This is a genomic window from Flavobacterium phragmitis, assembly GCF_900112575.1.
GTDB classification, from domain to species: domain Bacteria; phylum Bacteroidota; class Bacteroidia; order Flavobacteriales; family Flavobacteriaceae; genus Flavobacterium; species Flavobacterium phragmitis.
In genome coordinates, this window is sequence record NZ_FOMH01000003.1 from 461,372 (window position 1) to 519,042 (window position 57,671).

The following is a 57,671-nucleotide window of genomic DNA, read 5'->3' on the forward strand; positions in this document are numbered from 1 at the left end:
TATCCTTCTTACAATTTCGTTCCTGTTTATTGGATGGCAACGGAAGATCATGATTTTGAAGAAATTAATTATTTCAATTTTAAAGGAAAAAAAATCCGTTGGAATGCTGAAAGTACAGGCCCAGTTGGAAGATTATCTACTACTGGATTGGAAGATTTATTTGAAATCTATTCTAAAGAATTAGGCTCAAGCACGAATGCCAACGCACTGAAAAAGCTATTTGAAGATGCGTACTTAAAACATGAAAAATTAGCCGATGCTACTCGTTATTTAGCAAACGCTCTTTTCTCTAATTATGGTTTAGTCATTATAGATGCAGACGATGTCAATTTAAAACGTGCCTTTATTCCGTTTGTAAAAGAAGAATTAGAAAATCAAACTTCATTTAAAGCGGTACAAAAATCAATTGAACAACTTTCAGATTATACTGTTCAGGTAAATCCAAGAGAAATCAATTTGTTTTATATCGAAGATAAACTGCGTGAAAGAATCATTTTTGAAAACGATAAATATTTAGTCAACAATACCAAAATTGCATTTTCAAAAGAAGAAATTCTAAAATTATTGGAAAGCAGTCCTGAAAAATTCAGTCCAAACGTAATCATGCGTCCGCTGTATCAGGAAATTATCCTTCCTAACCTTTGTTACATTGGCGGAGGCGGAGAAATCGCGTATTGGTTAGAACTAAAAGCATTTTTCGAAGCTGTAAAGATTACTTTCCCAATCTTATTAGTACGAAACTCTGTTCTTTTAGCAACTGAAAAACAGGCTAAAAAAGCGGATAATTTAGGGTTAAGCTGGAAAGATTTATTTAGCAAATCAGAAACTCTGATTAATGCTATTACACATAAACTTTCTCCGTTTCCAATTGATTTGACAGAGCAGAAAGAAGCACTTGAAAAACAATTCAACTATCTTTTTGAATTGGCTGAGAAGACCGACAAATCATTTTCTGGAGCCGTAAAAGCACAGGAAATAAAACAGAAAAAAGGATTAGAAAATTTAGAAAAACGTTTATTAAAAGCGCAAAAAAGAAAACTTCAGGATCAATTACAGCGTGTTAATGATTTGCAGTGCGAACTGTTTCCTAACTATAGTCTTCAGGAGCGCCAGACTAATTTTTCCGAATTTTATTTAGAAAAAGGCGATCAGTTAATTCCACTTTTAATTCAAAAATTAAAACCTTTAGAACATAATTTTGATATCATAATCATCTAAAATAATTATCTTTAGAAATTCAAAGTAATAGTTTAGGAACAAATAACCAGCTCATTTCCGAAAGTATTGCTTCTCTCAAACCAAATAGAATTATATTTTATAACCTATTAACGAACTAACCAAATGGTAAGAGAACGCCTAATTTCGCTTGATGTCTTTCGCGGACTGACTATTCTATTGATGACAATTGTAAACAATCCCGGAGACTGGGGCAATGTTTATCCACCACTTTTACACGCACATTGGAACGGCTGCACACCAACCGATCTTGTATTTCCTTTTTTTGTTTTTATAATGGGAGTTGCAGTTCCGCTGGCAATGCCGGACAAAACTTATGACGAGAAAACATTCAACAAAATCCTGATTCGTTCCTTAAGAATGCTCTGTCTTGGGATATTTTTTAATTTCTTTGGTAAAATTCAACTGTTTGGACTCGAAGGAATTCCGCTTCTTATCGGCAGATTAGTAATCACTTTTGCTGTTGGTTATGCCTTGATGGGAAGTTTCAACACAAAATTAAAAAACATTTTTGCTTTTGGCATATTAGCATTGTATCTCATTTTAGCTTATGGAGACTTTGAAAATTATCAAGATGTAAGGCTTCCAGGAGTTCTACAGCGTATTGCCGTTGTTTATTTTGTAGTTTCTCTTTTGTATTTAAAAACCTCTCGAAAAACACAATTAATTACAGGATTCGTTTTACTTTTTGGTTATTGGGCAGTTATGACCATAATTCCAGTTCCGGGATTTGGAGAAGCCAATTTAGAAAGAGGAACCAATTTAGCGGCTTGGGTTGACAGCGTTTTACTAAAAGGACATATGTATCACGAAACCAAAACCTGGGATCCCGAAGGAATATTAAGCACAATTCCGTCTATTGTAAACGGAATTATCGGTTTATTCATTGGACAAATTTTACTCCTCGGCGCAACTAAAATCAACAAAGCACAAAGAATGGGAATGATTGGTGTCGGATTTATTTTTTTCGGTTTAATGTGGGATTTAGTTTTCCCAATAAACAAATCAATCTGGACGAGCAGTTATGTTTTGTATACAACTGGTCTTGCAACTGTATGTCTAACGGCATTGTATTACATCATTGATATAGCCGAATATAAAAAAGGATTCAAACTGTTTGTTATTTGGGGAGTCAATCCAATGATTGTGTTTTTTGCGTCACAGATTATTCCGCAGGCATTAACCATGATCCGATTCCAAAATCCTCAAAATCCCGAAGAACAGACTAATCTATTAGATTATTTGTATCGTTTTGGAATTGCACCATTTTTTAGCAATCCAATGACAGCTTCTTTAGCGGGCGCGTTGACCTATGTAGCTATCTGGACTTTTATCCTTTGGATTTTCTATAGAAACAAATTGATATTCAAAGTCTAAATTTGCTTCACCATCATTGTAGAGACGCACCGCAGTGCGTCTTTTTTATTATGATTCGGTGCATCCTGTTAGATACACTGCAGTACACCTCTACAAAAATGGTTTAAAAAAAACATTTCTTGCCCAAAACATCGTTCCTAACGACTTTTAATTATGAATTTATTAAAATCAATTGATAAAAAAAGTATACTTTTGCACAAAATTTAATAAAATACAAAATGGCAACAAATAGAACTTTTACAATGATTAAACCAGATGCTGTTGCAAACGGACACATCGGGAACATCTTAGCAATGATTACTAATGGTGGTTTCAAAATCGTTTCATTAAAATTAACTCAATTAACTGTAGCTGATGCTAAAGCGTTCTACGCAGTTCACGCAGAAAGGCCTTTCTACGGAGAATTAGTTGAATTTATGTCTCGCGGACCAATTGTTGCCGCTATTTTAGAAAAAGATAACGCAGTAGAAGATTTCAGAACTTTAATTGGAGCTACAAACCCGGCTGAAGCTGCTGAAGGAACTATTCGTAAAGCATACGCTACTTCAATTGGAGAAAATGCAGTTCACGGATCCGACAGCGACGAAAATGCTGCTATCGAAAGTGCATTCCACTTTGCTGGAAGAGAGCAGTTTTAATTTATGATTTTAGAGTTCAGCTTTTAGATTGCTGAGCTTAAACATAAAAATAAAAAAATCCATTCGTTGTGCGAATGGATTTTTTTATATCGAAAAATCTAAAATCTAAAATTAGCGAAGCACAACATCCTTCACGACATCACGTCTCAATTCTTCATTAATCATTTTAACGATTTTGGATTTTCCGTGGCTTAATTCTTCCCGTAAAACAGCCGAACCTAATTCAACATACAAAGTACTGCCTTTAAGAATAACGTTTTTCGTGTAAGTATTCACACCACTTCCCATAAGATTTTTCCAGGCGTCGCGAACATCAATTTGATCCATTCCGGCCTGTAACTTATTCACTTGGATAATCTGCTGTAAAACAGCACTAATTGTAGATTCGCTATTTAGTCTTTTCGCCATCGTTTAATAGATTAATTGGTGCTGCTTTTTTATAATGATATTCTATTTTTTGTGGATTTTTAACCACTAATTCTTTATCCGAAAGCGAGATGATTTCTTCGCTCCATTTCGTATAATCTGTTTTATAATCCAAGTAAACATGTTCTCCCGCAAAACGAACCGACACATTTTCAAAAGTATCCGTAGTTAAAAATGTGCCATCAAACTGTGGCATTACTTTCGTTCGAATGCCTTTATTATCTTTAATTTGAAAAAAATCAAAAGTTTCATTCATCTTATAGTCCTTCTCTTCTCCCTTGTCAAAAACTACTTTTTCAATTTCCCAATAACCGTTTAAGTTAGCAATATCTTCAGGTTTTACATCTTGTTTACAGCTTACAAACAAAAGCGATAAAACCAAAGTCATAAAAGTGTTTTTCATAAGTACTCAAATTTTTATAAGGATCTGAAACCTGCTGTCCGCTGTATTCCCGATAAACAAAAACTACGGCTAAAAAAGCCTTGTTTTTTCTAAATCGGGAGATGCCACTTCCATCAGGGCTAGGGCATCAGTTTTCAAAAGATTTTTCTCGGACTACAAAGGTAAGCTTATAATCATCAAAAGAAACAAAAAATCACAAAACACATTAAACTATTTTGCATATTTTTGGTCAAACCCCAAAACCAAAAACAAAAAGACATGACCAAAACTATTTACGGATTATTGACAGCCTTATTATTTATAAGCTGCAGTAAAGATTCAACAGAACCTGATGCAACTCCTTCAGAGAACATGTATTTCCCTCCTCTAACAGGAACAACTTGGGAAACAAAATCAATCACAGAGCTAAAATGGAATCAAAATGCTGTACAGCCACTTTTAGATTATCTAGAACTCAAACACTCCAAATCCTTTATGATTTTAGTAAACGGAAGAATTGTTCTAGAAAATTACTTTAATAATCACACCGCTTCTACGAACTGGTATTGGGCAAGTGCCGGAAAAACTTTAACTTCAACAGTAACTGGAATTGCTCAACAAGAAGAACTTTTAAATATAAACAATAAAGTTTCTCAATACTTAGGAACAGGCTGGACTAGCGAAACTCTTGCCAAAGAAAATCTAATAACCTGTAAACATCTTTTAACCATGACATCTGGTCTTGATGATTCTACTGACGATGTAGACCCAGAAGATTTAATCTATAAGGCTGATGCTGGAACTCGATGGGCTTATCACAATGTTTATGTAAAACTGCAAGATGTAGTTGCCAAAGCCAGTGGACAAACTTGGCAGAACTATTTCAATACCAGGTTAAGAGACAAAATCGGCATGGATGGTACTTGGATACCACTTGGCGTAAATAGTGTCTATGCAAGTACAACAAGAAGTATGGCTAGATTTGGCTTATTAATGCTCAACAAAGGAAAATGGGAAAATAACATAATTTTAAACGAAGCCTTTTTTAACGAAGCAACCAATACTTCACAAAATATTAATTTAGGTTACGGATATTTATGGTGGTTAAACGGTAAAGCCAATTATCATTTGCCACAATCGCAGTTAACCTTTCAAGGAAGTGTAATTCCGACTGGACCTAGTGATATGTTTATGGCTTTAGGAAAAAATGACCAAAAGATTTATGTCGTGCCAAGCAAAAACATGGTAGTAATCAGAATGGGAGATGCAGCTGACAATGTAAATCTTGCCCTATCTGATTTTGACAAAACGTTGTGGGAGAAAATTAATGCTTTATATCAATAAATTTCGAATTGCAGTTTAAATCAACTGCCATCCTTTATTTTTTAAAAAACTTTTACAGCTTTTACAAAAATCCTTTTCTTCATTCAGTGGGTTTCCGCCTCCAGCATCGCGCATTAAACAAGTTTTAATTTTGCAATGCGGTAAACCTGCTGTATGACCTAATTCATGCAAAACCAATTTATAAAACTGGCTATTTCTATGCTTTTTAGATAATCTAAAATCGGAAACAAAGCAGGCTTTTCCAGGCATATAACCTAAACCCATTACACCCCAGTCTTTGATATTATTTTTTGTTGCACTAATATCAAGATGTGACAAACCTACAATAACAGAATCACTGCCGATATTATTTTTAAGATTCTTAATAATACTATCTGCTCGATATATATTACGCGGTTTGTAAAATGAATTTTCAGGAAAGTCTATATTCTGCCTTAAAACAACATTAGGATTTATTGTTTTTATTTCGGTAAGGACTTTTTGAGATTGTTTGGGTTCAAAATCCCCCAAAGGCTGTATCACTAGAACCTTTTGATTTTTTACAGTATTTTCATTGTCTCGTTTGTTTATGCAACCGCACAAACTGAACAACAGAATGAAAATACCGTATTTCATATTAGTTAAAAGCGCACTAAATCAATTATTTTTTATTCGCATTTGTTCTTTTAAGAACTCCTAAAAAGAACAAGATAATTCCAGCAACCATCAAAATATAGTAAACCGAAAGATTATTATCTTTTAGCACATTTGCCAAAACAAAACATATCACGCTTGCAAAATAAAACGCAACAGCAGATATGTTTTTCAAAGATTCAAAACTCATTATTTTTTATTTAAAGAAACTATCAACGAATTCATATTTATTAAAGACTTGTAAATCCTCAATTCCTTCGCCAACACCAATATATTTAACTGGAATTTGAAACTGGTCCGAGATACCAATAACCACTCCACCTTTTGCTGTTCCGTCCAATTTAGTTACAGCTAACGAAGTAACTTCTGTCGCAGCTGTAAATTGTTTTGCCTGTTCAAAAGCATTTTGTCCAGTAGAACCGTCCAAAACCAAAAGTACATCGTGTGGCGCATCAGCAACTACTTTCTGCATTACACGTTTTACTTTTGAAAGCTCGTTCATCAAATTGATTTTATTATGAAGACGTCCAGCAGTATCAATAATCACAACATCTGCATTTTGTGCAACTGCCGACTGTAATGTATCAAAAGCAACAGAAGCTGGATCACTTCCCATATTTTGTCTTACAATTGACACCCCAACACGATCTGCCCAAACTTGCAATTGATCAATTGCTGCCGCGCGGAAAGTATCTGCCGCACCTAAAACTACCTTATGACCTGCTTTTTTAAACTGATAAGCTAATTTTCCAATTGTTGTTGTTTTTCCTACTCCATTAACTCCAACAACCATTAAGACGTAAGGTTTCTTATCTTTTGGAACTTCAAACTCTGTCGCTTCACCTGTATTTGTTTCAGATAACAAAGCCCCAATTTCATCTCTTAGAATCTGGTTTAATTCATCTGTTCCTAAATATTTATCTTCGGCAACACGTTTTTCAATTCTTTCAATGATTTTTAATGTCGTATTAACTCCAACATCTGAGCCTACAAGAACTTCTTCCAGATCATCTAAAACATCATCATCGACTTTAGATTTTCCGGCAACAGCTTTGCTTAACTTCGAGAAAAAAGTAGTTTTTGTTTTTTCAAGACCTTTGTCTAAAGTCTCTTTTTTTTCGGTAGAGAATAATTTTTTAAAAAAACTCATTTTTTGTAGATTATTAGATTTATTAGATTTCTAGATTTTCAGCCAAGAAATCCAAATCTTTAAAGAAAGTGCAATTGTCTTTCGAAAAAAGCCCAATTGTTACGATTCTTTAAATTTTTAGACAAATATAGGTAATAAAAAAGCTACTTCCGAAAGAAAGTAGCTTTTCTATATAATGTAATTGTAATTATTTCTTTTTCAAGAATTCATCAACTTCTTCAGGAGCCATAATAGATTCTACGAATGTATATGCACCAGTTTTAGGAGATTTTACCATTTTGATGGCTTTTGATAATCTCTTAGAAGATGTTTGTAACGATGCTACGGTTTTCTTTGCCATGATTCAAATGTTTTGAAATTCAATAAATCTTCAAATGAAAAACCATTTGAGATTTTATCAAAATCTCTAATTATTACTTAATTTCTTTGTGAACAGTTACTCTTTTTAAGATTGGATTAAATTTTTTAATCTCTAATCTATCTGGAGTATTTTTTTTGTTCTTAGTTGTAATATATCTAGAAGTTCCTGGAACACCAGAAGTTTTGTGCTCAGTACATTCTAAAATTACTTGGATTCTATTACCTTTCTTTGCCATCTTGCTATATATTTATTTAGGAAAAGATTATTTGATAAATCCTTCTGACTGCGCTTTTTTCAAAACTGCAGTGATTCCATTTTTATTAATTGTTTTTATCGTAGATGCTGCTACTCTAAGAGTAATCCATCTATCTTCTTCTGGAAGATAAAAACGCTTTTTAACTAAGTTTACAGAAAACTTTCTCTTAGTTTTGTTCATAGCGTGAGAAACGTTATTTCCTACCATCGCTCTTTTACCTGTAAGGTCACAAACTCTTGACATTATACTTATCTTTTATCGTTATTCAAAATCAGGGTGCAAAGAAAAGAAAAATAAACCATTGTAGCAAAAAATTATTGCACAAATTTTAAAATTTCTTTCTGCAATATTTCTAAACTCTTAACTGTTGCCCTATCTACCACTTTTTCACGAGGTTGTCCGAAGTTAAATTCTTCTACAATTACCTCTTTTGGGGTCGCCAAAGCGATAAAAACGGTGCCAATTTCCGCATCAGAATCGCCTTTTGACGGGCCTGCGTTACCAGTTGTGGCTATACCATAGTCAGTCTGCAGTAAGTTTTTCACATTCAAGGCCATAGACGACGCAACTTCTGCACTTACCACTGAATGTTTGTCTACCAACTCTTTTGGAACTCCAAGCACGTTTATTTTTGCTTCAGTCGCATAAGAGACTACGCTTCCTTTAAAATAAGCTGACGCTCCGGGCACAGCAGACAATAAAGACGCGACTCTTCCGCCAGTAAAACTTTCAGCTGTAGAAACTGTTTTATTTTGCTTTGTCAAAAATTTACCAACTACAGTCTCTAGCGTTTCATTTTCTTCATAACCCACAATTATATCATGAATTATCAAATCCAACGAACGTACATTTTCTTCGATCGCTGTTTCTAAAACTTCTTTATCAGTTCCTCTTGCCGTTAATCTTAAACGAACACGGCCCGGATTTGGCAGATAAGCTAATTTTATAAACTCCGGTAGGTTATTTTCCCATTGCTCAATACGTTCCGCCACTAAACTCTCTCCCTGACCATAAGTCAGAATGGTTTTATGAATAATGTATGGACGTTTATATTCTTTAACTATTTTCGGAATAATTTCTTCTTCAACTAGATATTTCATTTCATAAGGAACTCCCGGAAGCGAAATAAAAACAGTGTTTTCTTTCTTCATCCACATGCCTGGCGCTGTCCCTACTTTATTTGGCAGCACAGTACAAGTTGACGGCACTAAGGCTTGGTCTTTATTTAACTGCGAAATCGGTCTTTTGTAAAAACCTTCGATCAATTGCGTAACATGCTCCAAAACTTCTGGATTGACAACCAATTCATCATCAAAGTATTCACAGAACGTTTTCTTCGTTACATCATCTTTAGTTGGACCAAGTCCACCCGTAACTATGACAACATCCACTTTATTCTGCAACTGAGCAAAAGTGTCTAAAATATGCTTTTTATCATCGCTTATAGACAGCATTTCTGCTACCTCAACTCCAATTCTATCTAATGATTTAGCAATAAAAGCTGAATTTGTATCTACGATTTGACCAATTAGAATTTCATCTCCAATTGTTATGATTGCTGCTTTCATATTTATTTAAGGAAAGTTTTACCTGATTCAAACAGGTTTTTATTACGAAGAAAATCCTTGAATCTGTTTTTTTTTTTTACAGAAATAGCACCTTCAAAATTAGAAAACAAAACCCAATCCTTTTCAAAACAAGAATTGGGTTCCATTTGTATTTTACAAATCAAAGTCTTTTTTAATTTCTTTGATTGCTTCTTTAACTTGCACTTTTATACTTTTAAAAGTTTCAATAATATCTTTTTTCTTGCCTTCTGCTTTGGTCCAAGCCTCTACTTGAAGAATTTCTTCAAAAGCTACATTTAATCCCATTAAATCCAAAGTAGGCTTTATTTTATGAGCATAGGAGTAGGCATATTTATGATCCTTCTTCTTAATTCCTTCTTTAATTTGTTTTAAATCTTCCGGAACTTCCGTAACAAACAAAGTTAAAATTTGATTTACAAATTCAGGATCGTTATCTGAAAGTGCGTACACTTTCGAAAGGTTGTATTTTAAAGCCATTATTTTACTTGTATTCTGAATAATTTTTTATCTTCTAAAAAGCCCTCTAAAACATCATTTGGTTTTACAGCCGAAACACCAGCAGGCGTTCCTGTAAAAATAATATCTCCAATTTTTAAGGTAAAAAACTGAGACACATGCGAAATCAATTCATCAATCTTCCAAAGCATCATTTCCGAATTCCCTTTTTGAACCGTTTCACCATTTGTTTTCAATTCAAAATTAAGGTTTTCCATAGAAACAAAGTTAGTTTTTGGCAAAAAATCACCAATAACCGCCGAACCATCAAACGCTTTGGCTTTTTCCCACGGAAGCCCTTTTTCTTTTAATTTACTTTGTAAATCTCTTGCCGTAAAATCGATTCCAACACTTATTTCGTCATAATATTTATGAGCAAATTTAGGCTCAATGTATTTTCCAACTTTATTGATTTTTACAATAATTTCTATTTCATGATGAACATCTTCAGAAAACTCCGGAATCACAAACGGATGCTGCTTCAACAAAACCGCCGAATCGGGTTTCATAAAAACTACCGGCTCACTTGGACGTTCGTTCTTTAATTCTTCTATATGATTGGCATAATTCCTGCCGACACAGATAATCTTCATTCTTTTTAGTTTTCAGTCGCAGTTTTCAGTCGCAGTTTACTAAATACAGAAATAGTCCCAGTTAAAACTGAAAACTGAGACTGCGACTGACAACTTATTTCGTATTTAATTTTCTCAATTTAATTGCTGTCAAAACTTTTTTGGTATACAAAGGAAAATCAGCATTTTGAATCCAGCTGAAATAACCTGGTTCTGATTCTAAAACTTTCTCCACTTTCGCTCCTTTGTGCTTTCCAAAAGTAAAAATTTCTTCGTCATCTTTATCAAAAGCAATCATTCCGGCAAAATCTGCAATCTTTTTACGAGTTGTAAATTCAGATAATGCTTTCATATCATTTTCCAATTCTGGATAACGATCCAACTGTGCTTTCAGAATTTCATAAGTCGCCATAGTATCAGCTTCAGCTGAATGGGCATTATCTAAACTTTTTCCACAATAAAATTTCAAAGCTGCACTTAGAGTTCGCTCTTCCATTTTATGAAAAATAGTCTGCACATCTACAGAAACTTTGTTTTTCATATCAAAATCAACTCCTGCACGAAGCAATTCTTCTGCCAAAAGTGGGATATCAAAACGATCGGAGTTAAAGCCACCCAAATCGCTGTCTTTAATCATATTATGAATATGAGGCGCTAATTCTGCAAAGGTTGGTTCGTTAGCTACTTTTTCATCAGTAATGCCGTGAACCGCTGTAGTCTGAGGAGGAATTGGAATTGTTGGATTAACCAGCCAGGTTTTACTTTCTTTATTTCCGTTAGGAAAAACTTTAAATATTGAAATTTCTACGATTCTATCTTTACCGATGTCAATTCCCGTTGTTTCGAGATCAAAAAAGCAAATTGGCTTGTTAAGTTTTAATTCCATTTCTAATTTTTATAAGTTTACAAATGTAATTTTTAAAGCCGAATATCTCCCTTTATTCTCGTTTTTTTTTGTCGAAAAAAGCTTTCATTTAACGATTTTAACTTTTAAGAAATAGGTCAATAACAACTTAAAGCATTACCACTTAACGCTTTTCTTACAAAACACAAAAAAATCCGATTAGTTATAAACTAATCGGATTTGAAACATTTCTTATAATTGATTTTAGAAATCTCGATCTACATCAAAAGCTTCTAAATACTCTGCCACTCTTTTCACAAAACTTCCTCCCAATGCTCCATCTACCACTCTATGGTCATAAGAATGAGACAAGAACATTTTCTGACGAATTCCAATAAAATCTCCTTCTGGAGTTTCAATAACAGCAGGAACTTTACGAATTGCTCCAAGAGCCAAGATTCCAACTTGAGGTTGATTGATAATTGGCGTTCCGAAAACACTTCCAAAAGTACCAACATTTGTCACCGTGTAAGTTCCGCCTTGTGTATCGTCTGGTTTTAGTTTTCCAGCTTTTGCACGGTTTCCTAAATCGTTAACCGCTTTTGCCATTCCAACCAAATTCAATTGATCGGCATTTTTAATCACAGGAACAATTAAATTTCCGTTTGGTAATGCTGCTGCCATTCCTAAATTGATATTTTTCTTTTTGATGATATAATCTCCATCAACAGAAATATTCATTCCAGGAAAATCTTTTAAGGCTTTTGCAACCGCTTCCATCATAATTGGGGTAAAAGTCAATTTCTCACCTTCTCTCTTTTCGAAAGCTGTTTTTACTTTATCTCTCCATTTCACAATGTTTGTTACATCTACTTCAATAAACGACTGAACGTGAGCCGAAGTCTGAACTGAAGCAGTCATATAACCCGAAATCAGTTTACGCATTCTGTCCATTTCAACAATTTCGTCAGCACCATTTACAGAAACCGGAACTGCCTGCTGGCTTTTTTGAGCAACTGGCTCAACTGCTTTAGGAGCTTCAGTTTTTGGAGTTTCCGCAATTACTTTAGGAGCTTCTTCAATTGCTTTTGGCGCTTGTACTGCTCCAGATTTGCGATCTTCTATATATTTTAAAATATCTTCTTTAGTCACTCGTCCATCTTTTCCTGAACCTGCAATATTTTCAAGTTCATTCAAAGTCACATTTTCTTCTTTTGCGATATTTTTTACTAATGGAGAAAAGAATTTATCCGAACTTGAAAAATCTGTACCTGCTACAGTTTCTTTTACTGTTTCAATTGTTTTTTCAAGTTCAACTGCTTCTGCTGGTGCAACAGTTTCTTCTACTGAAATCGTTTCTGTAACTACCGTTTCACCACCTTCAGTTTCAATAATAGCAATAGTCTGCCCTACTTGCACCAAATCATCTTTTCCAAACAACTGCTCAACTAAAATCCCTGATACTTCGCTAGGCACCTCACTGTCAACTTTATCGGTTGCAATTTCGAGTACAGCTTCATCAGCTTCAATTTTGTCTCCAACTTCTTTCAACCAGTTTGTAATGGTTGCTTCAGCGACACTTTCTCCCATTTTCGGAAGCTTTAATTCAAATCTTGCCATATTGTTAATCTAAAAGATGTTTTTGATTTTCAGATTGCGAAATTAATGAATATTTTAAACATAAATTACACTTAATATAATTTTTTACTCAATTTTATAATTTGCCCTCTGTCATTTCTGGAATTACTTCCAATAATAAAACCCGTTTTTTTGGGAAATATTTTAAAAGTAACCTTCTTATCTTTAAGAGTTTCTATGATTTCGATACATTTTTTGAATGAAATATAGTGATTATCCAAAATGATCTCTGCCTTTTTACCCTTTAAAATCAGGCACGAATTTACCATTTTTTCCTCTTTGAATTCTAAAAAACTAACTTTATTTTCCAAAATCGAAGCCAGTTTTTTAGTGAAATTCTCATTTTCGGAGTAAAAAAAATAGCTTTCTGGCAATCGATTATCCTTTCGTTTTCCCTGAAACATTTTCGCAATAGAAAACAAAAAAGTACCAATCTGAATAAAAAGACTAAAAAACCCGGATTTCTTAAAATGCTTTTGATAAAAGAAATTCATAGCTTCCTGAAAACGTTTCATATATTTTTCGTCTTTCACTGTACTTTCTCCCTTATAATGGAGGACTGTTGTTTCATGAAAATAGAAATTAGTTTTTTCCAATAGCAACGCACGGTAAGACAAATCGATATCATCTGCGTACATAAAGCAGTTTTCGTCAAAACCATCTAAATCTTCATATAGTTTTTTTTCTAAGAACATAAAAGCCCCAACCAGAATATCGACTTTTCCGGTTTCGTTTTCATTTAAATGCTGGGCGTAATATTGATTGAAAAGTTTTGTCTTAGGAAATATTTTATACAAACTAAAAATCTTTGTAAAAGCCACCCATGGAGTCGGAATTCCTCTTTTACTTTCGGGCAGAAATTCTCCTGTTCCGTCAATTAATTTACAACCAATAATTCCGAGATTGTTTTGCCTTTCGGCGAAAGCCAGAATTTTAGTAAATGTATCTTCTGCAACAACAGTATCGGGATTTAAGATACAAATGTACTTCCCATTCGCTTGACGAAAACCTATATTATTCCCCTTCGGAAAACCAAAATTTTCTTGGTTTTGAATCAGTTTTACGTCTGGAAATTTCTCTTTCATCATCAAAACACTTTCGTCTGATGACTTATTATCTACCACAATAATTTCTGCATCAATCGTCGTGATTGCTTCCTGAACGCTCAAAACGCATTGTTCCAGAAAATAACGCACATTATAATTGAGAATAATAATCGATAATTGCATGAATACTTGATCTTGTAGATTTTGGCCGAAAGTTAGAAATTTTCTGATAACCCCAAGCGAAGTGACCAATCGTTTTTACTAATTCCGTAATCAAGTGCCAGATTACTACCGTTACGTTTGTTCCATTTTATGCGAATTCCGGTTCCGATAGCAGGATTCCATTTTTTAAATTCGTAAGTATCCAATTTTGAAACTGAAGAAATATTAGTAAAAAACACTGCTCCCCAAAAACCATTTCTACTGATATCTGTTCGATATTCGGTTTCAAAATAAACCAAGGCATTACTTCGATATCTGTTTTTGGTAAAACCACGTCCTGTTTTTCCGTCACGATCCCAACCAATACTTGGTAAATCCAAATAATGCGGTTTTCCGCCAAAGGTTGACCAATAAAAAGCTCTTGAAGCCCAAACTCTGTGTTTGGTTTTACTGAAAGAATGATATTTTCTGGCATCTATATATAAGGATTGCCATTTATCACCTCTACTCCACTGGTATTCATTCGTAAATCGGCCTCAATGTATAATCCTTGTTTTGGGTTGATGATATTTTCCCGTGAATCATACAAACCCTGAATCGCGAATCCAAAAGAAGTTTCGTCTGAATAATCTCCTTTCATATATTGATTATAATCGGTCTGCTCTTCTATATAAGATTGCTCCGAAATATTTTGATAATTATCTAAAAGAAATCCCATTCCCAACCGATAATTCCCAACAATTTTTCTGGTTACAAATTGATAAAAACGCCACTGCTGATAATCGAGCGTTGACATTTTGTCTTTAGAATCATGTTCTCCCAACCCGTAAGTATCCTGTGGATAAATCATATAGCGATAATCTCCAATAAAATTCCATTTATTTTCGCTTGTATAAACGTAAGACTGAACAGGAAATACGTATTGTTTGGTAAAACTAAAATAAGGCGAAAAAGTAACCTGAGACATTTTGGTCTTTTCGTGATCTTCACCCAAGTAAAAAGTAGTCAAAAAGGAAACTACCAAACCTGTACTGGAATTTACATCAACAGGAACCGGAAGCAATGAGAAAGCCAGCTTTTTTTGCTTATCTTTTTTGATCGTATCGTTTTTATCAAAGATTTTGTGAATAACATCTAATATATCCTGATTTCCCACAGTCAGACTATCGCTTTGAGCGTTACAAAACGAGCTTATTAAACAAAAACAGAATACATATATGATTTTTAAATTACTCACTCACAACATTTTACAAACCATCTTTTACAAATTTAGAATTTTTAATTTATAATTATGTTTAAAATTTTAGCTGAATAAAAACGAATTTTAAATGATTCAAAAAAACTACATTTGAGTTTCCAATAATCTGATTTTTACAAAGTCTTATGCGTCAATTATCACTTTACCTATTAGTTTTTAGTTTTATTTGCTTTTCAGCGATAGCTCAGGAAAAAACAGAAAATCTTGTAAAATCTAACAAATGGTTTATCGCTGGCCCTTCAAAAGAAAGTGAAGAAACGATAAATGCCGTTCGATTAAAAAACGGAATAATTACGGTAACTTCTGAAGATAATCCGAAAGGAGAAATCGAACTAAATGTTATGATTACTCCATCAGAAATAAATGATGGGATTCCGACTAATCTTCCGAATGAATCAAAATTTGTCGAAATCACTTATCAGTCTTCTCAAATTATAAAACTACAAGCGAGAGAAGGAAATTCAGAAGGAACAGCTTGCGTACATGGAGGTTCACATCCAAGAGTTAGTCTTCCGGCTTCTCCAGATCAATTTAAAACTATAAAAATTCCATGGTCGGATTTTAAACAGGACGAACTTCCAAATGGAAAACTTTTGAATATTCACAATTTATGTAAGTTCAATTTTGTGAATTATAATCCAAATTCCGGATCGGTGTTGAAGATTAAATCAGTTATCATAAATTAGCTTCAAATGCAGTCAATTTTTTTTACCGCAAAGAGCGCAAAGAATTTTGATAATAATATTTAAAAATATAAAAGTTCACAAAGCTTTTTCTACACAAAGCTTTGCGAACTTCGAAGTTTGCAAAACTCACCTAAAAAAACTTTGCGCTCTTTGCGAAAACTCTTTGCGCTCTTTGCGGTAAAAAATCACTCCAAAAATTCAGAAACTATAAATGCAACTGAATTTTATATCTGTTTAAGATTTTCATTACGAAAAGCATAATTGTAGAGAATACCAAAGACCAGATAATCCCTGGAACACCTACCCTAAAATATCCTGGAATAATGTGTATGTTAATTGCTTTACAGAAATAATAAATCACACCCGGTAAAATATAAATTAAAAGCGGATTTGCTGCTGCGGGCATAAAAAATTCACTCCATTTGGTTTGTTTTTTAACTTCCATCAGCCAATACAAAAAGTAAAACAATATGGTACAGATTCCGGCAGAAATCATTGTCCACGATGGAGTTCCTTGTATTTTTGAAATTCCAAATAAAGGCCTCAAACCAAATCCAACAGCGAAAAACAATAGAATAAAAACAATTACAGGCCAGTTGATTTTATTTTCAATCTTTCGATCAAAAAAGAGCAGTGAGATTACAACTCCAGCTGAAACCAAAGCGCCATGTGTAAGATGACCAGCAATAAAACTTAACCAAGATGTATTTTGAACAAACGAATTTTCAGTCAGATTTAACGCATTCATTACCACACAAAAAATTAAAAATCCAATCATAGCCCATAAATTTCCAGAGACCAGCCAATAATAGATAACCGTAAAAAGATACGCCCAACCAATTAAACCGAGAATTCCCCACCATTTTGGAGTCATTCCTCTTTCACCGGTATCTTGTATGTACAAAAAGTATAGCGTGATGAGAACCAAAATCCCTCCGTATTGCAATACATTTTTTAACCAAAGAGGAAAATCTTTTGGGTATTTATTCCAGATTGGGATTGGCATTGCATAGGCCAAAAGTCCCCAAAGAGCTGGAGCAATTATCATTTTAGAAGCATCAAAACCATATTCGGCATTGACCATATAAACACCGATAATAATAAGTGCTAAAGCTCTTTTTAAAGTATGAGTCCAAATAGTTTTGGTGCTGTCACCTTTTATCAGTCTGGCGTTAAAAGCAAAAGGAACAGACATTCCGACAATAAATAAAAAAGCAGGAAAAACTAAATCAACAAAAGTCATAGCATCGGCATCGGCTGGCATATGTCTCATCCATTGTGGCACATGTTGAATACTTGCCAATTCGTTTACAAAAATCATTACAAAAATCGTAATTCCGCGTAAAGCATCAATCGAAATAATTCTTTGATTAAACAAATTCTCTTTTATTTTCATAATTTTTTACTTTTCTACTAAAAATCAAATATAACATAATTCTAAAACGACTTATTAGAAATTCTGCATTAATTTTGCAGTTTATAAATTTGAGTTACACGTATTTGCCCCATGTTTACATTCTTTAAATCAAAACCTTTTTTGAAAGACCTTTTAGGAAGTGATTATGTCGATATTCATTCGCATTTACTACCTGGAATAGATGATGGTGCAAAAGACATTGAAAAAACAAAAAAGCTTATAAAATCCTTTCAAAAGCTTGGAATTTCGCAATTCATCACAACACCACATATAAGTCATTATATATGGAATAATTCTGAGCAGAGGATTATTCAGAAATATGATGAAACTCAATCTCTACTAAAAGAAGAAAACTTTCGCCTTCCGTTTAAAACTGCAGCAGAATATTTCATGGATGATTGGTTTGAAAATCACCTCAAAACAGAAAAACTTCTTACTTTAAAAGATAATTATGTACTGGTAGAAATGTCGTACATAAATGCTCCTGTACAGTTGTACAAAATATTATTTGATATACAAGTTGCAGGATATATTCCAGTTTTAGCTCATCCGGAAAGATATCTATTTTATAATAAAAATTTGAGCGAATACGATAAAATCAAAAATGCAGGATGTAAATTTCAGCTGAATTTATTAGCAATGGTCGGCTATTATGGAAAAGAAATTACCCAAACAGCAGAACATCTATTAAAGAAAGGAATGTATGATTTTGTAGGAACAGACGTTCATCATAATAAACACATTGAATGTTTTGAACAAAAAGTAAAAACAGATCAAATTCCTGCTTTAAAGGAAATCATTAAGAATAATCAATTTTTCAGATTTGAATAATTATCAATAAGCATTTTCTTCTCCTTTGACAATATTCATAATTGTTCTAATAATAATTTTTATATCCAACAAGAGACTCCAATTTTCGATGTACCAAATATCACAGTCTACTCTGTTTTCCATGTCTTCAAGTTTTTTAGTCTCTCCGCGGTAACCATTGACTTGTGCCCATCCTGTAATTCCTGGTTTGGCATAATGGCGGACTGAATAATTGTCAATTAATTCACCATATTCTTTTGCAAGATTAATCATATGAGGTCGTGGTCCAACAACAGACATATTTCCAAAAAGAACATTAAAAAACTGTGGAAGCTCGTCTATACTGGTTTTACGTATAAAAGCTCCGAATTTCGTTATACGGCTATCTCCTTTCCCTGCCTGTTTATCGTGAGCCAGATCATTAAGATACATACTTCGAAATTTTAAACAGGTAAAAGGTCTGTTATCACGTCCAGAACGTTTCTGCTTAAAAAATACAGGTCCGGGCGATTCTATTTTGATAATTACAGTAACTAAGGGAAATAACCATGGAAAGATTGTTAAAATAACCAGTGAAGAAAAACAAACATCAAACATTTTTTTAACCAATCTGTTGATTGCTAATTCTAAAGGCTCCTGACGCAACATTAATACTGGTGTATTTTCATAAAATGAAATCTCAACTTTGTTAGATTTCGTATACAATTGAAAATCAGGAATAAATTTTATCCTAACTAAATTTTGCTCACATATTTTTATTAGCTTATTGATTGTTTCAACATTATCAATATGAAGTGCAACATAAAGTTCATCTACTTTTTCTTTGACTATAAATTCCTGAACCTTATCAAATCCTCCTAAAAACGGAACATACATTTCTTCTAATTCTTCATTTTTTTCATCAAAGAAACCCAGAAATTTATATCCGTAAGTCAAATTTTTAGCCAATATTTTACGCATTTTTTCGCCTGTTTCATTGGCTCCTACCACAACGAATTTTTTGAAATTATATCCTTTTGCTCTTATTTCTTTCAAAATTTTCATAGAGATATAACGAGAAATAAGTAATATTCCAAAAAAGAATAAATAGAAGTATAACAACCTAAGTCTTGAAATATCTGCAAAATTTAAAAAGACAACAATGATTGCTATTAAAGATGCATGAATGAGAAGTTTACGAATAGTACGACTTACGATGGATTCGATACGTTCAATACGAACCATTCTATAAGAATCTTTATTCAGAAGTAAACCTATCCATATCAAATTAGCAACTAGCGAAACTGTTTTTTCTTCTTTTAAAAACACTTCCTCAATACTACCGTATTTTGCTAAAGAAGAAAGGAGTATTGATACATTTAATAAAATTACATCCCAGCACACAAACAAAAGTTTGAAATAACGGGACATTCGAATATGTGATAATTCTTGTAAAATTTTCATCATGAACTTTTCAAAGCAGAAGTATGGCAAAATATTTACAACGAAAATAGTCTTTTAATTATTCTTAAGTAATACTTTTAAATCAATTCTTTTTTAATTTTTATTATTTTTTTTAATGCTGGTCTAAATCTTTTAAAACAAAAAACGGCTCAAAATCTTGAGCCGTTTAGATAACTTATTATTTTCAATATCAAAAAAATCGTTTGTACCATGGTTTAGCCAAAACTACTCCATAACCATATCCGTAACCATAACCTTTGGTTGAATCGGTATCATTAAGCACTATACACATATTGGGAAGTTTATTTTCTTTATAAAGTGTATTTGCAATTGACAACATGCGTTTTTCTAATACATTTGCTCTCATAACATAAACAAAAGTATGAGCATTTTTTGCTATCAATAAAGTATCTGTAACCAAACTCACTGGCGCGGTATCAACAATAATATAATCATATTCTTTCTTAAGCTGTTCAAATAGCTCCTCAACCTTTTCTCCCATTAATAGCTCAGCTGGATTGGGCGGAATTATCCCTGCAGGCAGAATATAAAAATTCTCGTATTTTTTATCTTTTATGATATACTCCTGAATACTTTTATCCGAAGAGGACAAGTAATTTGTAAGACCAACATTAGGGACATCAATATATTCAGCAAACTTAGGACTTCTAATATCCATTCCCACAAGCAAAACTTTTTTTCTTGATAAAGCAAAGGTCGCTGCAAGGTTTATAGAAATAAATGTTTTTCCCTCCGAAGAAAAAGTCGAAGTTACAAAAATAGTTTTAGCAAGTCCTTCAGGTACTTTATTGAGCATAAATTCCAAATTGGTTCTCACGATTCGTATCGCCTCAGCGGAACTTGAACGACTTTCTGTTTTTATTAACTCTTCAGCGTCATGTGAAGTAGGAACATCTCCTATAAAAGGGATCGATGTTTTTCCTTCAAGATCTAATTTACTCTTAATCTTGGTGTCTAATAAATCATTTGTATAAATAACTCCAAAAGGAACAAATATCCCTAACAATAAGCCTGCTAGATAAATAATTTTCTTCTTCGGACTTATAGGGTCTTTTTCAGCTTTGGCCACATCAATTACTCGTGCATTAGGTTCTGTTGCGGCTAATGAAATTGCTGTTTCTTCTCTTTTTTGCAATAAATATAAGTACAGTTCTTCTTTGACTTTTTGCTGTCTTGCAATAACTCTGAATTGACGTTCCTGTTCAGGAATTTTACCTATTTTATTTTTAAAAACTCCTCCTTGTCCTTTAATGTCGTGGTTTTGAATTTGAAGATTCGATTGTAAACGCTTTATACTCTCTATAACGTTTAATTTTAAAGAACCAATCTGTTGATCTAGTTTAACTACAGAAGGATTTTCAGTAGTAGCCGACTTTAAAATTCTATTTCTATCGAGAACCAGCTGATTATACGAATTAATCAATGTTCCTAAATCACCTTTATCAGATATCATATTTGTCGGTAATAAGTCCGAATTACTGCCCTTTTTAATAAAATCTAATAAAGAAGATGCTACATTTAACTGGATTTCTGTTTCAATTCCTTTTTTATCATATTCCGCGGCTCCTTCAATAAAGAGTTTCGCTTCAGAATCAACATCTGTCAGTTTATTTGTTTTTTTGAAAGATTCAACATCTTGCTCAACTCCATCCAATTCTTTGGCAATTAAGCTTAAGCGTCCAGCAATAAATTTTGACGTATTTTCAGAAATGTAATTTTTATCCTCAGCCGCGTCATTATTATAAATTTGAATCATATTATCTAAAAAATCTTCTGCTTTTTTTCCAACAGGGTCAGAAATAGAAATATTTACGACACTACTAGTTTTACTTACAGACTCGACTTTTAATTTTGCCCTAAAGCTTTCTGTTACTTCATCAATTGGACTTATCACTACATTAATTGATTTAAAATCATCAGCTTCTTTCATAGAAAAAAAAGAAGTTTTATCAATAATCAATGTACCAATTTTTGTTTGGATCTTTTCTCCAAATTTAAACTTTCTCTTATTTGATAAAATAAAAGCTTCCTGATTTTCTGTTTTATTTTCTAACGAAAAAGTATTGAAATCCAACAAATCACATTTCAAGACAACCTCTGCTTCGTTAAATGAGTCTAGTTTATTTATAAAATCAATTTTGATTGGAGCTTGTGCATAAATATCACGGTCAATAACCTTTCCCTCAACAAATAATACTGTGCTAAGATTTAACTTTCTTATGGTGTTCTCAACTAATGTTCTTGATTTTAAAACTTCAATTTCATTATCAACATTATTTTTCATACTGCCTCCTAGTCCTAAATCCGAAAAAGCAGATAATTCAGAAAGCATTCCGCCTTTTTTTTCATCTTTAACTAATATGCTCGTTGTTGCCTCATAAGTAGGCATTGTATACCGTAGATATAAAAAAGCCAATACCAAAGAGATTACGATACTAACTAAAAACCAACGCCAATGAACTAAATATTTAAATAATTGTTCCTTAACATTACCATCTTCAACTTCATCTTCAATGGTTTCATTATAAAAATCTTTCATTTATTTATTATTTAAAAATTAGGACAGCAAGTGATACCAATATGGAAACTGTCGATATTATTACAGAAGTATTAGGACCTACTGCTGATGAATTCACTCTAGTTCTATTTGGTTCAACATATACGACATCATTCTGGTTTAAATAATAGAAAGGAGAATTTATAAAATCTGATTTCGTAATATCTACTCGATTATATGACTTTACACCATTATTTTCCCTAATAATGAGAATATTATTTCTTTTACCGTATATCGTTAAGTCTTTGGCCATACTTATGGCCTCAATAAGTGTGATTCGTTCTGAAGTTACAGAATAGGTTCCTGGCAAATTGACTTCTCCTTGTAATGAAATTTTGAAATTCGTGATGCGAACATTAATAATTGGATTTTTAATATACTGTCCGATTTTACTTTGTAATAATTGTAATACTTCGGTTCGACTTAAACCTCCTACATGTATTTTCCCTAAAATAGGAAACTCAATATCCCCTATATGATCCACCAAGTAAAGCTGTACAGTTTCTTGATTACGTGCTACATCTTGCCTATTATTGCTTGCCACACTGTAAGTTTTTAAATTAAATGGCATTGCCACCTCTGGATCATCCGCAGACACAACAATCATCAACAAATCATCAGGCTGAATTTTAACTTCATAAGAAGACAAGGTACCTGTGTTTAAAGAATCTATGTCCTGATAATAGAGAATGTTTTTTTTTGAAGCACAAGAAAAAAACAAAAATAAAATAGATAAAAAAATAATCGTTTTTACCTGAAAAAGAAATTGGAATTTCATTAAATTGATTTTAAAAAAGAAGTTAAAGCAAAAAAAGGTTTACTTTAAAAGTTTGTTTACAAAATTTGGAAATAAATTAATAGGCGTTTTTTTCTCCTTGGAAAATATTCAAGACTGTTTTTACAATGATTTTTAAATCTAAGAGTAGGCTCCAGTTTTCTATATACCAGATATCAAATTCTACCCTATTTTCCATGTCAATAAGTTTTTTAGTCTCACCTCTATAACCATTAATCTGTGCCCAACCTGTAATTCCTGGCTTTGCATATTGGCGTACCAAATAGTTATGGATTAACTCGCTATATTCCTGTGTATGGAATAACATATGCGGTCTTGGTCCAACAACAGACATATTACCTATAAAAACATTGAAAAATTGCGGCAACTCATCAATGCTAGTTTTTCTCATAAAAGCACCAAATTTAGTGATACGGCTATCTCCTTTTTGAGCCTGTAAATTATCCGAAGCCCTATTTATGCGCATACTTCGAAATTTTAAACATGAAAATGATTTATTATCTCTTCCTGATCTATCCTGTTTAAAAAAAACTGGACCTGGTGATTCAATTTTAATCAGTATCATTATTATTGGAAATAGCCAGGGAAATATTAAAACGATAACCAAAAAAGAAAAGCAAACATCAAATATTTTTTTGACAAGTCTATTAAAGGCGCTTTCTAAAGGCTCTGGACGTGACATTAAAACAGGCATGTTTTCATAGAAAGAAATCTCGACCCGACTGGATTTAGTATATAGTTGAAAATCTGGAATAAACTTAATCCGCACCATATGCTGTTCGCAAATAAGAATAAGTTTATTTATGACATCAATATCATCTATATGTAATGCCACATACATTTCATCAACTTGCTCTCTTGTTATGAAACCCTCAATATCGTCAAATCCTCCCAAAACATTTAGCATCGCTTTATCTTGATTTTGATCAAAAAAACCTAAAAAACGATAACCATACGTTAAGTTTTTTGATAATATTTTTAGGACTCTTTTTCCCGTGTTATTCGCCCCAACAATAATTACATTTCTAAAATTGTAACCTTTGTATCTAACATATTTTAGAATTTTCATTGAGAAAACTCTTGATAACATCAAAAAGAAAAAGAAGAAAAAATAAAAGTAAAGAAGCTGAAATCTGCTTATATCATCATAATCCAGCGAAACGACAAAAATGGCCACTATTGCCGCATGAATAATGATTTTCTTTATTGTTCTGGATAAAATTGATTCTATCGTTTCTACTCTAATTATTCTATATGAATCTTTATAAAGCAAAAGTCCTAACCAAATAAAATTGGCTAATAAAAAAATGGTTTGTGTCTCCTTAAAAAACAAGTAATCCATTCTATCCAGTTTCATCATTCCCGAAATAAGTATTGCGAGATTTAACAATACCATATCCCATAGTATAAATACAATTTGAAAATATCTGGAAAAACGATATTTAGAGAGTTTTTGTAACATTTTTATAATCTCTTTAATCAAAAAAAAATTAAAATCAATTAATAATTGATTCAATAAAAAGGATTGCGATAAAATCCTAATTTCTGCATTAGAAGATGATAAAAAAACACAGGATCATCTACAAAATATCTTCTCCATAACCTTTTCGGTTCTTTTAGAAATCTGTAAAACCATTCCAAATATACTTTTTGAAAAAAAACAGGTGCTCTATCTATATTTCCAGCTTCAAAATCTATTGTAGCGCCTAGAGCCATAAACAAATCAATATTGAGCATATTATTTTTATACTCCATTATCCATTTCTCTTGTTTAGGAGCACCAACCCCTACAACTAATACATTGCAATTTGAATCATTAATTTTTTTTACTATTTCCTTGCATTCCATATCATTTTTTTCAAAACCATAAGAAGGTGAGTGAGCACCAGCAATAATTTCTCGACCAATTCTTTTGTTTATTTTCCACATAGCTTGCTCTGCTACACCTGGTCCTGCTCCCATAAGAAATATTTTGATATTGGAATTATTTTTATGAAAATTACAATAAGAAGTAAAAAAAGAAGATCCCGGAATTGCTTCTTTAATTGGTTTCCCTAAAAATCTAGACATTAACATCAAAATTTTACTATCACAAATAATCCAGTCACTACTTTTATAAGCCTCATAAAATTTCTTATCTTTTTGCAACTTTACCATATGGTCTAAATTTGGAGTAACTAATACTCCTTTTTGAAGTTTTTTTAATAAATCTTCTTTTGATAATGATTGAATATTTATATTTAATATTCTTATTTTAGAAATCATAAAACATGATTAAAATTAGATAATCGGATAACTATTTATATTTTTTATGAGAGACGAGTAATTAATACTGGTAAATCAATTAGAGTTTATCAGTAGAATTAATTCTAAAAAGTATTGATGTAGTATTTTAATCCTTAAAGAAAGTTTACTTCCTTTTTTTAATAACTTTCGCAGGAACGCCAACAGCTATTGAAAATGGAGGAATATTTTTTGTTACTATTGCGCCCGCGCCAATTATGGAACCTGTCCCAATTTTACAACCAGGCATTACAACAACATTTCTTCCAATCCACACATCATCTTCAACAATTACTGGATCATTTGAGGTCATTCCTTGAAGCATCATTGGGATATCTATTCTTGAAGTAACATGTGAATTAGATAAAAGACATACATTGGGAGCAATCAAAACATAATTACCAATTTTTGCAGCTTGTATGAAAACATTTTCATTAATATGAGTGTGATGCCCTATGGAAACTTTATCTATTCCTGTTGAGATGTAAACACCTTCTTCAATAATGCAATCTGCAGAACAATTTAATACCTTCAGTATATTCTTCAAGTACCACAATCTGATTTTATTAGTTACTTTCAAATATCTTGAATTTGGTAATTTAGAAATTAATAAATAATAAATCGTTAAGGTAATTCTATTGTAAATCATCTAATCTTGATATGCTTGATGTAGCCTTTTTAAAACAGAATTGTTATCATACAAACCTTTTTCAATAAACTTTTCTCTCAAATTAAAAATATCTGACTCAAAAGATTTAATAACGAATTCTGCGAGTTCTATTGATGAGTATGTATCAGTAACGAAACAACCTGGCAAATTTTCTGTAACTTTCATTACATCTCCAACATTTACAGATACAACTGGTAAATTACAGGCTAGCGCTTCTTTTATTATTTGAGGAGAACCTTCACTTAATGAAGTCATTATCAAACAATCACTTGTCGATAATAAACTTACTACTTCCCTTCTTTCCAGATTGTGAACAATTTTAAAATCCAAATTATAAGCAGATTTCTTTTTTATTTCTTTTAGTACCTCTTTAAATAATGAATAATTTTTAACGGGTCTTGCAGGATCTCCAGGAAATACTACGGTCTTTTTATTGTTATCAAAATTTATTTTTTCTTGATTTTGCTTAAAAAAATCAATATCTACACCGCAAGGCAAAATTTCAAAAGGAACTTTCAATTCTGAAAGTATTTCAGCCATTTCATTATTTAATATAAATGCCTTGTCAACTCTTTTCAATATTTTACTGGTAAGATAAAGTTGTAAAAACTTCCCTTGTCGCGGAAGGATATCACCTCCATGAAGAGTTATAAAAACTTTACATTTTGGTTTATAAAACAATAGAAACAAGCCTGATAAACCATAATGGATATGAATAATTTCAGGATTACATCGAGTAATTATTTTTTTTAAACTAAATAAAGCTTTTATGTATTCTATCTTTCCATTTTCAAGTGCGTTTATAAAATATAGCCGGCTACTTACCCCAAATTTTTTGTTATAACCAATAATTTGTTCTTGTACATGAATGCCATAATAAATATGCTTCTTTGTTGGAAACATATTAGACACATAAAGTATTTTCATGTCTATTTGTATTTGTATTTCTAAGTAAAGAACCATATAACAATCCTCCTAGAGAAGTTATGAGGGAGAAAACATATGATGAGTAAATAACATTTTCAAACAATAAGCGAAGAACCACAAAAACAATAAAGGCTATTGCAACTCTAGAACTACTTTGAATCCCCATTTTAAAAAACTTGTATAAAAAGGACAGAAAGCAAAATAAGCCTAATAAACCAAAATCAAGAAGAATTGCAATAAAATCATTATGTGGTGCAAAATCTGCATATTGAAGAAATGATTCAACTCCAGAACCGAATACAATATTTACAAAATCTTGATTAAAAATCTTGTATAGATAAAAAGTATAAGAAAAAATTCGCCAAGTAAATGAACCACTATTTTCAGATTCATTCAAGACCAAGCTTTGATGAATTGATTCCTGATAAAATTCTTTTAAAGATATTTCTTTTCGAAAATAATTAATTGACCCAAATATTTTTTGGTGTAAATCTGGAGAAACTGAATTTGTTATATAATAAAAACTTACAAATGCAATTATTAATATAATAAGTAATAATAAAACATTCTTCAGTTTATAATATTTTAAAGGTATAAATGCAGTAATCTGAGTAACAAATGCTCCTGTTGAAAGAGTCAAATAAGAGCCAACTGCCAAATTAAGGGATGAAAATTTTATTGAATAAGCATTTTTTTTTCTATCTTGATAATAAATTAAATAGAAAAGAGAAATAAAAACAAAGTAAGTACCTAAAAGGTTTACATGTTCGAAATTATAAAATTCTCTTCTTGCATAACTACCTTTAAATAATGAAATAAGTAAACTTACAGAAAAGCAAATCAGCCCAACTCTCCATATTAATTTAGATCTTTTAATAATTGTGTTAAAAATTGATTTATACCCAATAAATAAAAAAATACAGTATAGAAGTACAGCAATGAAAATTTTAACTGACTGAATATTTTTTGATATAACTACATAAAAGAAAAAATATAACAAAACAAAATTCAATTTACGCTTTACAATAAAATTGAGAAAATGTCTGTCAAGTAATATTGGGAGTATAAAACATAATTGTAAAACGATATTAAGTTCTCGGAACGGGCTAAAAAAATCTAAAATTATTTTAACAATAAAAAATGCAGGCAGAACATTGTATTTCGCTATCATTTTATTGAAATTTATACATAAAGTGAGTTGACTTAAATAATAATTTAAACTTCTTTTTAGAAATATAAATATTAATTACAGAGTCTATTGATCATTTTAAAATTTATTCTTGGAATCATTTTTATGATAAAAAAAGCTGAAACTTCTAATTTATTTAGAAAACTTATTTTTTTTAGCGACTTAATTGAAACAAATAAAAGTTTGAAGTTTTTCCACATAACCATGTCATTATATCCTGCTTTAGATACTAAATCTTTATTCAAAAGACTAATGAAGAAATTGGAAATATCTGAGTCCATTTTCTTTAGTAATTTATAATTACAATGGTGAAAATCTTCTAATATTAAATCTAGAATTTTATTATCTATTATGACATCGTACTGTTTTAAAATTGACTGAGTAATTCTTTTAATTCTTTCTTTTTGCTCATGTCCCTTTGTATTGGTAATACTTTCAGAATTAATTCGATAAAAAATTAAAGGTTCTTCAATTGTATAACATCTAATATTATTTGCAAAAAGTCTATTCCATAATTCAAAATCCTCAACATACGCAGTGTTAGGCTCATCACGATATTTAAACTGCTTCATTATCGAAGTTTCTATCATAATACCTGGATGAACAATCATACTCTCAAAAATCGAAATATATTTAATCGCCTGATAATTTACGGTAATATTTGTTCTGTTTTTTCTATACTTGTCTCCTTTTTCATTTAATAAAAGGCATTTGCAATTAACCATTTGAATTTCAGAATGAGAAATAAACTTATTAATTTGCTTTTCAAAACGGTCAAGCATTGCAATGTCATCTGCATCCATTCTAGCAATATATTTACCTCTTGCTAATTCAATCCCGCAGTTTAAGGTTTTAATTAGACCTAGATTTATTTTATTCTTCACATACTTAATCCTGCTATCATTGTAAGATAAAATAATCGTTTCCGTTTGATCCGAACTCCCATCATTTATTATTATGAACTCAAAATCATTGTAAGTCTGTTTTAAAACACTATCTATAGCCTCTTTAAGGTATTTTTCACCATTATAAACTGGCATCAAAACAGATACTATAGGATTATTATTACTCATAAATAAATAAATAAATAAATAAATAAATAAATAAATAAATAAATAAATAAATAAATATGTATTCAAATTAAAATCAACCTAATAACTCTATATTCGAACTATGAAAATGTCTCTTTTCTTTAGATGGAATTTTCATAAAGTCTCCGTATTCATCCATCAAAAACTGATCAACTTTATTAGGAGCGCTGAACTCATATTTTTCAAATTCAATTTTACTTACTGGAAAGCAGGTAGTTAATTCATGAGGAGCATAAAAACCTATACCATACGCATGAGAATATTTACTATTCATTATTTTACCTGCAAATTTTAAAATTGGAAGAACTAGTAATGCTGAATGGTAAAGAAAATGAGACAAGAGGCGCCAAGGGGTCGATTTTTTAAACTCAAATCTAAATTTACTATAAAACGAATCATATAAAAGCTTAGTTTTCTTTGACAAAACAATTGATTCAAATGGAAAAATATCTATGAACAAACCGTTGTATCTATAATTTCTATGTAAACATTCATCCTCTGAGATTAAGGAATTGACATCACGTATTTTTGCATAAAAATAAGGGTGACCTGGGTCAGTTTTTTTTGTTTGTAATCTAAGAGAATCTGGTAACTGAGCTTCTAGAATTGATAATAATCTATCATAATCTTCAATTCGCACCCCAACATCGAAATCATCATCCCACGGAATAAATCCTCCATGCCTTCTTGCCCCTAACAATGTACCTGAAATTAACCAATAAGTGATATTATTGGTTCGACAAATTTTATCAAACTCTATCGCTATTTCTAACATACGTAATTGCGCTTTTCTCAATGTAGATCCTTCTGGATTGTAAAGACTTAAATCTTCCATTTAATTATTCATTATTAATTTTCTTACTCCATTTGCTCTTAATCCCAGAACCAGTAGCTCTGTTAAAGCAACTAGAATAGCTACAGAATATATTGAAATTGAATTTGTAAACCACAATACTGTAAGCATTGATACATGAAAAAGAGAGGCAATTATAACCGTATAATTAGTAAACTTTGTATATCCAAAAGCTCCTAACAATGGATAACCTAGCAGAATAGAGGGAACAGAAATCAAGCAGACTCCAAAAAGAATTTTTAACGTGTTGACACTTTGTATTGCAACATCTTTATAAAATAATTCCATAATAAAGTTTGAACCGTATATACAAATTGGTAAGCATATAAAATTCATTATGATTACAGCAATAAATATCTTTTTAAACACTTTAATGTTTCTATTTTTAATCATGTATGGATATAATGCATTGTTCAATGGTCCAAAGATACTTTGCAATGCTAAATAAAGTTTTTCTGCTGCAGTATAAAAACCAACAGTAGCATTTCCTAGTACCAGCCCTAAAATAAATGTATTACTAATAGTGTATATTGACACCGAAATCCTTGAAATGAAAAAATCCGAACTGTCTTTTAGACAATTTTTAATACCTGTAAAAGAAACTTTTGAAAAACAAAAATTCACTCCAAAACTAGATTTAGCTACATAAAGAGCAATTGTACCTGATGCTATAGAACCTAGACCATAAAAGAAAGGAACTAATAAATAATCAGCATCTGATTTTACAAGAAAAAAAATTGGGATAATAGACAGAGTTCGAGTTGCAATATTAATTTTAGTTATATATTTCATCTGCTCTATCCCCTGAAAAAACCATGTTGGCAAAAGTACAGAACCAAAAACTGTCATATAAGATAACAGATAGACCAATTTATCTTGATTAAACTTATTAAAAATACAAATTACAGATAGTAAGATTACAAAGCCTAAAAGAAATAAAAAAAGCTGCGAAATTAAAACATTAATAAAATACTCATCTCTTGACTCTTTATTATCTCTTTGCAAAGAAATAAACTGAACACCAGACAAATTAAATCCAAAATCTGTTAAAATAACGAAATACTGTGTAAAAGCAGTTGCAAAACTTATTAATCCAAAAGTTTCTACACCTAATGTTCTGAATAAATAAGGTACTGTCAGTAAGGGGAATATGTAATTTGCTCCTTGCAAAATTAGCAAAGACAAAAAATTAGATATTAATGAAGAATTTAAAATATTTTTTCTTAATAACATTGAAATAAATAAAATTACTTAAAGAATTTTTTTTTCTCCTTTTCGATAAAAAATAATATCACCTGGCTTATACAATCCTCCAAGAATTTCACCTATTACAATTCCTACATCTTCCGGATTCAAAGTATTATCATTAGGAAGGTCAAAATAGTTCCTGAATTTTGTCTGCACTGCTCCTGGTGCAATCGCGTACGAGGAAAAACCATCATTAGCCATAGACTTTGTAAATGTTACCACACCAGCTTTTGAACAACAATAAGATCCCCAATCTTTATAAGCACTATAAGCAGCCGTAGATGCAATGTTTATAATAATTGCACTTTGATTTTGTTCAAGTCCTTTTTTAGACACATAATAAACTCCTATTAAATTAACCATCAAATCTTTAACCCATTTTTCTTCGTTTGATTCGAGTAATCGTTTTGGGTGAATTGAACCCGCACTATTTATTATTAAATCAAAAGGCCCATGCAAATTGATGTAGTCTCTCACATTATTCAAGTTAGTAACATCTAAAATTTCCTTATTCGGCCTGTACACATCAAAAGCTGAAGCAAGTTTTTTAGATATTGCAATTGCTATATCACCACTACCCCCTGTAATTAATGCTCTTTTCATTCCGTCTTTAAAATAGTTGGATTAGTGTGTTTATCACTAATATCTTTTAATTCTTTATATTTAAGGAAAATATCTTCTTTCAATTTAGAAGAAGAAACACCATCACCATATGGAAAATAAAATACTTCAACGCCCAGTTCACGTAAATAATCATATTTACCTTCCCAATCATCTCCTACTACAAAAGCATCGATATTTAATTTTTTCACCAATAAAGAATGATCTAATGAACGCTGTGGAATTACAACATCTGGATATTTTAATGCATCAACAATTGCCAATCTCTCTTCAAAAGGAATAATTGGAGCTTTTTTATATGAACAAACCAATTCATCACTACTCACCCCAACAATCAAAGTTTCTCCTAATCCTCTAGCATATTTAATCATTTTAAGATGATTAGAATGAAACATGTCAAATGTTCCTGATGTATAAATTATTTTATTTTTTCTCAACATAATATTACCAAATTATTCTGTTGGCATTTTACTCTTACTTAACAATATTTCTGGCTCATCAGTTGTAATAAAATCAAAATCATTACCCAGAAACCAATCCATATTTTCGCTATCATTAACAGTCCAAACACCTAAATTTAATTTGTAGGCTTTTGCCTTTGCAATCCATTCAAAATGATCTTTATAAACATAATAACCATAATCTGCTCCTGATATATTATCTAATTTGAGTTGTTCTGGTGGCAAGTCTCCATTTAGATATTGAATATTTGCTGACGAATTTAGCATTCTCAATTGCTTTAAGATATTGTAATCAAAAGAGATATAAATGATATATTTTTGAGCATTAAGTTCATTAATAATTTTTTCTGTACTACTAACTAAAAACTTTGCGCGTTCAGTATCTAGTCCATAATTTTTAAGTTCGCAAATTAATTTTGTAGTTCTATTATTTTCTTTTCCTGCTAAAATATACTCTCTCAATGTAGGAAGCTTTTCTCCATTAGAAAGTTTTAAAGTAATCAAATCAGCATACTTATTTTTTTGAATTTCAAGATTATTATACTTTCTATCATGGCTTATCACTAAAGAATCATCAGCAGTCAATACAATATCAAACTCAGAACCTTTACATTCTAAACGAATTGCTTCCTTTAATGATGCAATTGAATTTTGTGGCAGACTATTTTTTTTCCAAGCCCCTCTATGTGCAACGACATGATTTTTAGAAATAATTGTATTTTCATTACTGTTTGGAACTAAATTTATATTTTCTTTTGAACATCCAACAATAAATAAAAGAACTAATGTTGCAATAAATAATCTTTTGTATATCATATTTTATTCTTTAAGGATGGTGAGTCTTTCTCATTAAGAAATAAGCTGAGATAATGTTTTAGAATTGATACGTTGTATCTCAAACTAAATCAGAGAAATAACTATTTACTGCACCTTAGCCAACTCCCTAACTGCTACTTCTTTCCTAAGTCCACTGCTAGAAAAACGATGATCACGTGTATTAAAGTAAAGTTCGATTCCTTTTTTCTCGCAATAAGTTCTTCCTGTAAAGTTTTGATCTTTGTATTCATCACCTAGTATGCGAACATCAATTTTAAATGACCGAAGAATATCATCCAAATCTTGCTCAGTTAAATAGGGAACAATTTCATCTACAAACTTGCATCCTTTAAGCTGAATGTATCTCTCCACTACAGTTTGAGTTGGACTGTTTTTCTCCGGACGGTCTAATGTTGGATCAATTTGTAAACCTGCAATTAAATAATCACATTGGCTCTTAGCCTCTTCTAACATTTTTATATGACCTGCATGAAGCAAATCAAAAGCACTAAAAGTTATTCCTACTTTCATATTATAATTTGTTAACTTGCAACAACCGAAACATAAGCATTAAGCACGGCTTCGCCTCTCCAAGTCACATATTTAAGACATTAGAGAACATTGTTAAAAAATTAAAAATCAAACCAATACACAATTAAAAGATTGATTGGCCTGTTTTTTAAATATCGCGCAAAAGTATATGATCGAATTACTTTAAAAAAGCCAAAAAGAAAGAAATGTCTTATTTTATTACAAAAAAAAACTTATAGTTTTTACTACAATTATGAGTTGTTCGTTTTAAACTTGTCTTAACATGAAGATTCTGAAAATCATATTCGTACTGATTACCAATCAATTACATAGTCAAATTTCAGACTGTACCGATTCCCTTTCGAAAAATTACAATCCAAAAGCAGTAAAAAATGATGGAAGCTGTCTCTATCAAAACTTAAGAGTAAAACCTCAATATTCTAAAAAACTAAGTGATTCTATAAAAGAAACATCAGGATTAATCGATTTTAATAATCTTCTTTGGACACATAATGATGACCACGATAAGACTATTTACGGACTAGATTCTTTAGGTGTAATCAAAAAGAAAATTATTCTTGAAAATGTTGTCAATCATGACTGGGAAGAAATTTCGCAGGACGATAACTATATATACATTGGTGATTTTGGAAATAATTATTCAGGAAATCGAACAAATTTGCAAATACTCAAAATAGAGAAAAAATCATTTTTGGAAGAAAAACCTATAATTGAAACTATCTCATTTAGATATGCTGATCAAATCGATTTTTCTTCATCTAAACCTAATAAAACTAATTTTGACTGTGAAGCTTTTATAGTTTCCAAAGACAGTATTTATCTGTTTACCAAACAATGGAAATCTTCCAAAACGGCTATATATGTACTGCCAAATCAAGCAGGATCACAAATTGCCAAATACAAATCAACTTTAGATACAAAAGGTTTGGTAACCGGTGTAACTTATTTGAAGGATAAAAACTTGATTGTGTTGTGTGGCTACTCTAAAATAGGAAAACCATTTTTATATCTGCTTTATGATTTTAAAGATCAGGATTTCTTAGCTGGAAATAAAAGACGAATCAATTTAAAACTTCCTTTTCATCAAATTGAGGGCATTGCGACAAAAGATGGTTTACATTATTATTTAACAAATGAAGCCTTGATTCGAAAACCTGTGATAAATGTTATACAACAAATACATTATTTAGATTTGAGTTCGGTTCTCAGTTTGTATCTCCATAAATAATTCGCAAATCGTAAGAGAATAGTTTACTTTTGCAAAAAATTTTATTCTTGTGAATTACTTATCTGTAGAAAACATCTCAAAGTCATTTGGCGAAAGAGTCCTTTTTGACAACATCTCTTTTGGAATTAATAAAGACCAAAAAATCGCTTTTATTGCTAAAAACGGTTCTGGTAAAACGACCATGATGAACATTATTAATGGTAAAGAAGAACCTGATACGGGACAAGTAGTTTTGAGAAAAGGAATCAGAATGGCTTTTCTTTCACAGGATAATAATCTACAGGATGAACTTACGATTGAAGAAAGTATTTTTGCTTCAGATAATGAGACTTTAAAAGTAATCGAAAAGTACGAAAAAGCATTGGAAAACCCTGAGGATACAGAGGCTTACCAAAAAGCTTTTGATGCAATGGACCAGCATAATGCATGGGATTTTGAAACACAGTACAAACAGATTCTTTTCAAATTAAAACTGGAAGATTTTAAACTTAAAGTAAAAAATCTTTCAGGAGGACAAAAGAAACGTCTTTCTCTTGCCATTATTCTAATCAATCGCCCAGATTTACTGATTTTGGATGAGCCTACCAACCACTTAGATTTGGAGATGATTGAATGGTTGGAAAGTTATTTTGCCAAAGAAAACATTACATTATTTATGGTAACGCACGACCGTTTTTTCTTAGAACGTGTTTGTAATGAAATTATCGAATTAGATAACGGAAAATTATATCAGTACAAAGGGAACTATTCTTATTACTTAGAGAAAAAAGAAGAACGAATTACTTCTGAAAATGCGAGTATTGACAAAGCAAAAAATTTATTCGTAAAAGAATTAGAATGGATGCGCCGCCAGCCAAAAGCGAGAACGACAAAATCTAAATCTCGTCAGGATGATTTTTACATCATTAAAGAAAAAGCGCAAAGCCGAAGAAAAGAGAATAAGGTTGAACTTGAAATTAATATGGAAAGAATGGGAAGCAAGATTATCGAGCTTCATAAGCTTTCTAAAAAGTTCAAGGACCGCGTTATTCTGGACAATTTTAGTTTTGATTTTCAGCGTGGAGAAAGAATCGGAATTATTGGTAAAAACGGAACTGGAAAATCTACTTTCTTAAATATTTTGACAGGAACAATTCCACCAGACAGTGGACGTGTTGTTAAAGGTGATACTATTAAAGTTGGTTATTACACGCAATCTGGAATCAATCCAAAACCAGGACAGCGTGTTATTGATATCATCAAAGAATATGGAGAATATATTCCTTTAACAAAAGGAAAAATCATTTCAGCTTCCCAGTTATTGGAGCGTTTTCTTTTTGACGCCAAAAAACAATATGATTATGTCGAAAAATTAAGCGGTGGAGAATTAAAACGCTTGTATTTATGTACGGTTTTAATTCAGAATCCAAATTTCTTGATTCTCGATGAGCCAACAAACGATTTGGATATTGTAACATTGAACGTTTTAGAAAGTTTTCTTTTGGATTATCCGGGATGTTTATTAGTGGTCTCTCACGATCGTTATTTTATGGATAAAATTGTCGATTATCTATTTGTTTTTAGAGGACAGGGCGAAATCGAAAATTTCCCAGGAAACTATTCTGATTTCCGTGCTTATGAAGACAGTGCTGATGTTGCTCAAAAAGAAGAAAATAAAGCAGAAAAAAAAGATTGGAAGCAAAATAATCCGACTGGAAATTTAAGCTTTAACGAACAAAAAGAATATCAGAAAATCGAACGAGAGATTAAAGATTTAGAAATTGAAAAAGCTAAAATCGAACAATTATTCTCTGACGGAAAAGTTGCCGATGCTGATATCGAGAAAAAAGCCAATGAACTTCAAAATATAATTAAGAAAATAGAAGCAAAAGAAGAACGCTGGTTTGAACTTTCTGCTAAACTTGAAGGGTAAGCTTTAGTTTTCAGTCTCAGTCTCAGTCTCAGTTTTCATGCCTATATTTTATTGAAGGAAAATTCTTTGTTTTTTTTTTATTTTTACAAAAAAGAATAAAGAATGGACTTTAAAGAATTATTGGCTTATAAAAAGGCATTTGAACTTGCAATGGAGATTTTTGAACTATCAAAAAACTTCCCTGCTGAAGAAAAATACTCCTTAACAGATCAAGTAAGACGATCTTCAAGGAGTGTTGCTGCTAATATTGCTGAATCATATAGAAAAAGAAGATATCCAAATCATTTTATAAGCAAACTAACTGATAGTGATGCTGAAAACTCAGAAACTAATACATGGCTTGAGTTTTCATTAGAGTGTAAATATATTAGCAAAGAAACATTTGATAAACTCAATATTAAAAGTCTTGAAATCGGAAGATTGATAAATTACATGATAAATAATCCAAATAAATTTGGGTGCAGTTAAAAACACACCTGTAAAACTAAGACTAAGACTGAGACCAAAAACTGAGACTGAAAACTAAGACCGAGACCGCGACTGAAAACTAAATTTCCCTATATTTACCAGCATTAAAAAATAAAATACTACATGAAAAAATTATTAACTGCATTATTTACTTTAACATTATTCATTTCGTGTTCAAGTTCAGACAAAGAAACACCAGCAAAAGATTACAGAGAAGAAAACGAGCAAGAAATCAAAGATTATATTGCTAAAAACGATTTAACTGCAGTACGAACAGATTCTGGTTTATATTACATCATTGATGAGCCTGGAACAGGTAAACAGCCAACCGCAACATCATCGGTTACGGTTGCTTATACAGGTTCTTTCACTAGTGGAAAAACGTTTGACCAAAGCACAAGTGCTGGAGCGACTTTTCCTTTAAACCGAGTAATTCAAGGCTGGACAGAAGGAATTCCGTTATTTAAAGAAGGCGGGAGCGGCACACTGCTTATTCCATCTCATTTAGGCTACGGAAGTACTAGCATACCAGGTATTCCAGCTGGTTCTGTACTTATTTTTGATGTAAAATTGATCAAAGTAAATTAATTACTTCCTAAGTTTCTAAATGCTTTTTCAAATACAATCTTATCTAAAATTTCTTTGGCATTCTAAAAACGAGCATGCTGTACATTCGCCTTTTGTTTTTAGTTTATTGACAAAGTGTTTTTACGACAGAAAAGCAAAACCAGAATATGCCATTCTAAAAAAGTATAGAAAATCACTTTTAGAAAATAAGAATTTTATTGAAGTAACTGATTTTGGTGCAGGATCAAAAGTCTTTAAATCAAATCGAAGACAGATTTCCAAAATTGCGCAGACTGCAGGAATTTCGCCAAAACGTGCCGAATTATTATTTAGAGTTTCTAATTATTTCAAACCTAAAAATGTATTAGAAATTGGAACTTCTTTAGGCTTGGCGACTTCTGCCCTAGCGTTAGGCAATCCGAAAGCGAAAGTAATTACTATTGAGGGTTGCCCAAATACCGCTAATGTTGCCCAAAATCAATTGGCTAAATTTGATTGCAATAATGTTGAAAGTATAATTTCTGAATTTGAATCATTTTTAATTTCCGAAAACATTCAGGCGACAAATTACGATTTAATATATTTTGACGGAAATCATTCTAAGAAAGCAACCTTGGCCTATTTTGACCTTCTCATGCCAACAATCGACAATGATTCTGTTTGGATTTTCGACGATATTCATTGGTCAGAGGATATGGAAGAAGCTTGGGAAATCATAAAAAATCATCCCAAAGTAAAAGTCACGATTGATACTTTTCAATGGGGATTTGTCTTTTTTAGAAGAGAACAGGAAAAAGAACATTTTATAATAAGAGTATAAAAAAAAGACGATCATTTCAGATCGTCTTTTTTTACTAATTCAAAATTTTAAAGCTTACTTTTTAGCTTCTTTATTCTCTTCTGCTTTTGCTCCCATTCTATTTACAGTATACATAGGTGCAAACTTGATTTTCAAGCCAGCTATTTTTCTATTGTCTGATGCAGTCAATCCTTCTTTTTCAACAGTATTTTTTCTACTGTCAAGTGCTTCATACAATACTTTAATTTCATCCCAGTCTTCTCTAGAATATTTGTCTTTATTATTTTCAACTGTATGAACAAACTGTTGGTAAACACTATGAATATTTTGAGCATTTACCCAGCTGAAACTCATATCATCTCCAATTTTCCCTTCACCAAATAAGGCATTTCTCAATTGTTGTTTCGGACTTGGAGCCGGAGGGGCAAGAAGGGTGGTCATTTCATTTTTAAAACTCTCATATTTTGCTTTACTCGTATTGATCTTCTCTGTTTGAGCAGCATTATCTTTAATATCGGCTAAAGCAGCATCAGCTTCTGCAGCTCTTCTATCATATTCAGATTCTACAGCAGTCCAATTCTCTTTTAAATCTTCGGCTTTTACATTTTTAACCGAATCTACGTAGGTTACATAAGAGTCAATTGTTTTCTGTGCCTTTTCTTGTTTTTCGTCTTTACATGATGTAAAGCTCAACGCTAATAATGCAATTCCTGTAGCTATTTTGATATTTTTCATAATCTTGATTGTTTTAATTAATAATATCAAATTTACTTAAAAGAAAACGGCTTAAATTACATTATTTCCATATTTTTAAGACTTAAAAGGTAATAAATTTATAAAAATTAGAAAATAATGTTAATTATACAAAAAAACTTCAAAACGATATAACAGCTTTAAAAATATAATGCTGATTATTTTAGCAGAAAAATAAACTATGACTTTCGTTTGTAACAAAAATCAATTATGGGCTACTTATCTCTTTAATTCAAAAGTGTTTTGTACTTTTAAATCCAAAATTGTAAACCAAAATGGCTGAACCATTAATTAAAATAACCGACATCAGACGAAATTTTGTTTTAGGAAACGAAATTGTTTATGTTTTAAAGGGAGTTAATTTAGAAATAAAAAAAGGCGAATATGTAGCATTAATGGGACCTTCGGGATCTGGAAAATCTACTTTAATGAACTTATTAGGCTGTTTAGACACACCTACTTCTGGACGTTACGTCTTAAATGGAAAAGATGTCAGCCAAATGAAAGATGATGAATTAGCCGAAATTAGAAACAAAGAAATTGGTTTCGTATTTCAGACTTTTAATTTATTACCCCGAACAACTGCACTAGATAATGTAGCACTTCCTATGATTTATGCCGGTTACGGAAAATCTGAACGAATTGCACGTGCAACCGAAGTTTTAAAACAAGTAAATCTAGCCGACAGAATGGATCACCAGCCCAATCAGCTTTCTGGAGGACAACGCCAGCGTGTGGCTGTAGCCAGAGCTTTGGTCAATAAACCTTCTATTATTCTAGCCGATGAACCAACGGGAAACTTAGACAGTAAAACTTCTGTTGAAATCATGAAGCTTTTTGGCGATATTCACGCACAGGGAAATACTGTTATTCTAGTTACTCACGAAGAAGATATTGCGGCTTATGCACATCGCGTTATTCGCTTAAGAGACGGATTAATTGAAAGTGATACAAGTAAAAAAGTTTAGATTTTCGTATTAAAAATAAATTTCAGAGTGAAAAAAATCCTCGTCTCGTTTATATTATTTTCCACTATTTCAATTAGTGCTCAAAATCAAACGTATTACAGATTAATAGAATATGCAAAAAAAGCACCTGAGTCTGAAACTAAAAACATTGAAGATTTAAGCAAATATTTAGCAAGAGGAGCAAAAACTAAAAAAGAACTTGTACAATTAATTTATTACTGGATTTGTTTAAATATTGATTATGATATCGAATCCTACGTAAACAATACAATAGATGATGTTTCTGCTGAAACGACCTTTTCTGACAGAAAATCAGTTTGTGCAGGTTATTCAAATTTATTTCAGGAAATCTGTCTTAATCTAAAAATAAAATGTGAAGTCATTACAGGTTATGGTAAAGGTTATAATTATAACGGTGGATATCTAAAGGAAACAAATCACGCCTGGAATGCTGTCAAAATTGTATGATAAATGGGAATTTATAGATGTAACCTGGGGAGCCGGTGGAGCCTTTGAAAATGAAGACGGAAAATTGTTTTTTGAGAAACAATTATCTGTTCGTTACTTACTAGACAATCCCGAAGATTTTATCCTGGAACATTTACCTGAAAAATCTGAATGGCAACTCTTAGAAAACCCAATTTCTAAGGATGTTTTTTTTAGTACGGAAATGGAAAATAAAAGACTGGAAAGAATTAAACTTTAATATAGAAATTAGAGCCAAAGAAACTTATAATCTTAGTACCTCAGAACCTTAGCATCTTAAAAAAAAATGAAAGTATACACCAAAACAGGCGATAAAGGAACAACGGCTCTTTTTGGAGGAACCCGAGTACCTAAAGACCATATCAGAATTGACAGTTATGGAACTGTTGACGAACTTAATTCATACATCGGATTAATTCGTGATCAGGAAATGGATTCTCATTATAAAACTATTTTAATAGAAATTCAGGATCGTCTTTTTACAGTAGGCGCCATTTTGGCAACTCCTCAAGAAAAAGAAGTCTTAAAAAACGGGGAGCTTCGTTTAAAAAATCTTGGAATAATCGATTCTGACATCCAATTACTCGAAAACGAAATAGATAAGATGGATGAAAGTCTTCCGCAAATGACACATTTTGTTTTACCGGGTGGTCATCCTACCGTGTCACATTGTCATATAGCGCGCTGTATATGCCGTCGCGCAGAGCGCTTGGCAGTACATTTAAGTCATAATGAACACGTTCCAGAAATAGCAATACAGTACTTAAACCGACTTTCTGACTATCTTTTTGTCTTGGCACGAAAGTTGTCCTCAGACCTTAAAGCGGAGGAAGTGAAATGGATACCTAGAAAATAAATTTTCTAAAAATTCCAAATCGTTGAAATCTCAAATTCCAAAGAAAAAAATAAATTCTTTTGAATTTTAAAAATAAAAATAAGGTTCTAAAAAAAGTGATTTTGCTACTTTTTATTGGAATTTGGAATTTAAAAATTGGGATTTTATATCCATTATTGGAATTTAACAAGAGACGTTCTTAAATTTTATTAAAATAAATCAAAATTTACTTGTCTTTTTCAGTAAAAAATTTATTTTTGCACAAACTAAACAGATAACAGATGTATTGGACATTAGAATTAGCATCTTATTTAAGTGATGCGCCATGGCCTGCTAACAAAGATGAACTTATTGACTACGCCATTAGAGCTGGTGCTCCATTAGAGGTGGTAGAAAACCTTCAGTCAATCGAAGATGAAGGGGAGATATATGAATCAATGGAAGAAATTTGGCCTGATTATCCAACAGACGAAGATTATCTTTGGAATGAGGATGAATATTAAAAAAATAAACCAAAGGAAAAAGTCTCATCATAGAGGCTTTTTTTTTGGTTCAAATACATATTAAATAATAAAGAAATACAATAAATCATGAGTTTCATAAATAGTATTATTAAAGTCTTTGTGGGTGATAAATCACAGAAAGATGTCAAAGCTTTACAACCTTACTTAAACAAAATCAAAGCATTCGAAGCTCCCTTAATGAGTCTATCTAACGACGAATTAAGAGGTAGAACTGTTTTTTTCAAAGACAGAATTAAAGAAGCTAGAGCTGATAAAGATGCTAAAATTGCTTCTCTTAAAGCTGAAGTAGAAAACATCGAAGACATCGACAAAAGAGAAGACATTTATGATGCTATTGATGCTCTTGAAAAAGAAGCTTATGAAATCTCTGAAAAAACGTTGTTGGAAATTCTACCAGAAGCGTTTTCTGTTGTAAAAGAAACGGCTCGTCGTTTTAAAGAGAACTCTCATATAGAAGTTACTGCGACTCCAAAAGACCGTGAATTTTCTTCAACAAAATCATACATTACTATTGAAGGCGACAAAGCTATTTGGGCTAACAAATGGAATGCTGCAGGAAAAGATATCACTTGGGACATGATTCACTACGATGTTCAGTTAATTGGCGGTATGGTATTGCATGAAGGTAAAGTTGCCGAAATGCAAACGGGAGAAGGTAAAACTTTGGTTGCTACTCTTCCACTTTACTTAAACGCTTTGACAGGAAACGGAGTTCACTTAGTAACGGTGAATGACTACTTAGCAAAACGTGATAGCACGTGGAAAGCTCCTTTATTCGAGTTTCACGGTTTATCTGTTGACTGTATTGACAATCACCAACCAAGTACAGAAGCTAGAAAAAAAGCTTACGATGCTGACATCACTTACGGAACTAACAATGAGTTTGGTTTTGACTACCTAAGAGATAACATGGCGCACTCGCCTAGCGATTTAGTTCAGAGAAAACACAATTTTGCCATTGTCGACGAGGTTGACTCTGTATTAATTGACGACGCGAGAACACCGCTTATTATTTCTGGACCAGTTCCTCAAGGAGACCGTCATGAATTTAATGAATTGAAACCAAAAATTGAAAACTTAGTTGCACAACAACGTCAGTTAGCAAATGGTTTCTTAGCTGAAGCTAAAAAATTAATAAAAGAAGGAAATACTAAAGATGGAGGTTTCTTATTATTGAGAGCTTACAGATCTTTACCTAAAAATAAAGCATTAATTAAATTTTTAAGTGAAGAAGGAATTAAACAATTGCTTCAAAAAACTGAAAATCAATACATGCAAGATAACAATCGCGAAATGCACAAAGTGGACGAAGCTTTGTATTTTGTGATTGAAGAGAAAAACAATCAAGTAGAATTGACAGATAACGGTATTAAATACCTTTCTGGAGATACTGATGCCGATTTCTTCGTTTTACCAGACATTGGAACTGAAATCGCTGCGATTGAAAAACAAAAATTAGACAAAGACGCTGAAGCGGAAGCTAAAGAAAGATTATTCCAAGATTTTGGAGTAAAAAGCGAACGTATCCATACTTTAACGCAGCTTTTAAAAGCATATGCTTTGTTTGAAAAAGATGTTGAGTACGTTATCATGGACAACAAAATTTTAATTGTCGATGAGCAAACAGGTCGTATCATGGATGGACGTCGTTACTCTGACGGTCTTCACCAAGCGATCGAAGCAAAAGAAAATGTAAAAATCGAAGCTGCAACTCAAACTTTTGCAACAGTTACATTACAGAATTATTTCAGAATGTACAGCAAATTGGCAGGTATGACCGGTACTGCTGTTACTGAAGCTGGCGAGTTATGGCAAATCTATAAATTGGATGTTGTTGAAATTCCGACAAACCGTCCGATTGCAAGACAAGATAAAGAAGACTACATCTACAAAACTACACGTGAAAAATTCAATGCAGTAATCGAAGATGTAACAGAATTATCACAAGCAGGAAGACCGGTATTGATTGGAACAACTTCTGTAGAGATTTCAGAATTATTAAGCCGTATGCTTAAAATGAGAGGAATCCAACACAACGTATTAAATGCCAAAATGCACAAACAAGAGGCACAAATCGTTGAAGAAGCTGGTAAAGCTGGAGTTGTAACTATTGCAACAAACATGGCTGGTCGTGGTACCGATATTAAATTATCTCCAGAAGTAAAAGCTGCAGGTGGTTTAGCAATCGTTGGTACTGAGCGTCATGATTCTCGTCGTGTAGACAGACAGTTACGCGGTCGTTCTGGTCGTCAGGGAGATCCAGGAAGTTCTCAATTCTATGTTTCTCTTGAAGATAATTTAATGCGTTTATTCGGTTCTGAAAGAGTTGCAAAAGTGATGGACAGAATGGGATTGAAAGAAGGTGAGGTTATTCAGCATTCTATGATGACTAAATCTATCGAACGTGCTCAGAAAAAAGTAGAAGAAAACAACTTTGGTGTTCGTAAACGTCTATTAGAATATGATGACGTAATGAACTCTCAACGTGAAGTAGTTTACAAACGTCGTCGTCACGCATTATTCGGTGAGCGTTTAAAACTGGATATCGCGAATATGCTTTATGACACTTGCGAATTAATCGTAAGCAATAATAAAGTAGCAAATGATTTCAAAGGATATGAATTTGATTTAATTCGTTATTTCGGAATCACTTCTCCAATCTCTGAAGCAGATTTCTTAAAATTATCTGATATCGAAGTTACTGGAAAAGTATATAAAGAAGCTTTAGCATTCTATACTGAAAAAACAGAAAGAAGCGCAAGAGAAGCTTTCCCAATCATTAAAGGAGTTTACGAAGAGCCAAACAATCATTTCGAAAGAATTGTAGTTCCATTTACAGACGGAATTAAAACTTTGAATGTTGTAACTGACTTGAAAAAAGCTTATGACAGCGAAGGTGCTCAATTAATCGCTGATTTTGAGAAAAACATCACGCTTTCTATTGTTGATGAGGCTTGGAAAAAGCACTTACGCAAAATGGACGAATTGAAACAATCTGTTCAATTGGCTGTTCACGAGCAAAAAGATCCATTGCTAATCTACAAATTAGAAGCTTTCAACTTGTTCAGAGGAATGTTAGACAACGTTAATAAAGAAGTTATTTCATTCTTATTCAAAGGTGATTTACCAGCTCAAAACGCTCCTGAAATCCATGAAGCAAGAGAAGTAGCTCGTCCAAAAGAAAATTTACAATTAAGTAAAGACGAAATTCCAAACAGCGAAAGCATCAACCGTGAAGCTGGAGAAACGCAACAGCGTCAGGTTACAGAAACGATTGTAAGAGATACGCCAAAAATCAACAGAAATGATACTGTTACAGTTCAAGAAGTTGCCACTGGTAAAACAGAAACTATGAAGTACAAAAAAGCAGAAAGTTTATTAGCTGCCGGCACATGGGTTTTGGTTAATGAATAATTTTTTAAGTATTCAGTTGCAGTCACAGTTTACAGACTGATACTTTAATAATAAAAAAAGACCGATAGTTTAAAACTGTCGGTCTTTTTATTTTTATCCTAGCTCTAAATTCACAATCCGAAAACTGCAACTGCAAACCGCGACTGAATACTAAACTATCTCGGATTATCTTGATAATACCGCTCTTCAATTCGTTTTATATCACGTATTGAATTTTTAGCCCAATCTAAGCGTTTTGCCAAAATTTCTTCATCGCTTAATTTCCAATTAATATCAGACCTTCTTAATCTATTGGTTAAACTTTGGATGATAATTGCCGCTGAAACAGAGATATTCAAACTTTCAGTAAAACCAACCATTGGAATTTTCAAAAATCCGTCAGCATTATCCATAATTTCTTGTGACAATCCTTCTTTTTCTGTTCCAAAAAATAAAGCACTTGGTTTTGTGATATCAAAATCCTCCAACATACAGTCTTTTTCGTGAGGTGTTGTAGCAATAATTTGATACCCTTTACTTCTCAAATCAGAAAGACAGCCTGAAACCGAATCAAATCTATTGATATCAACCCATTTTTGTGCTCCTAACGCAATTTCTTTGTCAATACGTTTTCCAAAACGCTGCTCAATTACATTCAATTCTTGAATTCCGAAAACTTCACAACTGCGCATTACAGCACTTGTATTATGCATCTGATACACATCTTCAACAGCAACAGTAAAATGTTTGGTGCGGTTTTCTAATACTTTTAAAAAATTACTTTTTCTATTATCAGTTAATATATTTTCTAAGAATGCGAGGTAATCTAAATCAATCATTATTTCTTTTATTTGACGCAAAAATATTAAATTTCTAAGCTGTTAAAAAATAGAACTTTCAAAATCAAACTGCTTTAGTCAGGATACAATTAAATCTTTTAAATTAAGTTTTACTTTGGGCTTATCGAGTACTTTTACAATTTCATTTAATCTTAATTGATCGTCTTTAGACAAAAAAACCGGAATTAACAATCCTATTTCAATTTTTAATACCCTATTAATTATCACTAAATCCTTTAAAGTAAAAGGCTTTATGCCGTTTATAAGTTCAGACATATGTGTTTTACTTTTATGCCCTAAAATTACCGCCAAATCTCCCTGAGTTAAATCAAGGTCCTTTAATTTTTCTCGAATAGAATACTTACGATTTTCAATAAAAACTCTTTCTAACTCAGCTATTTCTTCATATTTATCAATTTCTATAAGTTTATCTGTATCAAAATTATTGACATCACTCCACTCTTGATTTTCATATTTCTCAATTACACGTCTAAGTTTTATTCTCAAATTTTTAAAATGAACACTTTCTTTTGATAGCAGTCTTAGCTTACGTTCTGCGACAAGTGCTCTTTCATAATCTAATTCATTCGAAATTAAATCATCCGAAATTAATTTCTCAATATCTAAATGTGCTTTCATTACTCTATATATCCGTTTTTTCTCAACCACTTTTCAATGGTCTTTTTGTTATTTTTAAAAATCGATTCATATTCTTGATGATTTCCTACCCAGACAATAGTTGCTTCTCCTTCATCATCCATTTCAATTAAAACTAATGTTCGATGAACATTTATATTAAAAAAATAAAAACCATCATTATGAACGCAATCAGCATCTAACCTTACGTCTTCAATCTTTTGACTTTTTGAATTAAAATTCTCTAAATCAAAAATTAACTTATCAATTTCATAACACAGCTTTTGATTCCCAAGATTTTTGATTTTAATTTTTAAAATCTTTTTCTTTCCAATAATTCTCATAAAAAAATTATTTTGCAATATACATAAGTTCTGTTATAAACCGAACTTTAACTAATTAATATTTTCGTTTCCTTAAAAAACAAAATCAAATATATAAGATTTAACTTACTTAATGTATTTTTTTTAAATTAATAATAAATCTACCATTCCATTTATTTAAATATATTTGATATCACAAAAAACAAAAAAATGAAAAAGAAACTTGTAGTCTTAACCGGAGCTGGAATCAGTGCTGAAAGTGGCATCAAAACCTTTCGTGACAGTGATGGTTTATGGGAAGGCCATGATGTAATGGAAGTCGCAACTCCAGAAGGTTGGCATAAAAATCAAGAATTGGTTCTAGATTTTTATAATAAACGTCGTCAGCAGTTAAAAGAGGTAAAACCAAACTTAGGACATATTATTCTTGCCGAACTGGAAAAAGATTTTGATGTGCATATCATTACTCAAAATGTAGACGATTTACATGAACGTGCCGGTAGTACAAAAGTTTTGCATTTACATGGGGAATTATTAAAAGTTAGAAGCATTCGAGATAAAAATCTAATTTTAGACTGGGCAGAAGATTTGCATACTGGTGATTTTGATACAAACGGACATCAATTACGTCCGCATATTGTTTGGTTTGGAGAAGAAGTTCCTGCTCTCGAAGAAGCAATTGATATTACAGAAACAGCCGATTATTTTGCTGTGATTGGAACTTCACTTCAAGTTTATCCTGCTGCAGGTTTAATCGCTTATGCTCCAAGTACAACTCCTCTTTTTTATATTGATCCAAAACCGATTGCAATTCCAAATATCCGAAACAAAGTGGAAACAATTGCCAAGTTTGCATCTGAAGGCGTTGCCGATTTAAGAACGCGATTAAATTCATTTTGAATGCACAAATGCACGTTTTAATTACCTGTAATCGCCAAATTCTGTTTATATTTGCACCTTTCGAAAAAACAACATAACAATGACTACTCTAAACGAATTGAATGCTATTTCTCCAATTGATGGAAGATATAGAAATAAAACCCAAAATTTAGCACCTTTTTTCTCTGAAGAAGCTTTAATTAAATACCGAGTTTTGGTTGAAGTGGAATATTTTATTGCTTTATGCGAAATTCCATTGCCTCAATTAAAAGATATCGATTCTAGTTTATTTGAAAGTTTGAGAAACATCTATAAAAATTTCTCTACTGAAGACGCGCTTTGGATTAAAGAAACAGAGAAAGTAACCAATCACGACGTAAAAGCGGTGGAATACTTTATAAAAGATGCTTTCGAAAAATTAGGTTTATCTGAACACAAAGAGTTCATTCACTTCGGATTAACATCTCAAGATATTAACAATACGGCAATTCCACTTTCTACAAAAGAAGCGTTTGAGCAAGTTTATATGCCTTCTTTAATTGCATTAATTGCTAAATTAAAAGAATTAAGCACAGAATGGAAAGACATTCCAATGCTTGCCCGCACTCACGGACAACCAGCCTCACCTACTCGTTTAGGAAAAGAGATTTTGGTATTCGTAGAGCGTTTAGAAGAGCAGATGCGTTTATTATTCAATATTCCGTTTGCTGCTAAATTTGGTGGCGCAACTGGAAATTTCAATGCACATTACGTGGCTTACCCGCAAATTGACTGGAAACAGTTCGGAAATAAATTTGTTGAAACAGATCTTGGTTTAAAACATTCTTTTCCAACAACTCAAATTGAGCACTACGATCATTTTGCTGCTTTCTTTGATGCTTTAAAAAGAATCAACACCATTATCATTGATTTAGACCGCGATATTTGGACGTATGTTTCAATGGATTATTTCAAACAAAAAATCAAAGCTGGCGAAATTGGTTCTTCTGCAATGCCGCACAAAGTAAATCCAATCGACTTTGAAAACTCTGAAGGAAACTTAGGAATTGCAAATGCTATTTTCGAGCATCTTTCAGCAAAATTACCAATCTCAAGATTACAGCGTGATTTAACTGACAGTACCGTTTTACGTAATGTTGGTGTTCCATTTGGACATACCATTATCGCTTTTGAAGCAACTTTAAAAGGTTTGAACAAATTACTTTTAAACGAAAATAAATTTGCTGAAGATTTAGAAAGAAACTGGGCAGTTGTTGCTGAAGCAATTCAGACTATTTTACGTCGTGAAGCATATCCAAACCCTTACGAAGCTTTGAAAGGTTTAACAAGAACAAATGAAGCAATCGATAAAAATGCGATTCATAACTTCATTGCAACTTTGGAAGTTTCAGATGCTGTTAGAGCAGAATTATTAGCTATAACTCCTAGCAATTACACAGGAATTTAAAGAAAAACCTAAATATTTTCCCAAAAAAAGCTATCTTTATCGAGATAGCTTTTTTTTATTTAATTCGGAGCTAAACCAGTATTATCAAGCCATTTATTCTCATAAAAGCGCAGTGAATTTCATTCAAATGAAAGCTGGATAAGCTCCTTAAAAAAATACCACATTTTTATATGATTGCATTAAATGCCGCTGCCGAAAGTACACACCACTTACAACCCTTAATTAGTGATTTAGGATTAATCCTGATGACTGCCGGAATTGCCGTTCTACTATTTAAAAAAATGAAACAACCTTTGGTTCTAGGCTACTTGATTGCAGGATTTCTAGCCGGAAACCATTTTGATTTTTTCCCTTCTATTACTGATATGAAAAGTGTTGAAGTTTGGGCAGAAATCGGGGTAATATTTTTACTTTTTAGTTTGGGACTCGAATTCAGCTTTAAGAAATTAATGAAGGTTGGAGGAACCTCTTCTGTTACCGCCATAACCCAAATTATGTTTATGACATTGATTGGTTATTGTGTCGGACAATGGATGGGCTGGGGAAAAATGGACAGTATTTTCCTTGGAGCGACACTTTCTATTTCTTCCACAACGATTATTATCAGGGCTTTTGATGAATTGGGTGTAAAAGGAAAAAAGTTCGTGGGAATTGTTTTTGGAGCCTTAATTGTTGAAGATATAGTAGCGATTTTAATGCTTGTTTTATTATCGACAATTGCAGTAAGCGATCAGGTTTCCGGAGGAGAATTATTGCAGTCTGTTTTAAAATTAGTATTCTTTTTAATTATCTGGTTCTTAGGTGGCATCTTTATTATTCCGACCATTTTGAAAAAAGCCAAGCATCTCTTAACGGATGAAATGCTCTTAATTATTTCATTAGCATTATGTTTAATGATGGTAATTTTCGCAGCAAATGTTGGTTTTTCTCCCGCTTTAGGAGCTTTTATTATGGGTTCTATTATTGCAGAAACGACACAAGCAGAAAAAATTGAACATTTAATTCAACCTGTAAAAGATTTATTTGGGGCTGTTTTCTTTGTATCTGTAGGAATGTTAATTAATCCTGAAACACTATTGACCTATGCGCTTCCAGTTGGTTTGATTACACTTTTAACTATTTTCGGAAAAGCATTTAGTTCTTCTATAGGAGCTTTAATTTCTGGTCAACCGTTAAAGCAATCAGTACAGACAGGAATGAGTTTGGCGCAAATTGGAGAGTTTTCTTTTATCATTGCAACTCTTGGAATGACACTGAAGGTAACCAGTGATTTCTTGTATCCAATTATCGTAGCAGTATCCGCAATAACCACTTTTACAACTCCATTTTTAATTAAGTATTCGGAAAGATTTGCTTTGTTTTTAGAATCAAAAATGCCGAAACGATGGGTTAAAAATATCAACAGATACAGCGTGAATGCCCAGGCGATTAAGTCTGTCAGTACTTGGCAGATTGTATTGCGATCTTCGATTACTCAGATTATCCTTCATACTATTATTATTACAGCAATTATTTTATTGTCATCTAAATTCGTTGCGCCTTTAGTGGCCGATACTAGATTCGGAAATACTTTAGCGGCTTTATTGACACTGGTTATTATTGCTCCGTTTTTATGGGCGCTTTCACTGCGTCGTGTAAAAGTAGATGAAGTAGAAATACTTTGGGAAGAGCGTAAATACCGCGGGGCATTATTGATGCTTATTTTAATTAGGATGAGTCTTGGATTATTCTTTGTCGGTTTTCTATTGAATATCTTCTTCTCACCTTTAGTTGCTTTTATTGCACTGATTATCGCTATTGGAGCCTATCAAATTTTCCCTAAAAAACTAAATGAACAGTATCATAAAATCGAAAATCACTTTTTGAAAAACCTCAACGATCGTGAAAACAAAAAGATTGATAGAAGATATGCTAATTTGATGCCGTGGGACGGTCACATGTCTTTTTTTGAAATTAAAAAAGAATCAAATCTCGTTGGTAAAACATTGCAAGAATTAAAAATTCGAGAATCATTAGGAATCAATATCGCTTACATCAAACGTGGCGAAGTAACCATTCCAATCCCGACCAAAAATGAACGTTTATTTCCAGGAGATGAAATTTGTGTAATTGGTACCGATGCGCAAATTGTTGAATTTACAAAGTACCTAAATCAAAATGAAACTGAAGCCCCTGGAAAAGTAGAAGAAACCGATATTGTTTTGCGTCAGCTGGAAGTTTCTCAAGATGAATTTATTCAAAAAAGCATTGGCCAATTCAGAGCCAAAACTGATGGAATGGTTGTCGGGATAGAACGAAACGGAAATCGTATCCTAAATCCAGAATCAAGTTTAATCTTAGAAAAAAACGACATTCTTTGGGTTGTAGGCGATAAAAAGAGAATGAATGCTTTGTTGGCAGTGAAATGATTTTTTTTAGGCTCAAAGTGACAGAGTAACAAAGTTGCAAAGATTCTTCTAAGAGAGAATTATTTTATTCATAAAAAAAGCACTAAGATTTTCATTTTTGAAAATCTTAGTGCTTTTTTATTTGTAATCTTTGAGCCTTTGTAACTCTGTCACTTTGTCTCTAAAAAATTACTTATTCGGCTGTGGAGTCAATCGTAAATAAGGTTTTATCGGCGTATGTCCTTTTGGGAATTTTGCAGGAATATCACTGTCTGGAATTGCTGGTGCGATCACTACATCTTCCCCATCTTTCCAATTAGCAGGAGTTGCAACGCTGTAATTTGCTGTTAATTGCAAACTGTCAATAACACGCAATAATTCGTCGAAATTTCTTCCTGTTGAAGCTGGATAAGTCAGCGTCAATTTAATTTTTTTATCTGGCCCAATTACAAAAACAGAACGCACCGTAAATTTGTCACTTGCATTTGGATGAAGCATATCGTAAAGATTCGCTACTTTTTTATCTTCATCGGCAATAATTGGAAAATTAACTTCTGTATTCTGAGTTTCGTTAATGTCTTTAATCCACTCTTTATGCGAGTCTAAACCATCTACACTCAGAGCAATAACTTTCGTATTTCTTTTGGTAAACTCAGGAACATAATTCGCTACGGTTCCCAATTCCGTTGTACAAACAGGAGTAAAATCTGCTGGATGCGAAAATAAAACACCCCAAGAATCTCCTAACCATTCATGAAAATTGATTGGTCCCTGCGTGGTTTCTGCGCTGAAATCTGGAGCTATATCGCCTAATCTTAATGTTGACATAATATATCTTTTTTTAGTTCCTCTAAAATTAACTAAAAAATGCATGTAGAAAACATTGAAAAGGTAAAAAAAAGTTAAAATTCTACTTTCTCTATCTAATTAGTATTTTGAACTAAATAAAACTTAAGATAAAATACCAAATTGCAAGAGTTACGAAAGAAATCGGGATTCCAAAACCAATCATCATACTACTTAATTTTGGTTTCAATCCATAGGTCGAAGCTAAAATTGCTCCTGTAATCATTGGAGCCATTGCGGTTTCCATCAACGTAATTTTAATGGCCTCAGAACGTTGATTAAATATAAAAACATACAGCACAAGAATCACAAATGGAACTAAAATCAGTTTGAAAAAAAGCCCTAGATGCAGGAATTTCCAATGTTTACTATTGCGATCAAAAGTAAGTTGCAAACCAACAGAAAGAACAGCTAATGGCGTTACGAAACTTCCGATTTTTAATAATATATTTTGAATGTTTTCATTTAAATCATAATTCAAAACATTAAAAATACAAGCTAGAACAAACATTAAAAATGGAGGAAATGTGATAATTTTCTTTAAAATTCCTAAGAAATTGGGGCTTCCTTTAGAATAAAAAGCCGCTGTAAAAACACCAAGTGTAGAAACCACTACAAAAGTTCCTGGCTGATCTACTAAAACTGCCGTTTCCAATCCTTTTTTTCCAAACAAAGCCTCAATTATCGGATAACCTAAAAAAGAGCTATTACTTAATCCGGCAGTTAATATCAGACAGCCAATCAATTTATTCGACCAACCTTTTCTTCTTCCCAAAATATGAAAAAACAGAAAAGCTAAAATATACGTAATCCAGCCAGCTCCTATTGGAAACAGTAATTCATTGCTCCATTTAATCTTAGGAATATGATAAAGTGTAATTGCAGGAAGACAAAAATAAATAACAATTTTATTTAATGTCTTATAAATATGAGTCGGAAATTGTTTTACTCTTTGCAAAACTAAACCCAATGAAAGGAAGAAGAATATTAATATAAAGTTGTTCATTAATTAGTGCTTAGTAATTAGTCCTTAGTCGATAGTAATTTGTTTTTAATAATGAAATTTTCAGAATGTAAGATTAATACTTACAATCCTTTCGCTAAAATTTTCAGTTACAACTCATAATTTTTACCAACTAAACGCAAAAGTAATAATTACTAAGTATTAAAAGCTAAATGACTAATCACTAAGAATTAATTACTAAGGACTATTCACTAATCACTAAAAAAAAGTTAAATTAGTATTTTGTGTTACAAAAAACCATAAATTTGTAACATATTTTATTACAGTATGATTTCAGGTAAATTTGCCATAACGATTCACATTCTTACTTTGCTCCATAAATTTCCAAATGATTATTTATCATCGGAGTTTATTGCTGGAAGTATTAATCTAAATCCTGTTTTGGTTCGAAAAGAAATTGCCAACTTAAAAGCACATCATATTGTAGAAAGTAAAGAAGGAAAAAATGGCGGTACAAAATTGGCTGTCAATGCTGCTGAACTGACTTTAAAACAAATATTCGAAATGACCTTTGAAAGCATTGGTTTAGGTTTTGCAAAGAATCAGCCAAATCCTGATTGTCCTGTTGGAAAAAACATTAATCAGCATTTGGAAGTGTTATATAGCGAAATGAATCAAAACGTCAGCAAGCAGCTGGAGGCAATATCATTGGAAGATTTTTCGAATCAATTTTAAAACTATTTTTTTAATCAAAACTGTAACATTTTTTATTACTAAATAAATTTATATATTATGAAAATCGCACTTATTGGAGCTACAGGATTTGTTGGCTCAGCAATTTTAAATGAATTAGCAGAAAGAAAACACGAAGTAACTGCTATCGCAAGAACTCCAAAAGATACAGCAAATGCTAAATGGGTTGCTGCAGATATTTTTAACGTTGACGCATTGGCAGAAATCTTAAAAGGTCACGATGCTGTTGTTAACGCTTACAACCCAGGATGGACAAATCCAAACATTTACGATGATTTCTTAGCAGGTTCCAAAGCGATTCAGGAAGCAGTTAAAAAATCTGGCGTAAAACGTTTTATTACTATTGGTGGCGCTGGAAGTTTATTTGTTGCTCCAGACTTACAAGCTGTAGATACTCCAGATTTCCCAAAAGAAATTTTCCCTGGTGCAAACGCAGCAAGACATTATTTAGATATTATTAAAGAAGAAAAAGACTTAGACTGGGCTTTCTTTAGTCCTGCATTCGAAATGCACGCTGGAACTAAAACAGGAAGAACTGGAAAATACCGTTTAGGATTAGAAAATCCAGTTTTCAATGACGAACAAAGAAGTATTTTATCTGTAGAAGATCTAGCGGTTGTTATTGCTGATGAAGTAGAAACTCCAAAACACCACCAAGTTAGATTTACCGCTGGATATTAATTCTTTCATACGCTAAGGTTCTAAGCCACTAAGTTTTTTTATTGCCAGAACTTTTCGCAAATGCAATGTCTTCCTGAGCGAAGTCGAAAGGACACAAGGCAATTCTACAATACTAGACCCGACAGGTTTTTAAAACCTGTCGGGTCTCTTTGCAGTAAACAATCTTTGTTGAGCTAGTTGTGTGCCTTTCGACTTCGCACAAGAAGACAAAAAAGCGGTAACAAATTAGCAGAAATTCGTGTAATTTGTGGCTAACTAACTTTTTGAAACTGTTTTTGTTTTCTGTACTTTTACATTTCTAAAAAGTGCATTTTGTCAAATTTGAATAAACAAGCTGGAAATATCTCTGAAAAACCTGGGATTTCATCTCCCGAAATCACTAATATATCGGCTATTAATCAAATTAAAAATAAACGCAGACAACAACCCACTTCAGAAGAATTAATTAATGGTATCCTTGAAGGAAACAGAACTTCTTTAAGTCGCGCGATTACTTTAATTGAAAGTACTAATCCCGATCATTTTGAAAAAGCCAATGAAGTTGTTCAAGGCTGTTTGGCTCAGGCTAATAAATCGGTACGTATTGGAATTACTGGCGTTCCTGGTGTTGGAAAAAGTACTTTTATTGAAGCCTTTGGAAAACATCTCACACAGTTAGGAAAAAAAGTGGCTGTTTTGGCGGTTGATCCAAGCAGTTCTCTTTCGCATGGAAGTATTTTAGGCGATAAAACCCGAATGGAAGAATTGGTTAAAGATGAAAATGCTTTTATTAGACCAAGTGCTTCTGGAGAGACTTTAGGCGGTGTTGCGCGCAAAACCAGAGAAACTATTATTCTTTGCGAAGCGGCAGGTTTTGATACTATTATTATTGAAACCGTTGGTGTTGGCCAAAGTGAAACCGCTGTTCACAGTATGGTCGATTTCTTTTTACTTTTAAAGATTTCCGGTGCTGGCGATGAACTTCAAGGCATTAAACGCGGAATTATGGAAATGGCAGATGCCATCGTAATTAATAAAGCGGATGGAGACAACATTAAAAAAGCCAATCAGGCGAAAGTAGATTTCAATAGGGCCATGCATTTATTTCCACCAAAAAAATCAAACTGGCAGCCAAAAGTAACAACTTGCAGTTCCATTACTAAAGAAGGTATTTCTGAAATCTGGAATACTATTTCTGATTATTTTGAAATGACAAAAAAAAACGGATTCTTTCAGGAAAAACGACATGAGCAAAACCAGTTTTGGATAATGGAAACAATCAACGAGCAATTAAAATCAAATTTCTATAATCAACCAGAAATTATTTCGCTTTTAGAACAAAATAAAAAAGCAGTGCAAAACAATGAAATCTCACCTTTTGCAGCTGCTTCTGAGTTGTTAAAATTGTATTTTAATAAAGGTGCAAAGGCACAAAGTGACAAAGGTTCAAAGTAAAAAAATGTCGCTTTGCTCCTTTTAATTCGACAACAATCTCTATACACAATCTCTATACACAATCTTGTCGGTTCGAGCGAAGTCGAGAACACGCAAAGCATTTCGACTTTGCTCAATATGACAACGTTTTAAAAGTTCTCTAAATAAAAACTTAGAATCTTAGCAACTTAGAACCTTAGCGTCTTAATTTGTATTTACTTTCCTTATACAGATTCCCTGCCGTAATTACGTGCGCCAAAGCATCTTTTGCTAATTCTTCATTTAATTTAACTGGAATCAAAGTTGTATCGTTTTTGATTTCAAACTGAAGGGGTTTCAAATTGGGTTGCATGATTACAACTTGATTTTCTACTCTAAAAGCATTGATATCATTAAACTGCATGATTGCTCTTCCCTGTACTTTTGGATCTAATTTGCTCAAGTTTCTTCCTACCATTGGAGTTTCGAACGGAAGCCCTAAATAACTTAACAAAGTCGGTGGGATATCAATTTGACTTGCCAATTTATCGTAAACTGCATTTTTTGGAACTCCTGGCCCCATAATAAATGCTGGAATATGAAATTTATTAATTGGAACTAAGTTTTTACCGTATGTTCTGGTATTATGATCCGCAATTACGATGAAAATAGTATTTTTAAAATAAGCTTCTTTTTTAGCCAATTCAAAGAATTTACCAATCGAGAAATCAGCATATTTCATG

General features: G+C 32.2%; 61 protein-coding genes and 1 pseudogene (2 of these 62 running past the window's edge). 23 read left to right on the forward strand and 39 right to left on the reverse strand.

Features of this window, described 5'->3' with window-relative positions; all coding sequences use genetic code 11:
- The 3 genes from bshC to BM289_RS07555 all read left to right on the forward strand — a co-directional run.
- Positions 1 to 1,218, forward strand: the 3' portion of a protein-coding gene (bshC, locus tag BM289_RS07545) for a bacillithiol biosynthesis cysteine-adding enzyme BshC (protein WP_091492158.1). 372 nt of this gene lie to the left of the window's left edge; the window shows 1,218 of its 1,590 coding nt (coding positions 373-1,590); its start codon lies beyond the left edge, outside the window; the stop codon is at positions 1,216 to 1,218.
- 123 nt (positions 1,219 to 1,341) lie between these two features.
- Complete coding sequence (locus BM289_RS07550; RefSeq protein WP_091492160.1) at positions 1,342 to 2,613, forward strand: acyltransferase family protein; 1,272 nt, start codon at positions 1,342 to 1,344, stop codon at positions 2,611 to 2,613.
- A 218-nt stretch (positions 2,614 to 2,831) separates the two neighbouring features.
- Positions 2,832 to 3,251: a nucleoside-diphosphate kinase gene (locus BM289_RS07555; protein ID WP_012026941.1), complete on the forward strand. Its 420-nt coding sequence runs from the start codon at positions 2,832 to 2,834 to the stop codon at positions 3,249 to 3,251.
- A gap of 111 nt (positions 3,252 to 3,362) precedes the next feature.
- Here the strand turns inward: BM289_RS07555 and BM289_RS07560 are convergent, their stop codons facing one another.
- Positions 3,363 to 3,659 carry a DciA family protein gene (locus BM289_RS07560; RefSeq protein ID WP_091492161.1) on the reverse strand — a complete coding sequence of 99 codons (297 nt, stop codon included), beginning with the start codon at positions 3,657 to 3,659 and terminating at the stop codon, positions 3,363 to 3,365.
- A complete protein-coding gene (locus BM289_RS07565; RefSeq protein WP_091492163.1) occupies positions 3,640 to 4,080 on the reverse strand; it encodes a lipocalin family protein in 441 nt (146 codons plus the stop codon). Before BM289_RS07565 ends, BM289_RS07560 begins: the two co-directional genes overlap by 20 nt.
- A gap of 258 nt (positions 4,081 to 4,338) precedes the next feature.
- Here BM289_RS07565 and BM289_RS07570 point away from each other — a divergent pair, with 258 nt between their 5' ends.
- The gene (locus BM289_RS07570) at positions 4,339 to 5,403 is read left to right on the forward strand and encodes a serine hydrolase domain-containing protein (protein ID WP_091492164.1); all 1,065 of its coding nucleotides are present in this window, start codon (positions 4,339 to 4,341) and stop codon (positions 5,401 to 5,403) included.
- Positions 5,404 to 5,418: 15 nt separating this feature from the next.
- Here BM289_RS07570 and BM289_RS07575 read toward each other — a convergent pair whose 3' ends face one another.
- The 14 genes from BM289_RS07575 to BM289_RS25630 all read right to left on the reverse strand — a co-directional run bounded on the left by BM289_RS07575 (position 5,419) and on the right by BM289_RS25630 (position 15,305).
- The gene (locus tag BM289_RS07575) at positions 5,419 to 6,018 is read right to left on the reverse strand and encodes a Zn-dependent protease (protein WP_091492166.1); all 600 of its coding nucleotides are present in this window, start codon (positions 6,016 to 6,018) and stop codon (positions 5,419 to 5,421) included.
- Between the two features lie 25 nt (positions 6,019 to 6,043).
- Positions 6,044 to 6,226 carry a hypothetical protein gene (locus tag BM289_RS07580; protein WP_091492167.1) on the reverse strand — a complete coding sequence of 61 codons (183 nt, stop codon included), beginning with the start codon at positions 6,224 to 6,226 and terminating at the stop codon, positions 6,044 to 6,046.
- A gap of 6 nt (positions 6,227 to 6,232) precedes the next feature.
- Positions 6,233 to 7,186: a signal recognition particle-docking protein FtsY gene (gene ftsY, locus BM289_RS07585; RefSeq protein WP_091492169.1), complete on the reverse strand. Its 954-nt coding sequence runs from the start codon at positions 7,184 to 7,186 to the stop codon at positions 6,233 to 6,235.
- A 187-nt stretch (positions 7,187 to 7,373) separates the two neighbouring features.
- On the reverse strand, positions 7,374 to 7,526 hold the full coding sequence (locus BM289_RS07590; protein WP_008468081.1) for a DUF4295 domain-containing protein: 153 nt from the start codon (positions 7,524 to 7,526) through the stop codon (positions 7,374 to 7,376).
- Positions 7,527 to 7,599: 73 nt separating this feature from the next.
- A complete protein-coding gene (gene rpmG, locus BM289_RS07595) occupies positions 7,600 to 7,782 on the reverse strand; it encodes a 50S ribosomal protein L33 (RefSeq protein ID WP_008253902.1) in 183 nt (60 codons plus the stop codon).
- Positions 7,783 to 7,809: 27 nt separating this feature from the next.
- Positions 7,810 to 8,046: a 50S ribosomal protein L28 gene (gene rpmB / locus BM289_RS07600; protein WP_008468080.1), complete on the reverse strand. Its 237-nt coding sequence runs from the start codon at positions 8,044 to 8,046 to the stop codon at positions 7,810 to 7,812.
- Between the two features lie 71 nt (positions 8,047 to 8,117).
- Entirely contained in the window at positions 8,118 to 9,371 is a 1,254-nt protein-coding gene (locus BM289_RS07605) for a competence/damage-inducible protein A (protein WP_091492171.1), read from the reverse strand.
- 153 nt (positions 9,372 to 9,524) lie between these two features.
- Positions 9,525 to 9,869: an Hpt domain-containing protein gene (locus BM289_RS07610; protein WP_008468078.1), complete on the reverse strand. Its 345-nt coding sequence runs from the start codon at positions 9,867 to 9,869 to the stop codon at positions 9,525 to 9,527.
- Positions 9,869 to 10,480 carry a fumarylacetoacetate hydrolase family protein gene (locus BM289_RS07615; protein WP_091492172.1) on the reverse strand — a complete coding sequence of 204 codons (612 nt, stop codon included), beginning with the start codon at positions 10,478 to 10,480 and terminating at the stop codon, positions 9,869 to 9,871. The genes BM289_RS07610 and BM289_RS07615 overlap by 1 nt, the downstream gene beginning before the upstream one ends.
- Before the next feature lie 94 nt (positions 10,481 to 10,574).
- Entirely contained in the window at positions 10,575 to 11,345 is a 771-nt protein-coding gene (locus BM289_RS07620; protein ID WP_091492174.1) for a 3'-5' exonuclease, read from the reverse strand.
- Between the two features lie 222 nt (positions 11,346 to 11,567).
- Positions 11,568 to 12,923, reverse strand: a complete 1,356-nt coding sequence (locus BM289_RS07625) for a dihydrolipoamide acetyltransferase family protein (RefSeq protein ID WP_091492175.1) — start codon at positions 12,921 to 12,923, stop codon at positions 11,568 to 11,570.
- 71 nt (positions 12,924 to 12,994) lie between these two features.
- Entirely contained in the window at positions 12,995 to 14,170 is a 1,176-nt protein-coding gene (locus BM289_RS07630; RefSeq protein ID WP_091492177.1) for a glycosyltransferase family 2 protein, read from the reverse strand.
- Positions 14,171 to 14,202: 32 nt separating this feature from the next.
- On the reverse strand, positions 14,203 to 14,529 hold the full coding sequence (locus tag BM289_RS25625) for a hypothetical protein (protein WP_244165336.1): 327 nt from the start codon (positions 14,527 to 14,529) through the stop codon (positions 14,203 to 14,205).
- Between the two features lie 95 nt (positions 14,530 to 14,624).
- Positions 14,625 to 15,305, reverse strand: coding sequence for a hypothetical protein (locus tag BM289_RS25630; protein WP_244165337.1), 681 nt, complete (start codon positions 15,303 to 15,305; stop codon positions 14,625 to 14,627).
- Positions 15,306 to 15,532: 227 nt separating this feature from the next.
- On the opposite strand from BM289_RS25630, the gene BM289_RS07640 reads away from it, so the two are divergent.
- On the forward strand, positions 15,533 to 16,093 hold the full coding sequence (locus BM289_RS07640) for a hypothetical protein (RefSeq protein WP_208610239.1): 561 nt from the start codon (positions 15,533 to 15,535) through the stop codon (positions 16,091 to 16,093).
- A gap of 205 nt (positions 16,094 to 16,298) precedes the next feature.
- On the opposite strand, the gene BM289_RS07645 is transcribed toward BM289_RS07640, so the two are convergent.
- Complete coding sequence (locus BM289_RS07645; protein WP_091492178.1) at positions 16,299 to 17,489, reverse strand: DUF5009 domain-containing protein; 1,191 nt, start codon at positions 17,487 to 17,489, stop codon at positions 16,299 to 16,301.
- Positions 17,490 to 17,600: 111 nt separating this feature from the next.
- On the opposite strand from BM289_RS07645, the gene BM289_RS07650 reads away from it, so the two are divergent.
- The gene (locus tag BM289_RS07650; RefSeq protein WP_091492180.1) at positions 17,601 to 18,341 is read left to right on the forward strand and encodes a tyrosine-protein phosphatase; all 741 of its coding nucleotides are present in this window, start codon (positions 17,601 to 17,603) and stop codon (positions 18,339 to 18,341) included.
- A gap of 3 nt (positions 18,342 to 18,344) precedes the next feature.
- Here the strand turns inward: BM289_RS07650 and BM289_RS07655 are convergent, their stop codons facing one another.
- From BM289_RS07655 to BM289_RS07725, 15 genes and pseudogenes are all read right to left on the reverse strand, one after another.
- Positions 18,345 to 19,766, reverse strand: a complete 1,422-nt coding sequence (locus tag BM289_RS07655) for an undecaprenyl-phosphate glucose phosphotransferase (RefSeq protein ID WP_244165338.1) — start codon at positions 19,764 to 19,766, stop codon at positions 18,345 to 18,347.
- Between the two features lie 187 nt (positions 19,767 to 19,953).
- Positions 19,954 to 22,323 carry a GumC family protein gene (locus tag BM289_RS07660; protein ID WP_091492182.1) on the reverse strand — a complete coding sequence of 790 codons (2,370 nt, stop codon included), beginning with the start codon at positions 22,321 to 22,323 and terminating at the stop codon, positions 19,954 to 19,956.
- Between the two features lie 7 nt (positions 22,324 to 22,330).
- On the reverse strand, positions 22,331 to 23,119 hold the full coding sequence (locus BM289_RS07665; RefSeq protein WP_091492183.1) for a polysaccharide biosynthesis/export family protein: 789 nt from the start codon (positions 23,117 to 23,119) through the stop codon (positions 22,331 to 22,333).
- Positions 23,120 to 23,195: 76 nt separating this feature from the next.
- On the reverse strand, positions 23,196 to 24,599 hold the full coding sequence (locus BM289_RS07670; RefSeq protein WP_244165339.1) for an undecaprenyl-phosphate glucose phosphotransferase: 1,404 nt from the start codon (positions 24,597 to 24,599) through the stop codon (positions 23,196 to 23,198).
- A gap of 50 nt (positions 24,600 to 24,649) precedes the next feature.
- The gene (locus tag BM289_RS07675; RefSeq protein WP_208610240.1) at positions 24,650 to 25,402 is read right to left on the reverse strand and encodes a WecB/TagA/CpsF family glycosyltransferase; all 753 of its coding nucleotides are present in this window, start codon (positions 25,400 to 25,402) and stop codon (positions 24,650 to 24,652) included.
- A gap of 145 nt (positions 25,403 to 25,547) precedes the next feature.
- Positions 25,548 to 25,718: pseudogene (locus tag BM289_RS25880) on the reverse strand (DapH/DapD/GlmU-related protein); the annotation flags it as partial.
- Between the two features lie 351 nt (positions 25,719 to 26,069).
- Positions 26,070 to 27,017, reverse strand: coding sequence for a glycosyltransferase family 4 protein (locus BM289_RS07685; RefSeq protein WP_167365399.1), 948 nt, complete (start codon positions 27,015 to 27,017; stop codon positions 26,070 to 26,072).
- Positions 26,995 to 28,188, reverse strand: coding sequence for a hypothetical protein (locus BM289_RS07690; protein WP_091492188.1), 1,194 nt, complete (start codon positions 28,186 to 28,188; stop codon positions 26,995 to 26,997). Before BM289_RS07690 ends, BM289_RS07685 begins: the two co-directional genes overlap by 23 nt.
- A 71-nt stretch (positions 28,189 to 28,259) precedes the next feature.
- Entirely contained in the window at positions 28,260 to 29,279 is a 1,020-nt protein-coding gene (locus tag BM289_RS07695) for a glycosyltransferase family 2 protein (RefSeq protein ID WP_091492189.1), read from the reverse strand.
- 73 nt (positions 29,280 to 29,352) lie between these two features.
- Entirely contained in the window at positions 29,353 to 30,132 is a 780-nt protein-coding gene (locus tag BM289_RS07700) for a LicD family protein (RefSeq protein ID WP_091492191.1), read from the reverse strand.
- Entirely contained in the window at positions 30,133 to 31,383 is a 1,251-nt protein-coding gene (locus tag BM289_RS07705) for an oligosaccharide flippase family protein (RefSeq protein WP_091492192.1), read from the reverse strand.
- A gap of 18 nt (positions 31,384 to 31,401) precedes the next feature.
- Positions 31,402 to 32,001 carry an SDR family NAD(P)-dependent oxidoreductase gene (locus tag BM289_RS07710; protein WP_091492194.1) on the reverse strand — a complete coding sequence of 200 codons (600 nt, stop codon included), beginning with the start codon at positions 31,999 to 32,001 and terminating at the stop codon, positions 31,402 to 31,404.
- On the reverse strand, positions 31,998 to 32,459 hold the full coding sequence (locus tag BM289_RS07715) for an FAD synthase family protein (protein ID WP_091492195.1): 462 nt from the start codon (positions 32,457 to 32,459) through the stop codon (positions 31,998 to 32,000). The genes BM289_RS07710 and BM289_RS07715 overlap by 4 nt, the downstream gene beginning before the upstream one ends.
- Positions 32,460 to 32,471: 12 nt before the next feature.
- On the reverse strand, positions 32,472 to 33,296 hold the full coding sequence (locus BM289_RS07720) for a glycerophosphodiester phosphodiesterase family protein (protein WP_091492197.1): 825 nt from the start codon (positions 33,294 to 33,296) through the stop codon (positions 32,472 to 32,474).
- 105 nt (positions 33,297 to 33,401) lie between these two features.
- Positions 33,402 to 33,827, reverse strand: a complete 426-nt coding sequence (locus tag BM289_RS07725) for an adenylyltransferase/cytidyltransferase family protein (protein ID WP_091492199.1) — start codon at positions 33,825 to 33,827, stop codon at positions 33,402 to 33,404.
- A gap of 283 nt (positions 33,828 to 34,110) precedes the next feature.
- Between BM289_RS07725 and BM289_RS07730 the strand changes: the two genes are divergently transcribed.
- From BM289_RS07730 to BM289_RS07750, 5 genes are all read left to right on the forward strand, one after another.
- On the forward strand, positions 34,111 to 35,076 hold the full coding sequence (locus tag BM289_RS07730) for a hypothetical protein (RefSeq protein ID WP_091492201.1): 966 nt from the start codon (positions 34,111 to 34,113) through the stop codon (positions 35,074 to 35,076).
- A 49-nt stretch (positions 35,077 to 35,125) separates the two neighbouring features.
- Positions 35,126 to 36,988: an ABC-F family ATP-binding cassette domain-containing protein gene (locus BM289_RS07735; protein WP_091492202.1), complete on the forward strand. Its 1,863-nt coding sequence runs from the start codon at positions 35,126 to 35,128 to the stop codon at positions 36,986 to 36,988.
- A 102-nt stretch (positions 36,989 to 37,090) separates the two neighbouring features.
- Entirely contained in the window at positions 37,091 to 37,456 is a 366-nt protein-coding gene (locus tag BM289_RS07740) for a four helix bundle protein (RefSeq protein WP_091492204.1), read from the forward strand.
- Between the two features lie 123 nt (positions 37,457 to 37,579).
- Positions 37,580 to 38,044, forward strand: a complete 465-nt coding sequence (locus BM289_RS07745) for an FKBP-type peptidyl-prolyl cis-trans isomerase (protein ID WP_091492205.1) — start codon at positions 37,580 to 37,582, stop codon at positions 38,042 to 38,044.
- A gap of 19 nt (positions 38,045 to 38,063) precedes the next feature.
- Entirely contained in the window at positions 38,064 to 38,843 is a 780-nt protein-coding gene (locus tag BM289_RS07750) for an O-methyltransferase (RefSeq protein ID WP_091492207.1), read from the forward strand.
- Positions 38,844 to 38,897: 54 nt separating this feature from the next.
- Here BM289_RS07750 and BM289_RS07755 read toward each other — a convergent pair whose 3' ends face one another.
- A complete protein-coding gene (locus BM289_RS07755) occupies positions 38,898 to 39,557 on the reverse strand; it encodes a DUF6565 domain-containing protein (RefSeq protein ID WP_091492208.1) in 660 nt (219 codons plus the stop codon).
- Positions 39,558 to 39,850: 293 nt separating this feature from the next.
- Here BM289_RS07755 and BM289_RS07760 point away from each other — a divergent pair, with 293 nt between their 5' ends.
- The 6 genes from BM289_RS07760 (at position 39,851) to secA (ending at position 45,802) form a co-directional block, all read left to right on the forward strand.
- A complete protein-coding gene (locus BM289_RS07760) occupies positions 39,851 to 40,543 on the forward strand; it encodes an ABC transporter ATP-binding protein (RefSeq protein WP_091492210.1) in 693 nt (230 codons plus the stop codon).
- Positions 40,544 to 40,570: 27 nt separating this feature from the next.
- Complete coding sequence (locus BM289_RS07765) at positions 40,571 to 41,011, forward strand: transglutaminase domain-containing protein (protein ID WP_167365400.1); 441 nt, start codon at positions 40,571 to 40,573, stop codon at positions 41,009 to 41,011.
- Positions 40,992 to 41,249 carry a hypothetical protein gene (locus BM289_RS07770; RefSeq protein ID WP_091492213.1) on the forward strand — a complete coding sequence of 86 codons (258 nt, stop codon included), beginning with the start codon at positions 40,992 to 40,994 and terminating at the stop codon, positions 41,247 to 41,249. Before BM289_RS07765 ends, BM289_RS07770 begins: the two co-directional genes overlap by 20 nt.
- Positions 41,250 to 41,315: 66 nt before the next feature.
- Entirely contained in the window at positions 41,316 to 41,885 is a 570-nt protein-coding gene (locus BM289_RS07775; RefSeq protein ID WP_091492215.1) for a cob(I)yrinic acid a,c-diamide adenosyltransferase, read from the forward strand.
- A gap of 260 nt (positions 41,886 to 42,145) precedes the next feature.
- Positions 42,146 to 42,367 (forward strand): DUF2795 domain-containing protein, encoded by a 222-nt coding sequence (locus tag BM289_RS07785; protein WP_007138072.1) that lies wholly within the window; start codon positions 42,146 to 42,148, stop codon positions 42,365 to 42,367.
- An 87-nt stretch (positions 42,368 to 42,454) separates the two neighbouring features.
- Positions 42,455 to 45,802 carry a preprotein translocase subunit SecA gene (secA, locus tag BM289_RS07790; protein ID WP_091492218.1) on the forward strand — a complete coding sequence of 1,116 codons (3,348 nt, stop codon included), beginning with the start codon at positions 42,455 to 42,457 and terminating at the stop codon, positions 45,800 to 45,802.
- Between the two features lie 155 nt (positions 45,803 to 45,957).
- Here the strand turns inward: secA and BM289_RS07795 are convergent, their stop codons facing one another.
- From BM289_RS07795 to BM289_RS07805, 3 genes are all read right to left on the reverse strand, one after another.
- Positions 45,958 to 46,620: a TrmH family RNA methyltransferase gene (locus BM289_RS07795; protein ID WP_091492219.1), complete on the reverse strand. Its 663-nt coding sequence runs from the start codon at positions 46,618 to 46,620 to the stop codon at positions 45,958 to 45,960.
- A gap of 78 nt (positions 46,621 to 46,698) precedes the next feature.
- Positions 46,699 to 47,259 carry a helix-turn-helix domain-containing protein gene (locus BM289_RS07800; protein ID WP_091492221.1) on the reverse strand — a complete coding sequence of 187 codons (561 nt, stop codon included), beginning with the start codon at positions 47,257 to 47,259 and terminating at the stop codon, positions 46,699 to 46,701.
- A complete protein-coding gene (locus tag BM289_RS07805; protein ID WP_091492222.1) occupies positions 47,259 to 47,600 on the reverse strand; it encodes a type II toxin-antitoxin system HigB family toxin in 342 nt (113 codons plus the stop codon). Before BM289_RS07805 ends, BM289_RS07800 begins: the two co-directional genes overlap by 1 nt.
- Before the next feature lie 189 nt (positions 47,601 to 47,789).
- Here BM289_RS07805 and BM289_RS07810 point away from each other — a divergent pair, with 189 nt between their 5' ends.
- The 3 genes from BM289_RS07810 to BM289_RS07820 all read left to right on the forward strand — a co-directional run bounded on the left by BM289_RS07810 (position 47,790) and on the right by BM289_RS07820 (position 52,313).
- Positions 47,790 to 48,479, forward strand: coding sequence for an SIR2 family NAD-dependent protein deacylase (locus BM289_RS07810; RefSeq protein ID WP_091492224.1), 690 nt, complete (start codon positions 47,790 to 47,792; stop codon positions 48,477 to 48,479).
- Between the two features lie 79 nt (positions 48,480 to 48,558).
- Complete coding sequence (gene purB, locus BM289_RS07815) at positions 48,559 to 49,905, forward strand: adenylosuccinate lyase (protein WP_091492225.1); 1,347 nt, start codon at positions 48,559 to 48,561, stop codon at positions 49,903 to 49,905.
- A gap of 170 nt (positions 49,906 to 50,075) precedes the next feature.
- Positions 50,076 to 52,313 (forward strand): cation:proton antiporter domain-containing protein, encoded by a 2,238-nt coding sequence (locus BM289_RS07820; RefSeq protein ID WP_091492227.1) that lies wholly within the window; start codon positions 50,076 to 50,078, stop codon positions 52,311 to 52,313.
- A gap of 168 nt (positions 52,314 to 52,481) precedes the next feature.
- Here BM289_RS07820 and BM289_RS07825 read toward each other — a convergent pair whose 3' ends face one another.
- Together BM289_RS07825 and BM289_RS07830 are read right to left on the reverse strand one after the other, a co-directional pair.
- The gene (locus BM289_RS07825) at positions 52,482 to 53,120 is read right to left on the reverse strand and encodes a peroxiredoxin (RefSeq protein ID WP_091492334.1); all 639 of its coding nucleotides are present in this window, start codon (positions 53,118 to 53,120) and stop codon (positions 52,482 to 52,484) included.
- Between the two features lie 112 nt (positions 53,121 to 53,232).
- Entirely contained in the window at positions 53,233 to 54,144 is a 912-nt protein-coding gene (locus BM289_RS07830; RefSeq protein WP_091492228.1) for an AEC family transporter, read from the reverse strand.
- 285 nt (positions 54,145 to 54,429) lie between these two features.
- Here BM289_RS07830 and BM289_RS07835 point away from each other — a divergent pair, with 285 nt between their 5' ends.
- The 3 genes from BM289_RS07835 to meaB all read left to right on the forward strand — a co-directional run bounded on the left by BM289_RS07835 (position 54,430) and on the right by meaB (position 56,970).
- Entirely contained in the window at positions 54,430 to 54,837 is a 408-nt protein-coding gene (locus BM289_RS07835) for an RrF2 family transcriptional regulator (protein ID WP_091492230.1), read from the forward strand.
- Between the two features lie 57 nt (positions 54,838 to 54,894).
- Entirely contained in the window at positions 54,895 to 55,536 is a 642-nt protein-coding gene (locus BM289_RS07840; protein ID WP_091492231.1) for an NAD(P)-dependent oxidoreductase, read from the forward strand.
- Between the two features lie 312 nt (positions 55,537 to 55,848).
- Positions 55,849 to 56,970, forward strand: a complete 1,122-nt coding sequence (meaB, locus tag BM289_RS07845) for a methylmalonyl Co-A mutase-associated GTPase MeaB (RefSeq protein WP_091492233.1) — start codon at positions 55,849 to 55,851, stop codon at positions 56,968 to 56,970.
- Positions 56,971 to 57,145: 175 nt separating this feature from the next.
- Here meaB and BM289_RS07850 read toward each other — a convergent pair whose 3' ends face one another.
- On the reverse strand, positions 57,146 to 57,671 hold the end of the coding sequence (locus tag BM289_RS07850; RefSeq protein ID WP_091492235.1) for an LTA synthase family protein. It continues 1,406 nt past the right edge of the window; 526 of the gene's 1,932 nt are visible here — the last part of the coding sequence; the start codon falls outside the window, past its right edge; the stop codon is at positions 57,146 to 57,148.

What these genes read in the sequence shown, in the direction of transcription:
- BM289_RS07695 (WP_091492189.1), bottom strand. Translation starts at nt 29,279, where the DNA reads ATGAGTAATAATAATCCTATAGTATCTGTTTTGATGCCAGTTTATAAT.
- rpmG (WP_008253902.1), bottom strand. Translation starts at nt 7,782, where the DNA reads ATGGCAAAGAAAGGTAATAGAATCCAAGTAATTTTAGAATGTACTGAG.
- BM289_RS07720 (WP_091492197.1), bottom strand. Translation starts at nt 33,296, where the DNA reads ATGATATACAAAAGATTATTTATTGCAACATTAGTTCTTTTATTTATT.
- BM289_RS07685 (WP_167365399.1), bottom strand. Translation starts at nt 27,017, where the DNA reads ATGAAAATACTTTATGTGTCTAATATGTTTCCAACAAAGAAGCATATT.
- BM289_RS07840 (WP_091492231.1), top strand. Translation starts at nt 54,895, where the DNA reads ATGAAAATCGCACTTATTGGAGCTACAGGATTTGTTGGCTCAGCAATT.
- BM289_RS07705 (WP_091492192.1), bottom strand. Translation starts at nt 31,383, where the DNA reads ATGTTATTAAGAAAAAATATTTTAAATTCTTCATTAATATCTAATTTT.
- BM289_RS07755 (WP_091492208.1), bottom strand. Translation starts at nt 39,557, where the DNA reads ATGAAAAATATCAAAATAGCTACAGGAATTGCATTATTAGCGTTGAGC.
- BM289_RS07760 (WP_091492210.1), top strand. Translation starts at nt 39,851, where the DNA reads ATGGCTGAACCATTAATTAAAATAACCGACATCAGACGAAATTTTGTT.
- BM289_RS07670 (WP_244165339.1), bottom strand. Translation starts at nt 24,599, where the DNA reads ATGTTACAAAAACTCTCTAAATATCGTTTTTCCAGATATTTTCAAATT.
- BM289_RS07605 (WP_091492171.1), bottom strand. Translation starts at nt 9,371, where the DNA reads ATGAAAGCAGCAATCATAACAATTGGAGATGAAATTCTAATTGGTCAA.
- BM289_RS07835 (WP_091492230.1), top strand. Translation starts at nt 54,430, where the DNA reads ATGATTTCAGGTAAATTTGCCATAACGATTCACATTCTTACTTTGCTC.
- BM289_RS07740 (WP_091492204.1), top strand. Translation starts at nt 37,091, where the DNA reads ATGGACTTTAAAGAATTATTGGCTTATAAAAAGGCATTTGAACTTGCA.
- BM289_RS07775 (WP_091492215.1), top strand. Translation starts at nt 41,316, where the DNA reads ATGAAAGTATACACCAAAACAGGCGATAAAGGAACAACGGCTCTTTTT.
- BM289_RS07750 (WP_091492207.1), top strand. Translation starts at nt 38,064, where the DNA reads ATGCTTTTTCAAATACAATCTTATCTAAAATTTCTTTGGCATTCTAAA.
- BM289_RS07565 (WP_091492163.1), bottom strand. Translation starts at nt 4,080, where the DNA reads ATGAAAAACACTTTTATGACTTTGGTTTTATCGCTTTTGTTTGTAAGC.
- BM289_RS07645 (WP_091492178.1), bottom strand. Translation starts at nt 17,489, where the DNA reads ATGAAAATAAAAGAGAATTTGTTTAATCAAAGAATTATTTCGATTGAT.
- BM289_RS07650 (WP_091492180.1), top strand. Translation starts at nt 17,601, where the DNA reads ATGTTTACATTCTTTAAATCAAAACCTTTTTTGAAAGACCTTTTAGGA.
- BM289_RS07825 (WP_091492334.1), bottom strand. Translation starts at nt 53,120, where the DNA reads ATGTCAACATTAAGATTAGGCGATATAGCTCCAGATTTCAGCGCAGAA.
- BM289_RS07820 (WP_091492227.1), top strand. Translation starts at nt 50,076, where the DNA reads ATGATTGCATTAAATGCCGCTGCCGAAAGTACACACCACTTACAACCC.
- BM289_RS07630 (WP_091492177.1), bottom strand. Translation starts at nt 14,170, where the DNA reads ATGCAATTATCGATTATTATTCTCAATTATAATGTGCGTTATTTTCTG.
- ftsY (WP_091492169.1), bottom strand. Translation starts at nt 7,186, where the DNA reads ATGAGTTTTTTTAAAAAATTATTCTCTACCGAAAAAAAAGAGACTTTA.
- BM289_RS07665 (WP_091492183.1), bottom strand. Translation starts at nt 23,119, where the DNA reads ATGAAATTCCAATTTCTTTTTCAGGTAAAAACGATTATTTTTTTATCT.
- BM289_RS07560 (WP_091492161.1), bottom strand. Translation starts at nt 3,659, where the DNA reads ATGGCGAAAAGACTAAATAGCGAATCTACAATTAGTGCTGTTTTACAG.
- BM289_RS07675 (WP_208610240.1), bottom strand. Translation starts at nt 25,402, where the DNA reads ATGATTTCTAAAATAAGAATATTAAATATAAATATTCAATCATTATCA.
- BM289_RS07710 (WP_091492194.1), bottom strand. Translation starts at nt 32,001, where the DNA reads ATGAAAAGAGCATTAATTACAGGGGGTAGTGGTGATATAGCAATTGCA.
- BM289_RS07550 (WP_091492160.1), top strand. Translation starts at nt 1,342, where the DNA reads ATGGTAAGAGAACGCCTAATTTCGCTTGATGTCTTTCGCGGACTGACT.
- BM289_RS07730 (WP_091492201.1), top strand. Translation starts at nt 34,111, where the DNA reads ATGAAGATTCTGAAAATCATATTCGTACTGATTACCAATCAATTACAT.
- BM289_RS07575 (WP_091492166.1), bottom strand. Translation starts at nt 6,018, where the DNA reads ATGAAATACGGTATTTTCATTCTGTTGTTCAGTTTGTGCGGTTGCATA.
- BM289_RS07570 (WP_091492164.1), top strand. Translation starts at nt 4,339, where the DNA reads ATGACCAAAACTATTTACGGATTATTGACAGCCTTATTATTTATAAGC.
- BM289_RS07620 (WP_091492174.1), bottom strand. Translation starts at nt 11,345, where the DNA reads ATGGAATTAAAACTTAACAAGCCAATTTGCTTTTTTGATCTCGAAACA.
- BM289_RS07830 (WP_091492228.1), bottom strand. Translation starts at nt 54,144, where the DNA reads ATGAACAACTTTATATTAATATTCTTCTTCCTTTCATTGGGTTTAGTT.
- BM289_RS07700 (WP_091492191.1), bottom strand. Translation starts at nt 30,132, where the DNA reads ATGGAAGATTTAAGTCTTTACAATCCAGAAGGATCTACATTGAGAAAA.
- BM289_RS07580 (WP_091492167.1), bottom strand. Translation starts at nt 6,226, where the DNA reads ATGAGTTTTGAATCTTTGAAAAACATATCTGCTGTTGCGTTTTATTTT.
- secA (WP_091492218.1), top strand. Translation starts at nt 42,455, where the DNA reads ATGAGTTTCATAAATAGTATTATTAAAGTCTTTGTGGGTGATAAATCA.
- BM289_RS07785 (WP_007138072.1), top strand. Translation starts at nt 42,146, where the DNA reads ATGTATTGGACATTAGAATTAGCATCTTATTTAAGTGATGCGCCATGG.
- BM289_RS07660 (WP_091492182.1), bottom strand. Translation starts at nt 22,323, where the DNA reads ATGAAAGATTTTTATAATGAAACCATTGAAGATGAAGTTGAAGATGGT.
- BM289_RS07770 (WP_091492213.1), top strand. Translation starts at nt 40,992, where the DNA reads ATGCTGTCAAAATTGTATGATAAATGGGAATTTATAGATGTAACCTGG.
- BM289_RS07640 (WP_208610239.1), top strand. Translation starts at nt 15,533, where the DNA reads ATGCGTCAATTATCACTTTACCTATTAGTTTTTAGTTTTATTTGCTTT.
- purB (WP_091492225.1), top strand. Translation starts at nt 48,559, where the DNA reads ATGACTACTCTAAACGAATTGAATGCTATTTCTCCAATTGATGGAAGA.
- BM289_RS07690 (WP_091492188.1), bottom strand. Translation starts at nt 28,188, where the DNA reads ATGATAGCGAAATACAATGTTCTGCCTGCATTTTTTATTGTTAAAATA.
- rpmB (WP_008468080.1), bottom strand. Translation starts at nt 8,046, where the DNA reads ATGTCAAGAGTTTGTGACCTTACAGGTAAAAGAGCGATGGTAGGAAAT.
- BM289_RS07800 (WP_091492221.1), bottom strand. Translation starts at nt 47,259, where the DNA reads ATGAAAGCACATTTAGATATTGAGAAATTAATTTCGGATGATTTAATT.
- BM289_RS07625 (WP_091492175.1), bottom strand. Translation starts at nt 12,923, where the DNA reads ATGGCAAGATTTGAATTAAAGCTTCCGAAAATGGGAGAAAGTGTCGCT.
- BM289_RS07615 (WP_091492172.1), bottom strand. Translation starts at nt 10,480, where the DNA reads ATGAAGATTATCTGTGTCGGCAGGAATTATGCCAATCATATAGAAGAA.
- BM289_RS07610 (WP_008468078.1), bottom strand. Translation starts at nt 9,869, where the DNA reads ATGGCTTTAAAATACAACCTTTCGAAAGTGTACGCACTTTCAGATAAC.
- BM289_RS07745 (WP_091492205.1), top strand. Translation starts at nt 37,580, where the DNA reads ATGAAAAAATTATTAACTGCATTATTTACTTTAACATTATTCATTTCG.
- BM289_RS07655 (WP_244165338.1), bottom strand. Translation starts at nt 19,766, where the DNA reads ATGATGAAAATTTTACAAGAATTATCACATATTCGAATGTCCCGTTAT.
- BM289_RS07555 (WP_012026941.1), top strand. Translation starts at nt 2,832, where the DNA reads ATGGCAACAAATAGAACTTTTACAATGATTAAACCAGATGCTGTTGCA.
- BM289_RS07715 (WP_091492195.1), bottom strand. Translation starts at nt 32,459, where the DNA reads ATGTTGAGAAAAAATAAAATAATTTATACATCAGGAACATTTGACATG.
- BM289_RS07810 (WP_091492224.1), top strand. Translation starts at nt 47,790, where the DNA reads ATGAAAAAGAAACTTGTAGTCTTAACCGGAGCTGGAATCAGTGCTGAA.
- BM289_RS07590 (WP_008468081.1), bottom strand. Translation starts at nt 7,526, where the DNA reads ATGGCAAAGAAAACCGTAGCATCGTTACAAACATCTTCTAAGAGATTA.
- BM289_RS07805 (WP_091492222.1), bottom strand. Translation starts at nt 47,600, where the DNA reads ATGAGAATTATTGGAAAGAAAAAGATTTTAAAAATTAAAATCAAAAAT.
- BM289_RS07725 (WP_091492199.1), bottom strand. Translation starts at nt 33,827, where the DNA reads ATGAAAGTAGGAATAACTTTTAGTGCTTTTGATTTGCTTCATGCAGGT.
- BM289_RS07795 (WP_091492219.1), bottom strand. Translation starts at nt 46,620, where the DNA reads ATGATTGATTTAGATTACCTCGCATTCTTAGAAAATATATTAACTGAT.